Genomic DNA, 57,274 nt, shown 5'->3' with positions numbered 1-57,274 from the left:
TGCCCCACCGCTGGAAGCCCGAGAACGAACAGGCCAGGGCGGAGGCGGAGGCCAAGGACCTGTGGATCTACGCGGGCGTGGCGCGCAAGCCCTGACGCGGACGAGCAAGCCCTGACCGGGGGCGCGGGGGCCCTGACCGGGGCGCGAGACGTGGCCCCGGGCGCGAGCCCGGCCCCGGGCAGGACCTGACCCGGGGCGCAAGCTCCTCCCCCGGGCAGCCCCCGGCGTCCGTCAGCCAAACAGCCCCCGGGCGTCCGTCAGTCGAACCAGCGGGCCCGCGCCAGCTCCTCCGTACGGGTCAGATCCTCCAGCAGGGCCGCCACCTCGAACCGGCGCGACCAGTGGCCCGCGGCCCACGCCAGACCGGCCGCGACACCCTCGACCGTCGAGGCGTGCAGGGTGCCGTCCACGTACCGCCAGTCCAGCTCGTCCTCGCCCTCGATCAGCAGCTCTTCGTGCTCGACGTACGACAGCGGGGCGCCCGGGAGGAGTTCGCGGACCGCCTCGGGCACCTCGTGCGGATCGCCCTGTGAGGTCACCCGCGCCGGGTACGCCTCGCTCAGCCGCCGCACCTGGAACAGCTCGGCCAGCTCCGCCGCCCGGGTGGGCCGTACGGGCAGCAGCGCCCGGCCGTCCGCCTCGGCCAGCGGCATCAGGTCCGGGGCGTCCGCGACCAGCGCCTCGCCCGCCTCGACCACCGTCGGTTCGCCGTCCACGATGGCGCGTACGTCGTCCGGCAGGGTCACCTGCTCGGGTTCCAGGTCGGCCAACTGCCCGTAGATGGCGTGCAGCTGGGCGGGGGTCACCTCGCGGTCCGGGTCGGCGAGGCGGGCCAGCAGCTCGGCGGCGCCACCCGGCTCGTCCAGCAGCGCGGCGACGGAGGTCCGTACCCCCAGCGCCCGCAGCACCTGCTCGTCCTCGAACCCGGCCGCGTCCACCGCCTCGTACAGCCCCGCCAGCAGCGGATCGCCCCCGGCCGCGCGCAGCCCGGCGGGGCGGCGGCCGTCGAGCACCGGATGGCCGCGCAGCCACCACGCGGTGTACGAGCGCACGGTCTCCGTCGTGCCGTCCGGCAGCAGCACCCGCACCGGCGCGGTGAGCGCGTCGCGCAGCGGCGGCTGGGCGAGCATGGCGAGCGCCCGCGGCCAGGCGTCGTCGTCGACCAGGTCCAGGTCCCGTACGGCCACGATCTCGGTGGCCACCGGCGGCACCGGCGTCTGCGGCAGCCGGTCCAGCACGTCCTCGCACCACACGTCGACGGCGTCCAGCACGCCGACGTCGTCGGGCTCGGTGAAGTCGCCCTCGCGCGGCTCCAGTTCATCGGGGTCCAGCACCACATCGGTGGCCCTGACCAGCGTGAAGCCCGCCAGCACACCGACCGCGGCCAGCGGCTGCTCGCCCCAGCGCTCGGCCAGTTCGGCGTCGCACGCGGCCAGTTCGCCTTCCCGCATCACCTGCTCGAAGGCGCTGCCGGGAAGGACCAGTTCACCGGCCGGGGCCAGCTCCCCGTCCTCGTCCGGCAGCGCGAGCGCGGCGAGCCACGGCTCGTCGCCGGGCGCCAGCCGGGCCTGCTGGACCAGGCCGAGAACGGTGTCGGCCAGCGTGTCGGCGTCCAGCGCCGCGCCCAGGGCCTCGCCCTCCTCCGCGAACGGGTCGTACTCGTCCTCCGCCTCCAGCGAATGCGCGACGGCGGCCCGCACCTGCGGGGTCGTCAGCACGGCGCGGGGGGTGGCGGGGGTCGCGCCGAGCTTCTCCAGGAGTGGATGGGCGGCGTCCGGATGTGCAACTTTCAGGCCGAGGCGGGCGAGGGTGCGATGCGTGGCGCTGACCGCGCCGCCGCGCTCGGGGGCCTCGGTGGTCCCGGCGAGTCCGGCGGACTCGGCGGTTCCGGCCATCCCCGCCATCCCCGCCATCCCGGCGGGCTCGGCAGGCTCGGCGCCCCAGGCGGACTCGGCGGACGGTGCGGACTCGGCGGTTCCGATGCTGTCCAGGTCGCCGTCGGCCTCGCCCGGCAGCGGCAGCAGCACCTGCCGGGGCCCGATCGTCGTCCGGCCGTCCGCCAGCGGCACCGGCAGCCCGCTGAGCCGGTCCGGGTCGATGCCGCCCAGCGAGTCGTACAGCCGCCGCCACCAGGCCGGGGCCCGCTCCACACCCGCGAGCCGGTCGATGAGCTCGCCCAGCGGCACCCGGGCCACGCCCAGCACCCGCAGCTCCGAACGGCGCTCAAGACCCGCGGGCAGCAGCGTGGGGAACAGCTCGGCCAGCACCTCCACCGTCTCCGCGCCCGCGCCCTCGACGACCTCGGCGTCCCGGGGCCGCAGCGCGTGCGGCTCGCCCTCGAAACCGCCGCGCGCCAGCACGTCGTCGTCCCAGTCGGCCGGGGAGTCGGCCGCGGCGACCGGCGGGGCGGACGCGGACACGGCCGCATCGCCCGCCGCGGGGCCGCCCTGGGCGGCGTCCGGCCCGAGCGCGTCCGGCGACCCGAGCCAGCCCGCCACGGCTTCGGCGCCCGCGCCCACCGCCGGTGCGGCGGCGCTGGGCAGGAACGGCACCCTCGGCAGCCGCTCCAGCACCCTCCGGCGCAGCTCCCCGTCCAGCTCGCCCTTGCCCAGCTGGCCCGGGACCAGGTCGATCGTGCCGACCGAGACCGGATGCCAGTCGCGCAGCAGCGTCGCGTACGACTCGGCCGCGCGGTCCAGCAGGAAGTCCGTGAGCGGGCCGGGGGCGGTGTGGCGGCGGGTGGGCTCCAGCGGGAAGGACGCGATCAGCAGCGCCGGCATGCCCAGCGGCTCATCGGTCGGGGTCGGGGCGTGGACGACCGGGGCGGTCGCGGACCGTACCGGCGCGCCCTCCGCGTCCACCGGAACCGCCCAGGTCACCGACCACACCGGGCGCAGCCGCTCCTCCACCGGGCGGTCGGCGAGCAGCTCCGGCTCCAGCCGCCCGCCGGCGCTCTCGGTGCGCCAGCGCGTCGTACCGCGTGCGCCGCCGCCCTCACGGCTGCCCTCGCCGCCGCCCTCACGGCTGTCCTCGATGACGGTGTACGGGCCCTCCTGGCGGCGGCGCAGCGTCCGGGTGCCCTCGACGGTCTCCACCACGACCTCGGCCAGACCGGGGAGGGTGAGCAGCAGCGCGTCGTCGATCCCGGCCAGCAGCCGCTCGGCCACGTCCATAGCGGCACCGTCGCGCAGCGGCAGCACCACGACGGTGTCGTAGCCGTCCGGGGCGATCCCCTCGGCGGGCAGCGGCAGCCGCAGCAGCGGCACGTGCCCGTCGCGGCGGCGCAGCTCCTCGGCGAGGCCGGGGCTGGTGGCGGCGGCGTGCTGGGTCAGCTCCCGCGCCTCGGCCAGCGACCAGCGCACCCCGCCGGTGCGGCCCACGACCGCGGGCTCGTCGCTCACCGCGAGCACCGCCGCGAAGCCGACGCCGAACCGCCCGACCGCGCTCTCCGGCTCGTCCCGCTTGGCCGACGCCCGCAGGGTGGACAGCGACTCGACCCCGACCGCGTCCAGCGGCGCCCCGGTGTTGGCGGCGGCCAGCACGGCGGGCTCGCCGTCGGTGGCCGGCCGCAGGGTCAGCCGGAGCCGTCCGGGCACCCCGGCACGGGCGGCGGCGTCCGCCGCGTTCTGGGCCATCTCGACGACCAGCCGGTCGCGGTGGCCGCCCAGCGCCAGGTCCTCCTCGGCGTTGGCGTCCTCCCGGAACCGGGCGGGCGAAGCGGCCCAGGCGTCCAGCACGCCGCGCCGCAGCCGCGCGGTCCCGAACGGGTCCGCGTCCTCGGTCGCGCCTCGCACCATCGCCGTGCTGCTCACGTCTCGCCTCCGGAGTTCCTGGTCGGGGTCCGTCCTGCGCCGCGGCGCCACACCGCCGAGTCCCCCGCGGTGCGGCTCGCCCCACCGCGCTCGTCGTTCCCTCGCGTGTCGCCCTTGCTAGCCGCGAACGTACCGCTATCCGCGCCCAAACGACGCCTCGGGCTCCAGACAACCGGATTCCCCACCTCAGCCCCGAGCCCTCCCCGCCTCAGCCCCGAGCCCTCCCCGCCTCAGCCCCGAGCCCTCCCCGCCTCAGCACCAGCTCCTCCCCGCCGCGCCCCGAGCCCATCGGCCCCCGGGCGCCCGGCCCCGGCCGCCCAGCCCCTCCGCCCAACTCGGCCGAGCCTCCACCGGCAGACCGCCCCGCGGGGGCAGAAACCGAGGCGGCCGGACTCGCTGTTGGGCCCGACGACGGGCGGCCACGGGCAGACCGGACGCGCGGACCGAGCCGGGCACGGCCGGGCCATGACGCACGGGGCCGCCCGCCGGACGCGCGTCGCACGGGCCCGCCTCACGGGGGCCCGCCTCACGGGGCCCGCCTCACAGACCGCCTCGTGCTGCGCCGCCCGGCCCAGGCGCGTGGGGCTCCCGGCAGGGCGGGACCAGGCGTCGCCGGACGAGTCCGGGGGGCGCGTATCCGGGGCAGCCGCGAGGGCTCTCGGCCGCCAACGCAGCGACCAGCCGCGGCAGCACGTGCCCCGACCGGGTCAGCGGCCGGACAGCAGCCGTCACGGCCGCCCCACGGGGCGGCGGCAGCGGGGGTCCGCAGACGCCATCGCGGCGACCGGCGCGGCCGCCGGGGCGGACCGCCCGGCCGGGCCTGAGGCGAGTCTCAGCGATGGGCGACGGCACGCCCGCCCAGGCGCCCGCCAGGGCGCCCCGCAGGCCGCCTCAGCCGACGGCCCACAGGCCCCGCGGGCCGCCTCAGCCGACGGCCCACAGGGCGCCACAGGCCGCCACAGGGCGCCACAGGCCGCCACAGGCCGCCTCAGCTGTGGCCCAGTTCCTCCGGCGGGGTGTCCGCCTCGACCGAGCCGCTCGCGCGGTCCGGGTGGAGGGGGAGCGGTTCGACGACGGTCTCGTCGACCACCGGCGCGGACGGGCGCGGGGGCTTGGGCATGACGGCCGCCTCGGAGTGGGCGCCGCAGCCGTACGAGAGGGAGACGACGCGGCCGTCCGCCGGGCTGAACTCATTCGCGCACACCCCGAACGCCTGTCCCAGCGAGCCGCCGAGGGGCATCAGGAAGCCGCAGGTCGCGCACGTGCCGGGGGCCGCCTGGGCCATGGGGGTCTGGGCGCCGTACGCCTCGTCCCAGCGGTCGGCCGCGACGTGGAGGCCGTAGCGGGACAGCACCCGGGCGCGGCGCATGCCCAGCTCCTCGGCGATGGCCGCGATCGAGCCGGTCTTGGGCGCGGCGGTCTGGGAGCCGGGGGCGCCGGCCGTCACATCGGCCTCCTCCACCGCCGCGAGCTGCTGCATCTCCTCCGAGACCACGGAGTTGGGCGGCGGGGCGTCCTCGCCCGAGTAGCCCGGCTCCAGGCGCAGGTCCTCGGCCTCGGTGGGGAGCAGATCGCCCGGCCCCATGTCGCCGGGGCGCAGCCGCTCGCTCCAGGGCACCCACTCCGGCGCGAGCAGCGCGTCGGGGCCGGGGAGCAGTACCGTCTCGTCCAGGGTGACGGTCTTCGCGCGGGAGGCGCGGGTCACGGTGACCGCCCAGCGCCAGCCGCGATAGCCCGGCTCGGGGCTCTCGAAGAGATGCGTGACCACGCGGTCGCCCTCGGCGACAGCGCCCATATACTCGCCGACCTTCCCCGGAAAGGCGGCTTCCATGGCCGCCTCACGGGCGAGTTCGACCGCCTCGGCGCACAGGCGGTCGGGGGTACGGCTTCGCATCGCACTCACAGGATCGATTCTCTCTTCCACGCCGTCGCAGCCGTCTGACCTGGTGCGCCAGCCGTACGGCCGGAACGCGGGACCGCGGACGGAGCGGACCATGGGGCCGCGTCGACGTCCGCGCCCATCCGGCCTTCGGGCGCACCTTGTACGTCCCATTCTGCGGGATGGCTACTCGGCACACGGCCAGGAACGACCCTCGGTGGCGCGGTTACGCACGCTACCTTGTCCGGCCGCGCAGCCCCTACCCCCGTCCCATGCCCGTCCCCGGCCGCCGCACCGTCCACCCCCTGCCCGCCCACCCCGGGGAAACCACATTTCCGCTGGACAGCGCGGTGTTGCCGATCTCCGCCGACGGCGCCGCCATCCGGAAAGCGGTCGAAGGTCTGACGCCGGGGCCGCGTTGGCTGCACCATGGTCAGGTGGCAGGCACGCGGTGGTACAGCGGCGGTTCGACCAAGCGGTCGGGCCGCTGGGTCGTCCATGCGCTCCGTCTGCCCTTCGCGCTCCGTCTCCCCTTCACCGCGGCCGGGCGGGGCATCCGCCGGGCCACCCACGCCCATGGGGCCGGGGAGTCGGGGCTGGGCAAGCTGATCGAGCTGCACGCGGTGAACTCCGCGGGCGACATGATGATCACTGTCGCGCTCGCCTCCACGATCTTCTTCTCGGTCCCGACCGACGAGGCCCGCGGGCGGGTCGCGCTCTACCTGGTCATCACCATGGCGCCCTTCGCGCTCCTCGCGCCCGTCATCGGCCCGCTCCTGGACCGCCTTCCGCACGGCCGCCGCGCGGCCATGGCGGGCGCGATGCTGACCCGTGCGGTGCTCGCGCTGACGATGGCGGGCGCGGTGGTGGGCGGCGGGCTCGAGCTGTATCCGGCGGCGCTGGGCGTGCTGGTGGCGTCCAAGGCGTACGGAGTCGTCCGTTCCGCCGTCGTGCCACGGCTGCTCCCACCCCACTTCTCCCTGGTCAAGGCCAACTCACGGGTCACCCTCGCCGGGCTGCTCGCGACCGGCGTGGCGGCCCCGCTGGGGGCCGTGCTGCATCAGATCGGCCCGGGCTGGCCGCTCTACGGGGCGTCCGTGATCTTCCTGCTGGGCGGATTCCTGTCGTTCACCCTTCCGCACAAGGTGGACTCCGCGAAGGGTGAGGCCAGGGCGCAGCTGACCTCCGGACAGCGCCATCTGCATCTTCCGGTGACGGTGCGTAAACCCAAGGCCAGGGTCGGCGGGTCCAGAACAGCCTTCTGGGCCCTCTTTTGGGACTCCATCCGGAGGAACGGTTCCGGGCGGCTCGGCCTCCGTACGGTCGGCCCCTCCGTACTGCACGCCCTTCAGGCGTGCGCCGCGCTGAAGGCCCTGTCCGGGTTCCTCACCCTCTTCCTGGCCTTCCTCCTCCGCGACCAGCCCGTGGGCGGGCTCGGCCCCGAGGTCTCGCTCGGCCTGGCCGCCGTCTGCGCGGGCGGCGGCAACGCGCTGGGCACCGCGATCGGCGCCTGGCTGCGGACGCGCGGCCCGGAGCGGATCATCGCGGTGGTGCTGAGCTCGGCCCTGGCCGTGATCATCGTGTCGGCGACCTTCTACGGCGCGGTGACGGTGGCCGCCGTGGCCGCCACCGCCGGAATCTCCCAGGCGCTGGGCAAGCTGTCGCTGGACGCGCTGATCCAGCGCGACGTCCCCGAGGAGGTTCGCACCTCCGCGTTCTCCCGCTCCGAGACGACGCTCCAGATGGCGTGGGTCCTCGGCGGCGCCATCGGCATCGTGCTGCCGCTCCACGGGGTGCTGGGGATGGCGGTCGCGGCGGCGGTGCTCGCGCTGGGCGTGGCGCTGAGCGTCCGCGGGCTGCTGAGCGCCTCCCGGCAGGGGACGCCGTATCCACGGGTGGCTTGAGGATCCACGGGTGGCTTGAGGCGCGTGGGCGACGGGGCTTGTCGCGCGTGGGCGACAGGGAGCTTGAGGCACGGCGTGGGCGACAGGGAGCTTGAGGCGCGTGGGCGACAGGGGGCTTGTCGCGCATGCGCGACGGCCGGCCGGACTCGTATGAGCGGCGGCCGGCCGGATTCACCTGCACGGCGGCCGGCCTGAATTGCACGCACGGCGGTCGACCCGACCCGCCTCCGCGGCTCGCGCGGGTCAGGCGACCCGCCTCCGCCGCTCGCCTGACCCGCGCGCGAAGTGATCAGGGCGGCCCGATAGCCTGCCCGCATGACCGCTGCGCTGTTTTCCAGGGGCAAGGGCCGCCGCGCCGCCACCGCCGCCTGTGCTGTGTCCCTCGGGCTCGTCGCCCTCTCCGCATGCGACAAGCCGACCCCGCTGGCAACGGTGACGGTCGGTTCGGAGACCGTGACGGCCGAGGCGAGCGACGGCTGCTACGGCGACGGCAAGGACCTGAGCTCGGCGAAGTTCAAGGCGTGCCTGTCGGCCAAGCCCGAAAAGACGATCAAGGTGACCCCCGGGGACAAGGTGCGGATCGGGGTGGACCCCGAGATCGCCAAGTCGAGCTGGGGCCTGATCGCCAACAACCCGGTCATGGCCGAGGCGAGCAAGGAGACGTACCGCAGCTTCGACAGCGACACGCTCTTCGCCAAGCAGAACCCGCAGACGGGCCAGACCACGCTCGAGAAGAAGGTCACCATCACGATCGCCGAGCTCGGCAAGAGCAGCCAGGGCGTCAAGGGCATCTGGCGCTTCACGCTGGAACGGGACTCCTGACAGGATTCCTGACGTACGGGGCTCCGCAGGACGAAGCGCCGCGCTGACGGGGCCCGGCCGCACGGGGAAGACTGGGCACGTCGGGAGAGCCCGACGCACCAGGAGCACCAGCCACGCCGTGACAAGGGGGAATCGTCCATGCGCGTACTGATCGTCACGGCTGTGCCCGCCGAGCGGGACGCCGTGGTGCGGGGCGTCGGCGGCACGGCCCCCGAGGTGGCCGAACTCCCCGTCCCCGGCGGGATGATCCACCGGCTGAGCCCGGTGCCGCCCGCCGGGCCGCCGCTCACCGTGGACGTCCTGGCAGCCGGGGTCGGCCCGGCGGCCGCGGCGGCCGGCACCGCCGCCGCCCTGACCGCGGCCGCGGTCGCCCGTACCCCCTACGACCTCGCCGTATCGGCCGGTATCGGCGGCGGCTTCACCACCGCGCTCCCCGACGCCGCCGCGCGGCCCAACCCGACCGCGCTCCCCGACGCCACCGCGCGGCCCGACGGCGCCGAGCGCCCCAACCCGACCGCGCTCCCCACCGCCGAGCAGCCTGCCGCCGAGCAGCCCGCCACCGAGCAGCCCGCCACCGCGCGCCTCGGCTCCATCGTCGTCGCCGACGCGATCGTCGCCGCCGACCTGGGTGCCGAGACCCCCGACGGCTTCACCGCCGTCACCGATCTGGGCTTCGGAACCGTCGAACACCTCCCGCCCGCCCCGCTCGTCGCCGCCGTCGCCGAGGCGACGGACGCCGTGCGCGGCACCGTGCTCACCGTGTCGACCGTGACCGGGAGCGCCGAACGGGCCGCGGAGCTGCTGCGCCGCCATCCGCACGCCGCCGCCGAGGCCATGGAGGGCTTCGGCGTGGCGGAGGCCGCCGCGGCCCAGTCGGTACCCGCCCTGGAGGTACGGGCGATCTCCAACGCCGTCGGGCCGCGCGACCGCGCCGCCTGGCGGATCGGGGCGGCGCTCGAGGCGCTCACCAGCACCTTCGAAACCATCGCCCCCCTCCTCGGCACCTGGACCTTGGACCCGGAAGGAACCCGGCAGTGACTGAGCCCCTGAAGATCGCCTACTCCCCGTGCCCCAACGACACCTTCGTCTTCCACGCCTGGGCCCACGGCCAGGTCCCCGGCGCGCCCGCGCTCGATGTCACCTTCGCCGACATCGACATCACCAACGGGATGGCGGAGCGCGGTGAGTTCGATGTGCTGAAGGTGTCCTACGCCGTACTGCCGTGGGTGCTGGACGACTACGCGCTGCTGCCCTGCGGCGGCGCGCTCGGGCGCGGCTGCGGTCCGCTGGTGCTCACGCGGCAGCCCGGCGAGGGGCAGCAGCTCACCGGCAAGGACCTGGCGGGGAAGACGGTCGCGGTGCCGAGCGAGCGTTCGACCGCGTATCTGCTCTTCCGGCTGTGGGCCGCCGCCGAGGTGCCGGGCGGGGTCGGCGAGATCAAGGTGCTGCCGTTCCACGCGATCATGCCCGCGGTGCGGGACGGCGAGGTCGACGCCGGGCTCGTCATCCACGAAGCCCGGTTCACCTATCAGAATTACGGGCTGCACTGCCTGGCTGACATGGGCGAGCACTGGGAGCAGACCACCGGTCTGCCGATCCCGCTCGGCGCGATCATCGCCAAGCGGTCACTGGGCGAGGAGCGGCTGCGGGAACTCGCCGACGCCGCCCGGTCGTCGGTGCGGATGGCCTGGGACGACCCGGAGGCGTCGCGGACGTATGTCCTGGAGCACGCCCAGGAGATGGACCCGGCCGTCGCCGATCAGCACATCGGGCTGTACGTGAACGAGTTCACCGCCGACCTGGGCGAGAACGGCTACGCCGCGGTGCGCGGGCTGCTGACCCGCGCGGCGGCCGAGGGGCTGGTGCCGCCCCTCGGCCCCGGCGCGCTGGACGCGGTCTGACGTTCCGGCGGATTCCGGCGCTCCCATGGAATGCGGCTGAGGGAATTCCGCCTGACGGGATGTCGTATGTGCGGGGCCGATCAGGCCGGCCGATCGGATCGGCGGTCAGGTCATACGTCCAGCTGGTCGGCCACCGCTCGCAACATGCCCGCGATCTTGTGGCCGTGCGCCTTGTCCGGGTAGCGGCCGCGCTCCAGCTGCTGCGTCACGTTTTCCAGCAGAGTGGTCAGATCCTGGACGATCGACGCCAGCTCATCCGGCTTGCGCCGCTGGGCGGCCGCCACGGAAGGGGTCGGGTCGAGAACGGTGACGGACAATGCCTGGTCCCCGCGATTTCCGGCCACCACGCCGAATTCCACGCGCTGCCCCGGCTTCAATGCGTCGACGCCTTCCGGAAGCACCGACGAGTGAACGAAGACGTCGCCACCGTCATCGCGGGAGAGAAAGCCGAAGCCCTTCTCACTGTTGAACCACTTGACCTTGCCGGTAGGCACGTCTGTCTCGTCCTCGTCGCTCGTCGGAAAACACGGAAAAACAGCTCTCGATAGCACTACAGCGGGTCGTAAGACCCGCCACCACCAAGGCTAATGGTCCCGAGCCTGGTGACAAGACGTACCCGGGTGGTTCCTATGCGCGCTCTGGCACGGATCTACCCTGGTGCGGTGAGTAATGAAACCCCGCACGCTGGCGGCTCCCCCCGCTCCCCCCGGGAGGCGCCCCTTCCCGGCGACCGGCTCATCCGGTCCGGCGTCATCGTCTTCGCCATCGGGGCGGTGGCCACGCTCGTCACCGTCGCGCCGCTCTTCCTCGGCGCGGATCCGCTGCCCTCGGTCGCGTACTTCATGTGCATGCTGATGGGCGTCGGCTTCGCCCTCGCCGGGGCCGGGCTGCTGCGCTCCATCGCGGCGCAGCGGCGGCAGGCCGCGGCCACCCGGGCACCACGGACGGCCGTACCGCCGAACGGGTGAATCAGCCCGGGGTCTGTTTCAACCCCGGGAGCCGCTTCACCCCCGGGATCCGCTTCACCCCCGGGATCCGCGTCCGCGAGCCGGTCACCGAGCCGATCGGCCCGCTATGTGCCCCGCCAGCCAGGCCGGGAACGCCGTCAGATCGTCCAGGACGACATCGGCGCCGGCCGCCAGCAGCTCATCCGCCGGGCAGGGCCCGGTGGCGACCGCCACGGACAGCGCACCGGCCGTACGGGCGCCCCGGACGTCACCCGTGTGGTCCCCCACGTACACCGTCGCGCCGTACTCCCGCAGCGCCTCCGCCTTGGCCTCGGCCCACAGCCAGCCGATGACCGCGTCGGCCTCGATGCCCAGGTGGCTCAGGTGCAGCTTGGCGTTGGGCTCGTGCTTCGCGGTGACGACGATGGCCCGGCCCCCGGCCCGCCGCACGGCCTCGATCGCCTCACGGGCCCCGGCCATGGCGGGGGTCGGCGCGATCGCGTACTCCGGGTAGAGCTCGCGGTAGAGCTCGCCCATCTCCTCGACGCGCTCGTCGGGGAACCACTGCACCAGCTCCTGCTCCAGCGGCGGGCCGAGCCGGGTGATGGCGAGGTCGGAGTCGATGTAGGTGCCGGTCCGGGCCGACAGCGCCTCGTACGCCGCCTTGATGCCCGGCCGGGAGTCGATGAGGGTCATGTCGAGGTCGAAGCCGACGGTCACCGTGTGGGAACCGGCCTCCGCGGCGAGGCCCGGGTCGGTGGTGGGGGCGGGGGACGGAGCGGAGTACGAAGACATGCCCGCCATTGTGCCTCGACCCACCCCATACACTTAGCCTCGCCTAACTTCGTAGCCGACGAGCGAGAAGAACGAACGGACGCGATGACCGCCGACCGGACCAGCAGCCGCCCTCCCAGAGCCTCACTGGTCCGCCGCCGCCTCGGCTGGACGGCCACCGCCGTCGTCGCCCTGCTGCTCGCCACCCTGCTGAGCCTCGCCGTGGGCAGCCGCCAGATCGCGCCGAGCGCGGTGCTGGACGCGCTGCTGCACGGCGGTTCGAGCGATGCCGCCGACATCGTGCGGTCCCTGCGGCTGCCGCGCACCGTCATCGGGCTGATGGTCGGCGCGGCACTCGCCATGGCGGGCACCGTGATGCAGGGCGTCACCCGCAATCCGATCGCCGACCCGGGCATCCTCGGCGTCAGCCAGGGGGCCTCGGTGGGCGTGGTGCTCGCGATCGCCTTCGCCGGGGTGCACACGCTGGGCGGCTATGTCTGGTTCGCCTTCGCGGGCGCGGGGCTGGCCTCGGTGGCCGTCTACGCCATCGCCAGCAGCGGGCGGGGCGGCGCGACCCCGGTCAAACTCGCCCTCTCCGGCGCCGCGATCAACGCGCTGCTGGTGTCCGTGACGACGGGCGTACTGACGACGAAGGCGGCGGCCCTGGACGAGTTCCGCTTCTGGCAGATCGGCTCGCTCGCCGGGCGGGACACCGAGATCGTCGGCCAGATCTGGCCGTTCCTGCTGGTCGGCACGGTGTTGGTGATCGCGGTGGCACGCGGTCTGGACGCGCTGGCGCTCGGCGAGGACGTCGCGAAGGGGCTCGGCCAGAACGTGGCGGTCGTACGGGTCGTCGCCGCTCTCGGCGCCACGATCCTCACCGGGGTCGGGGTCGCCGCCGCGGGGCCGCTCGCCTTCGTCGGCCTCGCGGTCCCCCATATCGCCCGCGCGATCGTCGGCACCGACCACCGCTGGGTCCTTCCGATGGCCGCCCTGATCGGCCCGGTGATGCTGCTGGTCTCGGATGTGGTGGGCCGGATCCTCTTCCCGCCCAGCGAGGTGCCGGCGGGCGTGATGACCGCGCTGATCGGGGTGCCCTTCCTGGTCACGCTGGTCCGCCGGAAGACGGTGGCCGCATGACCGCGACCGACAGCCGCACCGGCCGTCCGGGGGGCCGGGCGGGTGTCCGCCCCGCCGGATACGGCCTCATCCGCGTCAAGGGCCGCGGCCGTGGCGGACCCGGCGGACGAAGCGGCCATGACCTGCGTGACCGCCGTGGCGGATCGTTCCTGCTGCATCGTCGCTCGGCCCTCGTCGCGCTCGGGCTGGCCCTGGCCACCGTCGCCGTCTGTGTGGCGTATCTGTGCGTCGGCGAGAGCTTCATCGCCCCCGCCGACGCCGTGAAGGCCGTCCTGCACACCCAGTGGGGCCTCGGGCAGGCCACCCCGAACGATCTCGTCGTCGGCACGCTGCGGCTTCCCCGGATGACGCTCGGTCTGATGGTCGGCGCCGCCTTCGGCATCGCGGGCGCGCTGATCCAGACGGTGGCCCGCAACCCCCTCGCGAGCCCGGACATCATCGGTGTCAGCCAGGGCGCGAGCGCGGTGACCGTGGGCGCGATGACCTACGGGGTCACCTCCTTCGCCGTCCTGCCCTATCTCTCCGTCGCGGGCGGTCTCGCCGCCGCCGCGCTGGTCTACGTCTTCGCCTGGCGCGGCGGGCTGCAGGCGACCCGCTTCGTGCTCATCGGCATCGGCTTCGCCGTCGCCCTGCGCTCGATCACCCATCTCTTCCTGACCAAGGGCGACTATCTCGTGGCCCAGCAGGCGAAGGTGTGGATGACCGGTTCGCTCAACGGACGCGGCTGGGCCGAGGCCGGTCCGCTCGGCTGGGCGCTGCTGGTGCTGCTGCCCGGGGTGCTGTGGGCGGCGCGGGCGCAGCGCACGGTATCCCTGGACGACGACACGGCGACGGCGCTGGGCGTACGGCTCGGCCGGGTGCGGCTGGGCCTGGTCTCCCTCGGCGTCGTGCTCGCGTCGACGGCGACGGGCGCGGCCGGCCCGGTGGACTTCGTGGCGCTGCTCGCCCCGCAGATCGCCCGCCGGATGACCCGGACCGCCCAGATCCCGCTGCTGTGTTCGGCCCTGGCCGGGGCGTTCATCGTCGTCACCGCCGATCTGCTGGCCCGCAAGCTGTTCGCGCCGACCGAACTGCCGGTGGGCGTGCTGACCGCCGCGGTCGGCGCCCCGTATCTGATCCACCTGCTGCTGTCTTCCGGGGGACGCGGCCGTAAGGGAGGCACCGCCGCATGACCGCTTCGGCGTCCACAACGGGTACGACGGGACCGGGTCCGGTGGCACCCGCCGCCCCGAACCGGCTCACCGCGCGTGAGCTGACCCTCGCCTACGAGGACCGGACCGTCGTGGACGGGCTGGACCTGGCGATACCCGACGGCGAAGTCACGGTCATCGTCGGCCCCAACGCCTGTGGCAAGTCCACCCTGCTGCGCGCCCTCGGGCGGCTGCTGCGGCCGCGCGGGGGCGCGGTACTCCTCGACGGCACTGACCTCGCCCGTATCCCCACCAAGAAGATCGCCCGGGCCGTGGGGCTGCTTCCGCAGACCCCGGTCGCGCCCGAGGCGATCACCGTCGCCGATCTCGTCTCCCGTGGCCGCCAACCGCATCAGCACTGGTGGCAGCAGTGGTCGGAGGAGGACGAACGAGCCGTCACGGACGCCATGGAGCGTACGGACGTGACGGCGCTCGCCGACCGCCCGGTGGACGAGCTGTCCGGCGGGCAGCGGCAGCGCGTATGGATCGCGATGGCGCTCGCGCAGGAGACCGATCTGCTGCTGCTGGACGAGCCGACGACGTATCTGGACATCTCCCACCAGGTGGAGGTGCTGGACCTGGTGCGCCAGCTCAACCACGAACGCGGCCGTACGGTCGTCGCCGTCCTGCACGACCTCAACCAGGCCGCCCGCTACGCCGATCATCTGATCGCGATGAAGGCGGGCCGGATCGTGGCCCGCGGCCGCCCGGCGGAGATCGTCACGGCGGAGCTGGTGCACGAGGTCTTCGGCCTGGACTCGGTGGTCGTTCCCGACCCGGTCACCGGCAGCCCCCTCGTCGTCCCGGCCGCGCCTTGGCGGGCCGAGCGGGACAGAGCGGCGCGGGCCGAGCCGGGCTGAGCGGCGCGGGCCGAGCCGGGCTGAGCGGAGGGCGGGGTGCCCCGCCCCCGGGGTCAGCCCTTGGCGGCGTCAGCCCTTGCCTGCGTCAGCCCCTGCCGGCGTCAGGCCCCTGCCGGCGTCAGCCCTTGCGTCGCCTCGCGCGCCACAGCAGGAAGAGCACCGAGGCGATGGCCGCGCCCCGGACGACGAACGGCCAGGTGCCGGTCAGCGCGTCCTTCCACCCGTCCTCGGGGATCGGCTGACCCCATTTGCGGGCGGCCCGGCCCCACAGCCAGACCCCGGCCCCGGCCGCGACCAGACCGGGTATGCCCAGCGAGGCCCACTTCGCCCCGGCCGGAGAGTGGCGGTAGGTGCCGTAGTACGCGATCACCCAGCCGAAGGCGATCGGGATGATGTTGCCCATGACGGCGCCCGCCACCAGGAGTCCGACCGCCACCAGCAGCACCGGGCCGAGCCCGGCCAGCCAAGTGGCGACGCCGCCCGCGCCCCCGCCCGCGGGCTGATCGGCCGCCTTACCGGGCCCGAGGAGCACCCGGCGCAGCCCACCGCGCTGCTTGCCCCGGGCCCCGGCCGCGGCCTTGGCCTCCGCCTCCTCGGCGGCCTGGGCCTCGGCGGCGGCGGCCTCCTCCGCCGCCGCCTTCTCCTCGGCCTCCCGCCGCTCCTGGCGTTCCTGCTCGGCCGTCTTGCCCTGGCCGAGCAGTTCGGGGATCTCGATTCCGCCGGTGAACCCCTCGACCGAGCCGTACTGCGCGTCGCGCCGCTCGGACTGGGCGAACGGGCCCGCCTCCACATGCCACCAGTCCATGTTGGACTCGCGCGGGCTCAGTTCGTCCTCCCCCGCGAGATGCGGCGGCGAGGCGGCGTTGGACGGGGGTGTGGCCGGGGTGGCGGGCCTCGGCTTGATCAGGGAGGGGGAACCGTCGCCCGGGCCGCCGCCGTTCCGGCCCGCGCCGGGCGCCCCCGGGGCGTCCTCCTCGCGCGGGGTGGGGACCTTACCGGTGAGACCGCTGCTCTTGGCGAGCCCGGCCAGCTTGTCGCGGGCCGCCCGCGCCGCCCCGGCGGCTCCCCGCGACGACGCACCGCCGCCCGCGCCACTGCCCGCACCGCCGACCGCGCCACCACCCGCCGCGCCCGGCTCGGCGCCCGCTCCCGCGCCCGGGTCGGGGGGCCGGCCGCCCGCGGCGGCCACCACGTCGGCCGGTGAACCCAGCTTGGACAGGATTCGCTTCACCCCGGCCGGGCTGTCCGCCCCTCCGGTGGTCCGGCGATGGTCGATATCGGCACGCAGCCCGGAGACCAGTCGCATGCGTTCACCGGACGACAGACCCTGCTGCTGAGCCAGGTCACCGACACGGCTCAGATAGTCGTAGACGAGCTTTTCGCTCTCGATCCCCACCAAGACCCCTGAGAATGCGCACGGTCGGCGTATCAGTCGGCTCCGACCGTACCGCGCGGAAGCGGAGTCCCGCCGCATCCCCTGCGTCCCGCACCCCGCGGGTACTGTGGATCGAATGAGCAGTTCATGGAATCGGGAGGGCTGAAATGCCCGAAGAGACCAGCTCGCGCAACCGGGAGGCATGAGTTGCCCGCAGACACCGGCCGTGGGGACACCGGCCACGGGGACGGCGGCCCACGGGGCACCGGCCCAGGGGACGGCGGCCACGGCAACCGCGGCCGCGCGGTGCCGCGCACACTCGCCGAGGAGCTGCGGACCCGGCCCGACGACGCCCTCGCCGCCCTGCTGCGCGCCCGCCCCGATCTGCTCTCCCCGGTCCCGAACGACCTCACCCAGCTCGCCACCCGGGCCGGCACCCGCGCCTCGGTGGTACGGGCCGTGGAGCGGCTCGACCGGTTCGCGCTGCAGACCGCGGAGGCCCTGGCGGTCGCGCCCGACCCGTGCGCGTACGCAACCCTGCGGGATCTGCTGACGGGTGATGAGGGCGCGGCGGAGGCCGACGGTACGGGGGCTGCTCTTCAGGGCCCCGGGAGTGGCTCGCCCGCGGCACCCCTCAGCCCCGGCTCCTCCTCCAGCCCCGCATCCGGCACCGACGCCGCCCTGGGCGCCGAGGAACGTGCCGCGATCGCGGCCGAGCTGCCGCGCGCCATGGCCACCCTGCGCGACCTGGCCCTGGTCTGGGGCGGTGACGACCGGCTCCGCCTGGTCCGCACCGCCCGCGAACTGCTCGCGCCCTCCTCCACCTCCCCCTCCCCGACCGGTCTCGGCCCGACCGTCCAGGAGGCCACGTCCGGGATGTCGCCGGGCCGGCTGCAGGAGTTGCTGGCGGGCGCCGGGCTGCCGCCCACCCACGACCCGGTCACGGCGGTGGCGGCCCTGGCCGAGCTGTTCCAGGACCGCACCCGGATGGCGGCGCTGCTGGACGGGGCTCCGGCGGGCGCGGCGGCCGTGCTGGCCAAGCTGACCTGGGGACCGCCGTACGGGGAGGCGTCCGTCGCCTCGCCCACCCCGCCCGTCGGCTGGCTGCTGGACCGCGGACTGCTGCTCCCGTCCGGGCCGCGCAACGTGGTGCTGCCCCGCGAGGTCGCCCTGCATCTGCGCCACGGCCGGGCGCACCGCGCCCCCGAGCCGCTGGCCCCGCCGCTCTCGCCCGTCACCGAACACGATCCACAGGTTGTGGATAACACCGCCGCGGGCCAGACCTTCACCGCCCTGGCCACCGTCGAGGAGTTGCTGGGGCAGTGGGAGAGCGCCGGACCGCCCGTGTTGCGCGCGGGCGGGCTGAGCGTCCGCGACCTCAAGCGGGCCGCCGTGGCACTCGATGTGTCCGAACCGGTGGCCGCCTTCTGGATCGAGCTGGCCTACGCGGCCGGGCTGGTGGCCTCCGACGGCGAGACCGACGAGCGCTACGCCCCCACCCCCGCCTACGACGACTGGCTGCGGCTGCCCGCCGAGGAGCGCTGGGCGCGGCTCGCCGCCGCCTGGCTGCCCGCGACCCGTACGGCGGGGCTGATCGGCGGCCGGGACAACCGGGGCCGCACCCTCGCCGCGCTCGGCCCGGACCTGGACCGCTCCCCGGCCCCCGAGGTCCGCCGCCGGGTCCTCGAACTCCTGGCCACCCTCCCACCCGGTACCACGGCCACCCCCGACGTCCTGCTGCGTCGGCTGCGGTGGGAGCGGCCGACCAGCCACCGCGGCACCCCCGCCGCGGCCACGGCCGGTGCCGCCCCCAGCGCCGCCGCCTCCCCCATCGGGGCCGCCTCCCCCACCAGGGAGGACCTGCGCTCGCGGCTGGCTCGCTGGGCCGTGGCCGAGGCCGAAATGCTCGGGATCACCGGCCGGGGCGCGCTCTCCTCCCACGGCCGCGCCCTGCTGGAACCCCACCCGGACGAGCCCCCGGCCGCCAGGATCGGGACCGCGTCCGCACACGCCGCGCGGCTGCTCGCGCCGCTGCTCCCCGAACCCCTCGACCACGTCCTGCTCCAGGCCGACCTGACCGCCGTCGCGCCCGGCCCGCTGGAACGGCCGCTCGCCGAGACGCTGGGCATCCTCGCCGACGTGGAGTCCAAGGGCGGCGCGACCGTGTACCGCTTCACGCCCGAGTCCGTGCGCCGTGCGCTGGACGCCGGGCGGACCGCCGACGACGTGCACACCTTCCTCGCCGCCCACTCCCGCACCCCGGTGCCCCAGCCGCTCAGCTACCTCGTCAACGATGTGGCCCGTAAGCACGGGCGGCTGCGCATCGGCGCCGCCTCCGCCTATCTGCGCTGCGACGACGACGCGCTGCTCGCCGAGATCCTGGCCGACCGCCGCTCGGCGGGGCTGCGGCTGCGCCGCCTCGCCCCCACCGTCCTGGCCGCCCAGGCGCCGCCGGACACGCTGCTGGAGGGGCTGCGGGCGATGGGGTACGCCCCGGCCGCCGAGTCCGCCGAGGGCGATGTGCTGGTCAGCCGCCGCGAAGCCCAGCGCACCCCGCCCCGTACACCGCCCGTCCCGGTGCCGGAGGGCCCGCCGGTGGCCGACGCCACCCTGCTGGGCGCGGCGGTACGCGCCATCCGCGCCGGGGACCTGGCCGCGACCGCGCCCCACAAACCGGCTGTCGCGTCGGAGGCCGGGTCGGTGCCGGATGCCGGTTCCGGGGCCGGTTCTCGGCCCGGCTCCGGGGCCCGTTCGGGGGCCGCGGGGTCCGCCGCCACCGGCGACCGGCTGCCCCGCACCACCTCCGCCGACACCCTCGCCACCATGCAGGCCGCGGCCCTGACCGGCTCCAACGTCTGGATCGGCTATGTCAACGCCAACGGCGCGGCCACCCAGCGGGTGATCGCCCCGGTCCGGGTCGAGGGCGGCTTCGTCACGGCGTACGACCACACGGCGGACGAGGTCCGTACGTACCCTCTGCACCGCATCACGGGCGCCGCCGAACTGGCCGAGGACGCGACGTAGGACTACGGCCGGTGACCGGGGCTCCGCCCCGGACCCCGGTCCTCACGCGCCGGACGGGCTGATTCATGCCGTGGGCGGTACCTCGGTCCCCCGTCGGGTCCAGCGGTGCCACCAGTGGCGGCGCCGGGGGTGCAGGGCGTGGCCGAGCCAGCGGCCGACCACGACGTAGCCGAGCAGCGCACCCGTGGTGTTGAGGATGACGTCGTCGATGTCGAAGGCCCGGCCCTCGACGATGAGCCCCTGAACGGTCTCGACGGCCACCATCACCAAGGCCGTCACGACGACCACCCGCACCGCGCCCCGCGCCTTGGGGAACAGCATCGGCAGCAGCACCCCGAAGGGGGCACCGAGCAGCACATTGCCGCCGATCTGCTTCACCGTGTCCCGGAAGGCGGGCTGGTCGATGTACGCGCGCAGCGACCGCCCCGGATGCAGATTGGTGTGGACGAGGTCGACGGAGCCGGGCGAGGGCACGAGCGTGGCCTTGGCGAGCGCCGCCGCGAAGCCGACCATGCAGACGAACGCCACGAGCAGCACCAGCAACCGTGCGGCGCGCGCGCCGAACGACTTGCGCTGCAGCAGCGCCGTCTCCGGCGTGCCCTCGGGCTCCATGGGCTCCACGGGCTTTGCGGGCTTCGCGGTCCGGGCCTTCGTCGACGCGGCCTTCGCGGACTCGGGCTTCGCGGCCTGGGCCTTCGCGGTCCGCGGCTTCGTGGACTGCGGCTTCGTGGACTGCGGCTTCGTGGACTGAGCCTTCGCGGTCGGCGACTTCGCGGTCCGCGGCTTCGTCGTCCGGGCCCCCTTCGTCAGAGCCCCACCCGCCCGCGGCCCCTTCTTCTGGCCGCTCACCCGCTTCTCGCCGCTCGCCGTCTTCTGGCCGCCCGTCGTCCGGGAGCCCTCCCCCGGCTTCTTCTCCCCCGACCGCTTCTCCGCCGCCCGCTTTACCGTCGTCCTCTTGTCCGCCGTCCGCCGGATCTCCCATCCAGCGATGCTGATCACAGGGACTCCCTCCCGCCCATGGCTCTGTTGTCGCGGCGCTGTCGTCGCGGTTCCGTCGGTCCGTGTTCGTCTTCGCCGCTTGCCCGTAGCCGCCGGTTGTATCCCTGCGGCTCTCCGCCACGCCTCCTCGATGGGGGACACTGGTTCTTTGGCCGGCAGCACGAAAGGACCCAGGCGCGTGAATGGACCCCTCATCGTCCAAAGCGACAAGACGCTCCTGCTCGAGGTGGACCACGAGCAGGCCGGCGCCTGCCGCCGCGCCATCGCGCCCTTCGCCGAGCTGGAGCGGGCGCCCGAGCACATCCACACCTACCGGGTGACCCCGCTGGGGCTGTGGAACGCCCGCGCCGCCGGGCACGACGCCGAGCAGGTGGTCGACGCCCTCGTCGCGTACTCCCGCTACCCCGTCCCGCACGCCCTCCTCGTCGACGTCGCGGAGACCATGGCGCGCTACGGGCGGCTGCGGCTGCTCAAGCACCCCACCCACGGTCTGGTCCTGGAGACCAGCGACCGCCCGATCCTCGAGGAGATCCTGCGGTCGAAGAAGATCCAGCCGCTGGTCGGCGCCCGGATCGACCCGGAGACCGTCGTCGTCCACCCCTCCGAGCGCGGACAGATCAAGCAGACCCTGCTGAAGCTGGGCTGGCCCGCCGAGGACCTGGCCGGGTATGTGGACGGCGAGGCCCACCCCATCGAGCTGCACGAGGACGGCTGGGCGCTGCGGCCGTATCAGACGCAGGCCGTGGAGGGCTTCTGGCACGGCGGCTCCGGTGTCGTCGTGCTGCCCTGTGGCGCCGGAAAGACGCTGGTCGGGGCGGGTGCGATGGCCACCGCCAAGTCGACCACGCTGATCCTGGTCACCAACACCGTCTCCGCCCGGCAGTGGAAGCACGAGCTGGTGCGCCGCACCTCGCTCACCGAGGAGGAGATCGGTGAGTACAGCGGTACGCGGAAGGAGATCCGCCCGATCACCATCGCCACGTACCAGGTGCTGACCACCAAGCGGAAGGGCATCTACCCGCATCTGGAGCTGTTCGACTCCCGCGACTGGGGCCTGATCGTCTACGACGAGGTGCATCTGCTGCCGGCGCCCGTCTTCAAGTTCACCGCCGATCTGCAGGCCCGGCGGCGGCTCGGGCTCACCGCGACGCTCGTCCGCGAGGACGGCCGGGAGTCCGATGTCTTCTCGCTCATCGGGCCCAAGCGCTTCGACGCGCCCTGGAAGGAGATCGAGGCGCAGGGCTATATCGCGCCCGCCGACTGTGTCGAGGTCCGGGTCAACCTGACCGAGGCCGAGCGGCTGACGTACGCGACCGCCGAGACCGACGAGAAGTACCGCTACTGCGCCACCACCGACTCCAAGCGGAAGGTCACCGAGGCGCTGGTCGCCCGGCACAAGGGGCAGCAGACCCTGGTCATCGGCCAGTACATCGACCAGCTCGACGAGCTCGGCGAGCATCTGGACGCGCCCGTCATCAAGGGCGAGACCACCAACGCCCAGCGGGAGAAGCTCTTCGACGCCTTCCGGGAGGGCGAGCTGTCGGTGCTCGTCGTCTCGAAGGTCGCCAACTTCTCCATCGACCTCCCCGAGGCCACGGTCGCCATCCAGGTCTCCGGCACCTTCGGCTCCCGCCAGGAGGAGGCCCAGCGGCTCGGCCGGGTGCTGCGCCCGAAGGCCGACGGCCACCCGGCGGTCTTCTACTCGGTGGTCGCGCGCGACACGATCGACCAGGACTTCGCGGCGCACCGGCAGCGGTTCCTGGCCGAGCAGGGGTACGCGTACCGGATCGTGGACGCGAGCGAGCTGCTCGCGGACGAGGACGTCTGACGTTCGGCCCACCACGAGTCACCCGGCCGCCCGGTCGCCGATCACCCGGTCGCCGGTCACCCGGTCGCCGGTCTCCCACGGCCGTTGGGCACCCACGGCCGTTGGGCACGCTCCCATGGCCATGACATGTGTCATGGGTGACCGGTGATCGCCGACTCTGCCCGGGGCGTTCCCCGCCCGGAAGGATCGTGAGTGTCAGCAGGACACGGCACCACGACGCCGAAGGGGCGGGGACATGGGCATCAGCATCCGCAAACGCACGACCGCGACCACCGACATCGACCTGAGCGACATCAAGCCGCTGCCGCTGTGGTTCTTCGGCTTCGAGGGCGTCATGGGTGCCGCGTACGACCTGACCAAGGCGTGGGACGACGCCTGGATGGTGCTCATCGCGATCGCCTTGGTGAACGTCGTCGTCGGGGCGACCGTGCTGCGCCGCCGGGTGAAGCTGATGCGGGCGATGCTCAAGAACGCCCACACCCGGAAGATCGCCATCGGGCTGCTCGTGCTCCGCGTCGGCCTCCATCTCGTCCTCGCCGCCCTCGGCGCCCCGGTCACCTCGGTCGCCGGGCATCTGACCGTCGCGGTCCTGATGGGCGCGACGACGGTGACGCTGCTGTGGTTCAACCAGCGCGTGACCTTCCGCGCCCTGCGGCTCGCCTGAGACGCCCCGCGGCTCGCCTGAGGCAAGGACGGGGCCCGCACGGGGGCCCAGCCCAGCCCACACCAGGCCCGCCATAATTCATTCGCCTCCCGGACATGCCCTGGCTACAATCGCCGGTCTTGCCGCCTCCCGCGTTCCCGAACGGGAGAGCCGCCGTCCGGACGGAAACCGGTCGGCATCTCTGACCGCGCATCCGTACCGCGCACCCGCTTTGTGTACTCGCTCTGTGCACTCGTTGTGTACTCGCTCGCCGGAGGCTACGCCGTGCCCTCGCACGCCCCTGACCACGCAGATCCCCTCTCAACCCCTCACGCAGACCCTCTTCCGGCCCCCCAGGCGGCAGACCCCCTCGCGCGGGAGCGCGCCCATCTGACCGACTCCCGCGCCGCGCTGCGCGCCATGCGCGCCGACGTCGAGGCCCTCGACCTCCGGGACGTCGCCGCGAACTGGGTCAACGCCGCGGCGCTGCACCACCAGGTCAGCGAGCGCATCAAGGCCCTCGCCGACCTCGCCGACACCCCGCTCTTCTTCGGCCGGCTGGACTATCTGCACGCGCCGGGCGCGGAGACGGCCGAGGGCGCGGAGGGCGAGCGCTTCTACATCGGCCGCCGCCATGTGCACGACGCGGACGGCGACCCCATGGTCATCGACTGGCGTGCCCCCGTCTCCCAGCCCTTCTACCAGGCGTCCAAGACCGCGCCGATGGATATCGCGCTGCGCCGCCGCTTCGGCTACACGGGCGGCGAGTTGACGGCGTACGAGGACGAACGGCTCTCCGACCCCGGCGAGGCGGAGCAGACCAGCAAGCTGCTCCAGTCCGAGATCGAGCGCCCGCGCGTCGGCCCGATGCGGGACATCGTCGCGACGATCCAGCCGGAGCAGGACGAGATCGTCCGCCAGGGGATCGGCGGCACCATCTGCGTCCAGGGGGCGCCGGGCACCGGTAAGACGGCCGTGGGGCTGCACCGGGTGGCGTATCTGCTGTACGCGCACCGCGAGCGGCTGGCCCGCTCCGGCACCCTCGTCATCGGCCCGAACCGCTCGTTCCTCCACTACATCGAGCAGGTCCTGCCCGCCCTCGGCGAGTTGCAGGTGGCCCAGGCGACCGTCGAGGACCTGGTGACCCGCCCGGCCCTGGGCGCGGAGGCGCGGGGCACCGACTCCGCCGACGCGGCGCGCATCAAGGGCGACGCACGGCTGGCCGAGGTGCTGCGCCGCGCCCTGCGCTCGTATGTCACCGCCCCCACCGAACCCTGTGTGGTGGTGCGCGGTTCACGCCGCTGGCGGGTGCCCGCGTATGAACTGGAGGAGATGGTCGAGGAGTTGCTGACCCGCGACATCCGCTACGGCGCGGCCCGCGAGGCGCTTCCGCAGCGCATCGCGCACGCCGTGCTCGTCCGGATGGAGCAGGCGGGCGAGGCGCCCGACGACCGGGTCCAGGACGCGGTCGCGCGCAACGCGGCCGTCAAGGCGGCGGTCAAGGCGGTCTGGCCGCCGGTCGACCCGGCCAAGCTGGTGCTGCGGCTGCTCTCCGACGCCGGCTTCCTGGCCGAGCACGCGGAGGGCGTCCTCGACGCCGACGAGCAGAAGACCGTCCTGTGGGCGAAGCCCGGGCGCGGTGTGAAGTCCGCGAAGTGGTCCCCGGCGGACCTGGTGCTGATCGACGAGGCCGCCGACCTGATCGAGCGCACCCCGTCCCTCGGACATGTGGTCCTGGACGAGGCGCAGGACCTGTCGCCCATGCAGTACCGCGCGGTCGGCCGCCGCTGCAGCACCGGCTCGGCGACCGTGCTCGGCGACATCGCCCAGGGCACCACGCCATGGGCGACCGCCAGTTGGGAGGAGGCGCTGACCCATCTGGGCAAGGACGGGGCGGCGATCGAGGAGCTGACCCAGGGGTTCCGGGTGCCGCGCGAGGTGATCGCGTACGCCTCACGGCTGCTGCCCGCCATCGCCCCCGGTCTGACGGAGGCCACCTCGATCCGCGAGGCGGCGGGCGACTTCTCCGTACGGGCCGTGGACCCGGCGGAGCTGGACGCGGCCGTCATCGCCGCGTGCCGGGACGCGCTGACCCACGAGGGTTCGGTCGGCCTCATCGCGGCCGACGCCCGCGTCCCGGCCCTGGCCGAGGCCCTGGACGCGGCGGGCCTGACCCCTCTCTCCCCCGGCGAGGAGACCAGCGCCGAGGCCCGGCTCACCCTCGTCCCGGCGACCCTGGCCAAGGGGCTGGAGTACGACTACGTGGTGCTGGACGAACCGGCCGCCGTGGTCGACGGCGAGCCGGACGAACGCACCGGGCTGCGCCGCCTGTATGTCGCCCTGACCCGTGCGGTCTCGGGGCTGACGGTCGTCCACGGGGCGGCGCTGCCGGAGCGGCTGAGCTGAGCCGGCGTGACGTGACCGTTATGCGTTGGCTTCGGCGGTCTGCTGTTCGAATCGCTTGAGGGCCTCCGGGGTGACGGGCGTGAAGAAGTTGACGAGATTGCCGTCGGGGTCCTTGAACAGCAGCGAACGGTTGCCCCAGGGGTGGGTGGTGGGCTCGTTCACGATCTCGATGTCGAGCTCCTTGAGCCGCTCGTACTCGCCGTCGACATCGGCGACGTGGAACTCCACGATCACGCTCTGGTTCGCCGCGGGCCTGGGGGCCTGCTCACCGAGCCCCCGCACCGTGCGGGTGCTCGCCAGGGCGAGGGTTCCGCGCGATGTCATGAACTCGGCGAAGTCGTCCGTGTACCGCTTCGCGGTCAGGCCCGTGGCCCGCTCGTAGAAGTCGGTGATCCGGGCGACGTCCTCGGTGATGATGCGGATCGAGGCGAAGTGCATGGCAGGCTCCCGTGAGGTGTTGTGTGCCGTGCGGATGACCGTACGGTCGATACCGGGCAGAAGCCGCCCGGTATCGATCACGGGTTTCCGGGGCCGGTTTCCGGGGCCGGTTTCCGGGGCGGGAAACGGGCCCGGTTTCCGGCCCGGTGTGCAGGCCCGGCACCCCACAGGAGCTTGTCGGCACAGCCGCCGCGCAGGCCGCCTCAGCGCCGCGCACCCCGATCTCATCGCCACGCAGACCGCCTCAGCGCCGCGCGGCCGCCCTTCAGGCGACCGGAACGGGCGCGTCCAGGGCCGTACGCCACCGGCCGACCGCCGCCGCGTCCACCGGACCGGCCCATCCCGCCGGACGGGCCGCGCCGCCGATGTGGAAGGCGTCGATCCCGGCGGCGCGCAGGGCGGGCAGATGGTCGAGGCGCAGCCCGCCACCGGCCATGACGCGCGGCTCATAGCCCGGCGTACCGATCCGCGCCGCCTCCTCGGCCAAGGTCGGCAGACCGTCGTCGACGCCGTGCGCGGACCCGGCGGTGAGATACGTGTCGAGGCCGGGGAGGTCGGCGAGCCGCTTGCGCAGCCCGTCGCGATCCGCGGCACGATCGATGGCCCGGTGGAAGGTCCAGCGGCTCTCGTCCACCCCGCCACCCGCCCGTACGACCTCGGCCAGCGCGGTCACGGCGGCCAGGTCGACCCCGCCGTCGTCGGTCAGGAAGCCCAGGACGAACTCGTCCGCGCCCTCCGAGTGCAGCGCGGCCGCGGCCTCGCACAGCGCGTCGAACGCGACGGGGTCCCCGGCCGCGAAGCCGTCGGCGGCGCGGAGCATCACCCGCACCGGCAGGTCCACGGCCGAACGGACGGCGGCGAAGGTCTCACGGGAGGGGGTGAGCCCGTCGGCGGCCATGTCGGTGACCAGTTCGAGGCGGTCCGCCCCTCCGGCCTGTGCGGCGATCGCGTCCGCCGGGTTCAGGGCGATCACCTCGAGAATTGGTCTAGACATGCTCCACAGCTTGCCACACCGCGCAAGAGGGCAAACCGCTACCCCACAATTGGCCCATGCCCGCACCCGCGCCCGCCCGCCATCCGGCCCATGACGCCCTGCTCACCCGCTGGACGGACCTCCTCACCAGCGCCCGCGAAGCAACGGATCCCTCTCCCCTGCCCTACGGCGAGGACCTGCTGACCCGCTGGGCCGAACCCCAGCGCCGCTACCACACCACCGATCACCTGCTCGCGGTCCTGGACCGGGTGGACGAGCTGCTCCCCCACGTCCAGGCACCCGACCCCGCCGCCATCCGGCTCGCCGCCTGGTTCCACGACGCCGTCTACCTCCCCGACCGCTCCACCAACGAGGAACGCAGCGCCCGCCTCGCCGAACGCGCCCTCACCGAGGCGGCCGTCCCGGCGCCCCGCACGGCCGAAACCGTCCGCCTCGTCCTCGTCACCCGCGACCACGACCCCGCCGAGGGCGACACCAACGGCGAAGTCCTCTGCGACGCCGACCTCGCCGTGCTGGCCGGCTCCCCGGCGGCCTACGGCGCCTACGCGGCGGCGGTCCGCGAGGAGTACGGCTTCGTCCCCGACGACGCCTTCCGCGAGGGCCGCGCGAACGTCCTCCGCCACCTGCTGGGCCTGTCCCGCCTCTTCCGTACGCCGGAGGGCCACGACCGCTGGGAGGAGGCCGCGCGCCGCAACATGGCCACGGAGCTGGAGCTGCTCGGTGCGTAACCGCCGTTGAAGGAATGCCGAGGTCAGGCCATGGTGTTGAGCCTGGCATGCCCTCCTCCTCCCCAGCGGATTCCGCTCGCTCCCGCATGCCCCTGGCGGTCTATGTCCTCGGGCTGTCCGTCTTCGCCCTCGGTACCTCCGAGTTCATGCTGTCCGGGCTGCTGCAACCCGTCGCGCGCGACATGGGCGTGTCCATCCCCACGGCCGGATTGCTGATATCGGCCTTCGCGATCGGGATGGTGGTCGGGGCGCCGGTGCTGGCGGCGGCCACGCTGCGGTTGCCGCGGCGGACGACGCTGATGGCGCTGCTGGCGGTGTTCGGGCTCGGGCAGATCGCCGGGGCGCTGGCGCCGTCGTACGGAGTGCTGTTCGCCTCGCGGGTCCTCAGCGCGCTCGCGTGCGCCGGGTTCTGGGCGGTGGGCGCCGCGGTGGCCGTATCGCTGGTGCCGGTGAACGCGCGGGCGAAGGCGATGGCGGTGATGGTCGGCGGGCTGAGCATCGCGAACATCGCCGGGGTCCCCGCCGGGGCGCTGCTCGGGCAGCACGCGGGGTGGCGGGCCGCCTTCTGGGCGGTGGCCGGGCTGTCTGCGCTCGGGCTGGTCGGGGTCGTCGCGCTCGTACCGCGTACGGAGGTGCCGACCGGGGACGACCGGCCGCGGCTGCGGGCCGAGTTGCGCATCTACCGCGACCGGCAGGTGTGGCTGGCGCTGGCCGCCACCGCGCTGAGCGGTGGCGCGGTCTTCTGCCTGTTCTCCTACCTCGGGCCGCTGCTGACCGATGTGGCGGGGCTGGACGAGAGCTGGGTGCCCACCGTGCTCGCGCTGTTCGGGGTCGGCGCGCTGCTGGGGACGGTGCTCGGCGGGCGGATCGCGGACGCGCATCTGTTCGGCACGATGCTCGGGGGCATCTCCGCCTCGACGGTCGTGCTGAGCGCACTGGCGCTGACCGCGCACAGCGCGGTCGCGGCCGTGACCTTGGCGCTGCTGCTCGGCTTCACCGCCTTCTTCACCGCGCCCGCGCTCAACGCCCGGATGTTCAACCTCGCCAACGCCGCGCCCACGCTCGCGGGCGCGACGAACACCTCGGCCTTCAACATCGGCAACACGGTGGGCCCGTGGCTCGGCGGCCTCGTCATCGACCTGGGCTGGGGCTACCCGGCCGTCGCCTGGACGGGCGCGGCGCTCGCCGGTACGGGCGCGGTGACGACGGTCGCCGCGATGCGGCTGCACCGGGCGGCGGGGGCCTCGCGCGTCATCGCCACGTCGGCGACGTACGACCTGGCGGATACGGAAGCGGCCCCCGACCCGTCGCGCACAACGCACTAACCGGTCGCGGCGACGCCGCCGCCCGCGCGGGGCACTCACCTTGGCCCCAAAGCTGGGCTTGATGCCCGCCATACCACCGCGGTGCGGCCGCCCCCGGGGTCACGAGCGACGGCGCGGCAGCGCGCCCAGACCTACGCGCGGCGAGGACGCGGCGGCCGTACCGGGCGGCCGGTGGACAGGGCCCGCCGCGGGCCCGCCCGCACCGGTCAGTCCGCGTTCGCGCCCCGCTTGCGGCGGCGGAGGCCCGCGGACTTCAGACGGCGGAGGAGTTCCTTGCTGCCGACCTCCTCCGCGCCCGCCCCCACCGCCTTCGCGTACAGCTCGCTCGGCAGGTCGTAGTGGTCACGGTCGAAGCCTCGGCGCGGGGCGCCGATGCGGGCGGCGAAGGCGTGGAGTTCGGCGTAGGAGACATCGCTGACCAGGTGGGACCACAGACGGCCGTGGCCCGGCCACGAAGGCGGGTCGATCAGTACGGCCATCAGAGGGTGGTGCCCAGCGAACCCACGGGCGCCACCGCGACCGCCGTCTTGCCGCAGACCCAGTGCGGGTCGGGGCCCAACTCGGGTTCCACGTCGAGGGCGTGGAGGTCGCCGCCCTGGGTGCAGACGGGGCACAGCGGCCATCGGCCGTACCGCTCCAGCAGGGCGTCCTGGACGTCCTGGGCGACCAGACCGGCCACGTACGCAACGCCTTCCGGCCACTGCTCGACCCACCACCGGCGGTGCGCGATCGCGTCTTCGACCAGCGAGACGATATCGGCCCGGGCGACCTCGCCCGCCGCGAGGTCGGCCAGGACGAGGGCACGGGCCGCGTGCAGTGCGTGTTCGAGCTTCATGGGTCCCATTGTCACCTTTGCTTCCTCCTGGCGCCTGTTTGCTTCGTCCTCGCTCTGCTCGCCCCGCCGCACCGCCGCACCGCCGCACCGCCGCACCGCCGCACGGAGGGTTGACGAGCCCAGTGGCCGGAAATAGTTTTCGCGAATGAGAAGCGACCTGAAGGAAACTTTCATGCCACCTCCGCAATCCGATCCCACCCCGCCCGCTCCGGCAGCCCTCGCCGCGAAGGTGCGCACGTTAGGCCCCTCCATGACCCGCTCCATGCAGCGCGTGGCCGAGGCCGTGGCGGGGGATCCGGCCGGATGCGCGGCGCTCACCGTCACCGGGCTCGCCGAGCGGACCGGCACCAGCGAGGCCACGGTCGTCCGCACCTCCCGGCTGCTCGGCTACCCCGGATATCGCGATCTGCGCATCGCGCTCGCCGCGCTCGCCGCACACCAGGCGGCCGGGCGGGCCCCGGCCGTCACCGCGGACATCGCGGTCGACGATCCGATCGCCGATGTGGTCACCAAGCTGGCGCGCGAGGAGCAGCAGTGTCTGGCCGACACCGCCGCCGTCCTGGACACCAGCCAGGTCGAGGCCGCCGTATCGGCGCTGGCCACGGCCCGCCGGATCGATGTGTACGGGGTGGGGGCGTCCAGCCTCGTCGGCCAGGACCTGGTCCAGAAGCTGCTGCGGATCGGGCTGATAGCCCATGCCCACGCCGATCCGCATCTCGCGGTCACCAACGCGGTCCAGCTCCATTCCGGCGACGTCGCCATCGCGATCACCCACTCCGGGCGTACGACGGATGTCATCGAGCCGCTGCGGGTGGCCTTCGAGCGCGGCGCCACCACCGTCGCGATCACCGGACGGCCGGACGGCGAGGTCGCGCAGTACGCGGACCTGGTGCTCACCACCTCCACCGCCCGGGAGAGCGAGCTGCGCCCGGCGGCCATGTCCAGCCGCACCAGCCAGCTGCTGGTGGTGGACTGCCTGTTCATAGGGGTCGCCCAGCGGACGTACGAATCGGCCGCGCCCGCTCTCTCCGCGTCGTACGAGGCCCTCGCGCACCGCCACGACCCGCGTCCCGGGCATCGCTGAGCCGGGCACCGATCATCGCTTCGCCCGGTGGCTGCCCGCCAGTCAGTCACCGTCACCCCCACCCCCGCCCTGACGTACCGGAAAGAGCCGCTTCGCCATGACTTCCGCCGACTTCGCAGCCGACCCCACCGACTCCGCGGCCGACCAGGACTCCACCCGGCTCCGCGCCCAGCTCGACACCCTGACCACCGAGGCGTTCCGCCCCGAACTCGCCGAGATCGACCGGCTGGAAACCCTCGAGATCGCCCGGATCATGAACGCGGAGGACGCCGGCGTCCCCACCGCCGTCGCCCTCCAGCTCCCCCGCATCGCCGCCGCCATCGACGCCATCGCCGCGCGGATGTCCCGCGGCGGCCGTCTCCTCTATACGGGCGCGGGCACCGCCGGACGGCTCGGGGTGCTCGACGCGAGCGAATGCCCGCCCACCTTCAACACCCGGCCCGAGCAGGTCGTCGGGGTGATCGCGGGCGGCCCGGACGCCGTGGTGACCTCGGTCGAGGGCGCGGAGGACAGCGCGGAACTGGCCGCCCGGGACCTCGACCTGCTCGGGGTCGGCCCCGACGACACGGTGGTCGGCGTCTCGGCCTCCGGCCGCACCCCGTACGCCGTGGGCGCGGTCGAACACGGCCGACGGCTCGGCGCGCTCACCGTCGGGCTGTCCTGCAACGCCGGCTCGGCGCTCGCCGCCGCGGCCGACCACGGCATCGAGATCGTCGTGGGACCGGAGCTGCTCACCGGCTCGACCCGGCTGAAGGCGGGCACGGCTCAGAAGCTGGTGCTCAACATGATCTCGACCATCACCATGATCCGGCTGGGCAAGACCTTCGGAAATCTGATGGTCGATGTGCGCGCCTCCAACGACAAGCTGCGCGCCCGCTCGCGGAGGATCGTCTTCCTGGCGACCGGCGCCTCCGACCAGCGGATCGAGAGCGCGCTGGCGGCCACGGACGGCGAGGTGAAGAACGCGATCCTCACCATCCTGGGCGAGGTGGACGCCCCGACCGCCGAGAAGCTGCTCGCCGAGGCACACGGCCATCTGCGCGCCGCCCTCGATGCGGCTGAGCGGTAAGCCCGGATACGCCTGCTCCCGCAGCCGGGGCCCGGCCCCCAGAACGCCGTCGGGGCGGCACCCCTGGGAGAGGGTGCCGCCCCGACGTCCTGGACGGTACGACCGACCGGCGAACGAACGCGCCGAGTCGATCAGAAGTCCATGTCACCGCCCGGCATACCGCCCGGAGCGCCCGCCGGGGCGGCCTTCTCCGGCTTGTCGGCGATGACGGCCTCGGTGGTGAGGAACAGCGCGGCGATCGACGCGGCGTTCTGCAGCGCGGAGCGCGTGACCTTGGCCGGGTCGATGATGCCCTCGGCGATCAGGTCCACGTACTCACCGGTCGCGGCGTTGAGGCCGTGACCCGGGGTCAGGTTGCGCACCTTCTCGACCACGACGCCGCCCTCGAGACCGGCGTTGACCGCGATCTGCTTCAGCGGGGCCTCCAGGGCCAGGCGCACGGCCTGGGCACCGGTGGCCTCGTCACCCTCGAGCTCCAGCTTCTCGAAGACCGAGACGGTCTGCAGCAGGGCCACGCCACCACCGGCGACGATGCCCTCCTCGACGGCCGCCTTGGCGTTGCGCACCGCGTCCTCGATGCGGTGCTTGCGCTCCTTGAGCTCGACCTCGGTGGCGGCACCGGCCTTGATGACGGCCACGCCGCCGGCCAGCTTCGCCAGGCGCTCCTGCAGCTTCTCGCGGTCGTAGTCCGAGTCCGAGGACTCGATCTCGGCGCGGATCTGGTTGACGCGGCCCTGCACCTGGTCGGTGTCGCCGGCGCCGTCCACGATGGTGGTCTCGTCCTTGGTGACGGTGACCTTGCGGGCGCGGCCGAGCAGGTCGAGACCGGCGTTCTCGAGCTTGAGGCCGACCTCCTCGGAGATGACGGTGCCACCGGTGAGGATGGCGATGTCACCGAGCATGGCCTTACGGCGGTCACCGAAGCCCGGGGCCTTGACGGCGACGGACTTGAAGGTGCCACGGATCTTGTTGACGACCAGGGTGGCCAGGGCCTCGCCCTCGACGTCCTCGGCGATGATCAGCAGCGGCTTGCCCGACTGCATGACCTTCTCGAGCAGCGGGAGGAGGTCCTTCACGCTGCTGATCTTGGAGTTGACGATCAGGATGTACGGGTCGTCGAGCGACGCCTCCATACGCTCCATGTCCGTCGCGAAGTACGGGGAGATGTAGCCCTTGTCGAAGCGCATGCCCTCGGTGAGCTCGAGCTCGAGCCCGAAGGTCTGCGACTCCTCGACGGTGATGACACCTTCCTTGCCGACCTTGTCCATCGCCTCGGCGATGAGCTCGCCGATCTGGGTGTCGGCGGCGGAGATGGAGGCGGTGGAGGCGATCTGCTCCTTGGTCTCCACGTCCTTGGCCTGCTCGAGGAGCTGGGCGGAGACGGCCTCGACGGCCTTCTCGATACCCCGCTTGAGCGCCATCGGGTTGGCACCCGCGGCGACGTTGCGGAGGCCCTCCTTGACGAGCGCCTGGGCGAGGACGGTCGCGGTCGTCGTGCCGTCACCGGCGACGTCGTCCGTCTTCTTCGCGACCTCCTTGACCAGCTCGGCGCCGATCTTCTCGTACGCGTCCTCGAGCTCGATCTCCTTGGCGATGGAAACACCATCGTTGGTGATCGTGGGGGCGCCCCACTTCTTCTCGAGGACGACGTTGCGGCCCTTGGGGCCGAGGGTGACCTTGACGGCGTCGGCGAGCTGGTTCATCCCGCGCTCGAGGCCGCGCCGCGCCTCCTCGTCGAACGCGATGATCTTGGCCATGTGAAGTGGTCCTCCCAAGACGGGGTGGATTGCTCCGGACCGCGCTGGCGCCCGCGACGGACGGCCTGCCTGCCGTACGGTTCCTTGCCCCGCATGGCCTGGCGGGCCTCACCGACCCGGTCCTTCTGTCACTCTCAACGTCAGAGTGCTAACGCCAATGATTAGCACTCGGGCCTATAGAGTGCAAGCGGCCGTGACGGGTGGGCACAAGCGCTCCCGTCCGCATCAACCCCCGCGCCAACCCCGTAATGATCAGCGCGGACACGCCGAAGGGTCCGTACCCTGGCCGGGACACGGACCCTTCGGACTGTACTGTTCAGCTGCGTCGCGTCGGCGCGTCAGCCTACGGCCACGCGGACCATGTCGGCCTGCGGGCCCTTCTGACCCTGCGAGATCTCGAACTCGACCCGCTGGCCTTCCTCGAGGGTGCGGTACCCGTCCATCTGGATCGCGCTGTAGTGGACGAACACGTCCGCACCACCGTCGACCGCGATGAAGCCGTACCCCTTCTCCGCGTTGAACCACTTGACGGTGCCCTGAGCCATTCCTAACTCCCCTATTGCTGGCCCTTGCGCAGGACCGCACTCCGCGGACCCGGGTCAGACCTCACCCCCCGGATGTGGGGGGTGTGCGCCGGAACGCGTCGACCGCCGCTGAATGTATCCGTCCCAACGCCCTCTGCAACAGGTCAATCGGACGAGAATTCTGGGCGCGGTCGAACGGTTAAAAGTGAGAAATTATGTGAAGTCCGGGCAAGCCGGGCGGGACATAGGGAACCAACCCGACAATTCGTGCTCACACTTTACGCACAACTTGACGAGTTCTCATATGTGGTTCCGGCCCGGGGGCCATCGGGGAATCCGGGCAACTGTATCGCGATTCCACACACGGAATCGCCCCGTCCGGTTGTCCCCGGACGGGGCGATGCCAAAGGTGAGGAGGGTGGGCGCGGGGTCAGCAGCCGCCCGCGACCGCCGGGATGATCGAGATCCCGGCACCGTCCGGGGTCGCCGTGGCCAGGCCGTCGGCGAAGCGGACGTCGTCGTCGTTGACGTAGACGTTGACGAAGCGGCGGAGCTTGCCGGTGTCGTCCAGCACGCGGGCCGCGATGCCCTGGTGGTTCTTCTCCAGATCCGCCAGGACCTCGGCGAGGGTCGCACCCTCGGCGGGAACCTCGGCCTGACCGGCGGTGTACGTGCGCAGGATGGTCGGGATTCGGACGTTGACGCTCATGCGAGACCAGCCTCTCGGAACGAGTCAAGGGTGGGGCGGATGATGGCGGAGGGACCCGTGGTGGGGGCCACCGCGTCGAGGGTCTTGAGGCCGTCGCCGGTGTTGAGCACGACGGTCGTCAGGGACGGGTCGAGCAGACCGTCCTCGATCAGCTTCTTGGTCACGCCGACGGTCACCCCGCCCGCGGTCTCCGCGAAGATCCCCTCGGTGCGGGCGAGCAGCTTGATCGCGTCGACGATCTGCTCGTCGTTCACGTCCTCCACCGCGCCGCCCGTGCGGCGGGCGATGTCCAGGACGTACGGGCCGTCCGCGGGGTTGCCGATGGCCAGTGACTTGGCGATGGTCTGCGGCTTCTGCGGCCGCACGACGTCATGGCCGGCCTTGAAGGCGGCGGAGACCGGGGAGCAGCCCTCGGCCTGGGCGCCGAAGATCTTGTAGGGCTTGTCCTCGACCAGCCCGATCGCGATCAGCTCCTTCAGCCCCTTGTCGATCTTGGTGAGCTGGGAGCCGGAGGCGATCGGGATGACGATCTGGTCCGGCAGCCGCCAGCCGAGCTGCTCGCAGATCTCGTAGGCCAGGGTCTTGGAGCCCTCGCCGTAGTACGGCCGCAGATTGACGTTGACGAAGCCCCAGCCCTCGCCGACCGGGTCGCCGATCAGCTCGCTGCAGAAGCGGTTGACGTCGTCGTAGGTGCCCTCGATGCCGACCAGCTCACCGCCGTAGACCGCGGCCATGACGACCTTGCCCGCCTCCAGGTCGTGCGGGATGAAGACGCAGGAGCGGAAGCCCGCCCGGGCGGCCGCGGCACCGACCGCGCCGGCGAGGTTGCCGGTGGAGGAGCAGGAGAGGGTGGTGAAGCCGAAGGTGCGGGCGGCCTGGACGGCGATGGCGACGACCCGGTCCTTGAAGGAGTGGGTCGGGTTGCCGGAGTCGTCCTTGATGTGCAGCTCACCGGTGACGCCGAGCTCACGGGCGAGGTTGTCGGCCTTGACCAGCTGGGTGAAGCCCGGGTGCAGGCTGGGCAGGTCCGCCACGTCCGCCGGGACGGGCAGCAGCGGGGCATAGCGCCAGATGCTGTTCGGACCGGCCTCGATCCGCCGGCGCAGCCCCTCCGGGTCGCCGGCCGGCAGCTCGTACGCGACCTCGAGCGGCCCGAAACAGACCTCACACGCGAAGATCGGGCCCAGATCGAACCGCTCACCGCACTCCCGGCAGGACAATGCGATGGCGGGACCGAAGGCACCGGAGGCGTCGGAGGCGGAGGACGCGGAGGAAACAGTTGAGCTTTCTACTGACTGCACAGCCATGGATGGCGAGGCCCTTTCTCCTCATCTTCCTCGCGACGCATTTCGCCACGAGACGGAATTGGCACCTTCCCGAGCTGGGAGCCTCGCTGCGGAATGCGAGATCAGCTGGAGGGTTGCCGGGGCTTCAACGGGCCGTTCCCTCTGCCCCTCTGGATGAGCGGTATGGCACCGGGCGGACCCGGGCGTTTGTCAGCACGGCATCATCACGGGCTTCCTCGGTAAACACCGAGGTCGACCCCGACATACGACGGTCACGTGCGTTGTTCAAGACTGTAACCGAAGGCCCGGATGGTTGAGCTAGCCGTCCGAAGCGCGAGATGGATCACAGCGACCACGGCAGGGAGAGACACAGGTGCTGGAAGAGGTGGAGCACTGGCTGAAGCACCGCTCCTGGTCGGCCGACGACCGGCCGCTGGACCGCCTGCTCGACGCGAAGCGGGGCTCGGCGACGACCCTGAGCGTGGTCCTGCCCGCCCTGAACGAGGAGGCCACGGTCGGCGAGATCGCCGCGATCATCCGCCGGGAGCTGATGGGCGAGGCGGCGCCGCTGGTGGACGAGCTGGTGGTGCTGGACTCCGGCTCGACGGACCGCACCGCCGAGGTCGCCGCGGCGGCGGGCGCCACCGTCGTCCCCCGCGACTCGCTGCTGCCCCGGCTGCCCGCGCTGCCCGGCAAGGGCGAGGTGCTGTGGCGGTCCCTGCTGGCCACGCGCGGCGACATCATCTGCTTCATCGACGCCGACCTGCGGGAATTCGATCCGCGCTTTGTCTCCGGGATCGTCGGGCCGCTGCTGACCGACCCCGCGCTGCAGCTGGTGAAGGGCATGTACGACCGCCCGCTCGGCGATGTGGCGGGCCAGGGCGGACGGGTCACCGAACTGGTCGCCCGCCCGCTGCTGAATCTGCACTGGCCCCAGCTGGCCGGATTCGTCCAGCCGCTGGGCGGTGAGTACGCGGCCCGCCGCACGCTGCTGGAGCGGCTGCCCTTCCCGGTCGGCTACGGGGTCGAGCTGGGGCTGCTGGTCGACGCGCTGCACACGGTGGGCCTCGACGCGCTCGGCCAGGTGGACATCGGGGTGCGCAAACACCGCCACCAGGACGGGCTGGCGCTGGGCCGGATGGCCGCCGCGATCTACCGCACCGCGCAGCTGCGGCTGGCCCGGGGCCATTTGGTGCGGCCGCGGCTGACCCAGTTCGACCGGGGCGAGACCGGCTTCGAGCCGCGCACCACGGACGTGGACACCGAGGAACGGCCGCCGATGATCGAGATACCGGAGTACGCGGAGCGGCGCGCGGCGTGACGCACCCGGGCGGCGCGGGATAGCGGCCACTGGTCGGAAACAGGCCGCCCCCTACCGCCTACGGGGCAAGAAACCGTACGTACGTTTGCGCGGGGTCGTGGCTGGCTAGGCTCGCGACATGGCAGTTCCGCGCACCGCTCCGATCCTGGTCGCCTCCAACCGCGGTCCGGTCTCGTACACCCTGGGCGAGGACGGCTCGCTCACCGCCCGGCGCGGCGGTGGCGGGCTGGTCTCCGGCCTCAGCGCCATCGGCCCCGACGCGAACGCGGTGTGGGTGTGCGCGGCGCTCGGGGAGGATGACCGCGAGGCGGCCCGGCGCGCCGGGGACAGCCATCTGAACCCCGGTGACACCGGCGGCCAGCAGGTGCGGATGCTCGACATCGCGCCGGATGTCTTCGCCGCCGCGTACAACGGCATCGCCAATTCGGTGCTGTGGTTCATCCACCATCTGCTCTACCAGACCCCGGTCGAGCCGGTCTTCGACGCGGAGTTCGCCGACCAGTGGGCGGCCTACGAGGCGTATAACGCGGCCTTCGCGGACGCGCTCGCCGAGGAGGCGGTGGACGAGGCCGTCGTCCTGGTGCAGGACTACCACCTGGCGCTGGTGCCCGCGATGCTCCGCGAGCGGCGCCCCGATCTGCGGATCGGTCACTTCTCGCACACCCCCTGGGCCCCGCCGGACTACTACCGGCTGCTGCCGGACGACGTCGCGGCGGGTGTGCTGCGCGGCATCCTCGGCGGCGACCGCGCCGCGTTCCTCACCGAGCGCTGGGCCGGTGCCTTCGCCGACTGCTGCGCGGCCGTGCTGGGCGCGGAGATCGTCCGCGACGGCGACGGCGACAGTGACGGTGACGGGAACGGCGAGGGCGCGGCGACGGCCGTGCGCTTCGAGGGGCGGGAGACCCGGCTGGGCGTCCACGGCCTGGGCGCGGACGCGGACTTCCTGCGGCAGCGGTCGCGGCAGGAGGATGTGGACGAACGGCTGACCAGTCTGCGGGCGCAGATCGGGCCGGACCGGAAGTCGATCGTCCGGGTGGACCGCACCGAGCTGTCCAAGAACATCGTGCGCGGGCTGCTGGCCTACCGGCGGCTGCTGGAGACCCACCCCGAGTGGCGGGAGCGCGTGGTGCACGTGGCCTTCGCCTACCCCTCCCGCCAGGACCTCGCGGTCTACCGCGACTACACCGAGCGGGTGCGGCGGATCGCGGAGGAGATCAACGCCGAGTACGGCACGGAGGGCTGGACCCCGGTCGCCCTGCATGTGAAGGACGACTTCGCACGGTCGCTCGCGGCCTACCGACTGGCGGACGTGGCGCTGGTCAACCCCATCCGGGACGGGATGAACCTGGTGGCCAAGGAGGTCCCGGTGGTCTCCGAGCGGGGATGTGCGCTGGTGCTGTCACGGGAGGCGGGGGCCCACGCCGAGCTGGGCGACGACGCGCTGGTGGTGAACCCGTACGACGTGGAGGCCACCGCCCGGGCACTGGACGAGGCGCTGCGCATGAGCGACGGCGAGCGCGCGGACCGTACGAAGCGACTCGCCGCCGCCGCGACCGCGCTGCCGCCCCAGGCATGGTTCCTGGCGCAGCTGCGGGCGCTGTAGGGCTCTTACGAGGCGTTGGCGCCGCCGACCGCGTTGGCGCCGCCGACCGCGTCGGCCAGGGACGACAGCAGCTCCACCACGCCCGCCGGGCCGTCGACCACCAGGTCGGCCCGCTGGGCGAGTTCGGTCACCTCCGTGCTGCCACTGCACACCAGCACCCCCGGCACACCCTCCTCGCGCAGCCGCTCCACCGCCCCGAACGCGGCCAGGTCGCCCAGGTCGTCGCCCGCGTAGAGAACGGCCTCCGCGCCGGTGCGCCGTACGTACTCCGTGAGGGCGACGCCCTTGTCCATGCCCGGCGGCCGCAGCTCCAGCACCAGCCGGCCGGGCTCGACGATCAGCCCATGGCGCTCGGCCAGGGCGTGCAGCGGCGCGCGCAGCAGCTCGAACGTGGCCTGCGGGTCCTCGGCACGGCGGGTGTGGACGGCGACGGCGCGGCCCTTGTCCTCGATCCAGGTGCCCCGCGAGGCGCCGTACTCCGCGAGGACGGCGGGGAGTTCGGCCTGGACGGCGGCGACGCCGGGGTGCGGTTCGGGCGCCTGGACGGCGCCACTCGCCGCGTCCCAGCGCTCGGCGCCGTAGAGACCGAGGACGACGAGCCCGTTCAGCCCCTCGGCCCCGGCGAAGCCGCCGTACCGGACGGCGACCTCGGCCGGACGGCCGGTGATCACCGCGACGGAGCGCAGCCGCGGGGCCAGCCGGGAGAGCGCGGGGACGGCGCCGGGGTGGGCGCGGGCCTGGTCGGGGTCGGGGACGATCTCGGCGAGGGTGCCGTCGAAGTCGAGTCCGACAACGGCGCGGCCGGGCCGTTCGAGGAGGGCGGCGAGGCCCTCGCGGCCGGCGGCGGTGGTAGGTACGGGGAGGGGGTGACTGCCCATAGCGCTGCCCATGCCGGTGACCCTACCGGGCCCGGCGGCCCCACGGGCTTCCCCCGGACGTCCCCCCGGTGAACGGCCCGGACGGCCCACCGCTGAACGGCTCGGGCGTCCCACCGGTGAACGGCTCGGACATCCCACCGGTGAACCGCCCGGGCGTCCCCCGGCGGACGGCCCGGGAGGGTACCCGTCAACGGCCCGGGGAGGTCCCGGCGAACGGTCCGGGGAGGTCCCGCCCGGGCATGGCCCCGGCGAACCGCCCGGGAGAGTCCCGGTGAACCGCCCGGGGAGGTCCGCCTCAGCGGCGTTCGCGGCGCTCGTCCCTGACCCGCCGCAGCCGGTTGACGGTCACCGGGTCGTGCTCCAGGGCCCTGGGGTCGTCCAACAGCGCGTTCAGCAGCTGATAGTAGCGGGTCGGGGAGATGCCCAGCCGCTCCCGTATCGCCCGCTCCTTGGCGCCGGGGCCCGGCCAGCCGCGGCGCTCCACGGCGAGCACGGCCTGGTCGCGGTCGGACAGCCCGGCCTCCGGGCCCTCATCCCGCTCCTGGCCGGCGGGGTCTTCGGAAGGGTCGGGGCCGGGGCCGGGCGTGTCCACTGTCATGCCCCCGCATTCTCCATGGCGTCGGCCTCGCGCTGGATCTGGCCCAGCACGCTCGTCGGGTCGCCGCCCTTGGTCACCGTCGAGCCGATCTTCTGCTTGATCAGCTTGCTGACCTCCGCCCAGGAGGTCTTGTCGGCCGGGTAGAACTCGGCACTCTCCAGTTCGTCGAGGAACCGCCACAGCCGCTTGTACTCGCGGTCGCCGAGCATCGTCTGCTCGACGGCGGTGGTCACCGGCAGCAGGTCGTACTCGGTGACGAAGTCCAGCACGTTCTTCTCGGTGTAGACGAAGTCGAGGAACTTCCCGATCTGCGTGCGGTGGCCGTTCTGCTTGAAGGCCATCAGCCAGTCGGCGACGCCCATCGTCGACGGGGACTTGCCCCTGCGGCCGGGGAGCGGCGCGGTGCCGTAGCTGATGCCGTGGCCGGACGCCTGCTGCATCAGGGTCGGGTGGCCGTTGAGCATGCCGACCTCGCCGCGGGTGAAGGCGTCGAAGGCGTCCTGCCGGTTGGTGCGGGCCGGGGAGCCGGGGCCGGTGAGGTCCGCGCCGACCAGCTCGTCCCGCAGCCATTCGAAGGTCTCGATGTTCTCGGTGGAGTCGATGGTGTAGCTGCCGTTGGCGTCGGTGTAGCCGCCACCGCCGCTGAGCATCCACATCATGGTCTCGGCCTGGCACTCCTCGGGGCCGAGCGGCAGCGCGTACGGGATCTTCACCCCGCCGGCCTTGAGCCGGGCGGCCGCCTCCTTGAGCTCGTCCCAGCTGGTGGGGGCGGAGGATATGCCGGCCTGGTCGAAGAGCTTCTTGTTGTAGAAGAGCAGCCGGGCGCTGGCCACGAACGGCACCCCGTACTGCACCCGCCGCACCTCGCCCGCATGGGCGATCGAGGTGATGAAACCGGCCTGGGTGGGGATGGCGAGCATCTCGTCGGCGCGGTAGAGCTTGCCCTGCGCGGCGTAGTCGGCGTACGCGCCGATCTGCGCGATGTCCGGGGCCTGACCGCTCTTGACCATGTCGGCGACGCGCCGGTCCACTTCGGTCCAGCTGTAGACCTTGACGTCGACCTTGGTCCCGCTGTTCTTGGCCTCGAAGGCCCGGGCCAGCTTGTTCCAGTACTTCTGGGAGCTGTTGGCGGTGCTGTCGCCGTAGTCGGCCGCGACCACCTTCAGCGTGGTGTCACCGTCCGAGCCGGAGCTGTCGCTGCCACAGGCCGTGAGCCCCGGTGCCGTCGTCACCGCCGCGACACCCGCCGTTGTCAGACCCAAGAACCGTCGCCGCTGCACCGCTGTTTTCCCACCCTATGGCTTGTTTCATCCTCCAGGGTCCTCCCCCGAGGTCGAGCGAGTCTGCCTTGCAAACCTCCACAAGGTCTACACCATGGGCATATCGCTTCGATATCGGCGGTTCACTTTCCCAGGTGAGCGGGTTGTTACACGCCAAAGTGCGATGTGTCACCCACTCACAAGCGGAGGAGTAGGTTCATACCAACTCCCTTACCGGCAACGGCGTGATCTCCTGACGAGAAGCGGCGAGTGGACTAGACCTCTCATGGTGGATCGCGCGAGACTGTTCCATGTGAAACACGTCATCGCCCTGGATGTGGGCGGCACCGGTATGAAGGCCGCCCTGATCGGGGCGGACACCACACTCCTCCACGAGGCCCGGAGGCCCACCGAGCGGGAGCGCGGACCCGAGGCGGTCGTCGCCGCGATCCTCGACTTCGCCGCCGAGCTGCGCGAGATCGGCGAGCGGCGGTTCGGCGGGCCCCCGGTGGCCGCGGGCGTCGGCGTGCCCGGGGTCCTGGACGAGGACCGCGGGGTGGCCGTCTTCGCCGCCAACCTCGGCTGGAGCGACATCCCGCTGCGCGCGCTGCTCACCGAGCGGCTGGGCGGGATCCCGGTCGCGCTCGGCCACGACGTCCGGATGGGCGGGCTGGCCGAGGGGCGGATGGGAGCGGGCGAGGGCGCGCGGCGCTTCCTGTTCGTCTCCGTCGGCACCGGCATCGCGGGCGCCATCGGCATCGACGGGCGGATCGACCCCGGAGCGCACGGCTCCTCCGGCGAGATCGGCCATATCGTCGTCCGGCCCGGCGGCCCCGCCTGCGGCTGCGGCCAGTCCGGCTGCCTGGAGACGCTCGCCTCGGCGGCGGCGGTCGGCCGCGCCTGGGCCGCTGCGAGCGGCGATCCGGCGGCCGACGCCGCCGACTGCGCCAAGGCCGTCCGGTCCGGCGAACCGCGGGCCGCGGCCGTATGGGGGGAGATGGTGAGCGCGCTCGCCGACGGCCTGGTGACCGGCCTCACCCTGCTGGACCCCGGTGTGCTGATCGTCGGCGGTGGGCTGGCCGAGGCCGGGGAGACCCTGTTCGCGCCGCTGCGCACCGCGGTCGAGGAGCGGCTCACCTTCCAGCAGCTTCCCCGTATCGTCCCGGCGGCCCTCGGGGACACCGCCGGCTGCCTGGGCGCGGGACTGCTCGCCTGGGATCGACTCTCCACGGAGGTAACCGCCTGATGGTCCAGCGAACGGTTCTCACAGGCGCCCGGGTGGTCCTGCCGGGAGGCGTGGTCGACAACGGGCGGGTGACGGTCGAGGGCACGCGCATCACCGCGGCCGGACCGCCGGCCGACCCCGCGGCCGGCCGGGGCGGGGAGGCGGTGGAGGCGCTCGACCTGCCGGGCCGCTGGATCGTCCCCGGCTTCGTGGACCTGCATGTGCACGGCGGCGGCGGCGCCTCGTTCTCGGCGGGCACCCCCGAGGAGTCGCTGACCGCCATCCGTACGCACCGGCAGCACGGCACCACCACGATGCTCGCCTCCACCGTCACCGGCGACCTGGACGACCTCGCCCGGCAGGCCGCCGCCCTCTCGGAGCTGGTGGAGCAGGGCGAGTTGGCGGGCATCCACTTCGAGGGGCCGTTCATCTCCCCCCACCGCTGCGGCGCCCACCAGCCATCGCTGCTGCGCGCGCCCGATCCGGCGGATGTGCGCAAGCTGGTGGACGCGGCGCGCGGCACCGCGCGGATGATGACCCTCGCGCCCGAACTGCCGGGCGGGCTGGAGTCCGTACGGCTGCTGGCCGACAGCGGCGTCCTCGCGGCCGTCGGCCACACCGACTCGACGTACGAGGCGACGCGGGAGGCCGTGGAGGCGGGCGCGACCGTGGCGACCCACCTGTTCAACGCGATGCCGTCGCTGCTGCACCGCGCCCCCGGCCCGATCGCCGCGCTGCTGGAGGACGAACGGGTCACCATCGAGCTGATCAACGACGGCACCCATCTGCACCCCGCCATGCTGGAGCTGGCGTTCCACCGGGCGGGCGCGGACCGGGTCGCCTTCATCACCGACGCGATGGGCGCGGCGGGCATGAACGACGGGCGCTATCCGCTCGGCCCCATGGAGGTCGAGGTCAAGGACGGCGTCGCGCGGATCAGCGACGGACCGACGGCCGGCTCCATCGCGGGCTCCACCCTCACCCTGGACCGGGCCTTCCGGCGGGCCGTCACGATCGACGGGCTCGGCGTGGAGCAGACCGTGCGGGCGCTGTCCGCGACCCCGGCCCGGCTGCTGGGCATCGCCGACCGGGTGGGCTCGCTCGAGGTGGGCAAGGACGCGGATCTCGTCGTGCTCGACGACGACTTCCGGCTGCGGGGCGTGATGCACCGGGGCGGTTGGGTGGTCCATCCCGAACTGGGCTGAAGTGCCCTGATTCCGGGGGGCGATGACGGTGTCCAGAACGACACGGAGGTCTGGGCCGAAGCCACTCGTTTTGGCATGATCGCTCGGGCACGGGCTCAGGTACGGGCACGCGCTCGGGCACGGCTACGGACTCGGGCACGCGTACGCACGGCTCGGCACACAGTCGCGTTCAGCACAGGAATCTCCGTCCGGCGGGGGGACGGGAGAGGGGATGCCAGGGTGATCCTCACGGTCACGCTCAACACCGCCCTCGACGTCACCTACCGGGTGCCGGAACTGCGTCCGCACGCCACCCACCGCGTCACCGAGGTCACCGAACGGCCCGGCGGCAAGGGCCTCAACGTGGCCCGGGTGCTGGCCGCCCTGGGCCACGACACCGTCGTCACCGGCCTCGTCGGCGGGGTCACCGGCGGGGTGCTGCGGCAACTGCTCGGCGGAATCGCCGTACCCGGCACCGGCCCCGGGGCACCGCACGGAACGATCACCGACGCACTGGTCCCCATCGCCGGCACCACCCGGCGCACCATCGGCGTCGTGGACGCCACCACGGGCGACACCACCCAGCTCAACGAGCCCGGCCCGATCGTCACCACCCCCGAGTGGTCCACCTTCATGGACGCTTACGGCCGGCTGCTGCGCGAGGCGTCGGCGGTCGCGCTGTGCGGCAGCCTGCCACCCGGGGTCCCGGTCGGGACGTACGCCCAGCTCATCCGGGAGGCGCATGCGGCGGGCGTGCCCACCCTGCTGGACACCAGCGGCGAACCGCTGCGCCGGGGCATCGCCGCCCGCCCCCATCTCGTCAAGCCCAATATCGATGAGCTCGCCGGGCTCACCGGCTCCACCGACCCGCTGCGCGCCGCGCGCGACGCCCGGCGGCGCGGGGCCCGAGCGGTGGCCGCCTCGCTCGGCCCGCACGGCATGCTCGCGGTCACCGCCCACGGCGCCTGGCGCGCCGCCCCGCCGCGCCGGCTGGCGGGCAATCCGACCGGGGCCGGGGACGCGGCGGTCGCCGGGCTGCTGTCCGGGCTGGTCGAGGAGGCACCCTGGCCGGACCGGCTCGCCCGCGCGGTGGCCCTGTCGGCGGCGGCCGTACGGGCCCCGGTGGCGGGCGAGTTCGACCGGGCGGTCTACGACGAGGTGCTGGCGGGCGTCGAGGTGACGGAGCACCCGGCGGCGGCATGAGGCCGCCGCGGGCACCTCCGCACGTTCAGGAGCCCCGCACCCTCGCGGGACCCCGGCGGCCTCTCCGGGACCCCGGCCCTCGGCGGTCGCCCCCGCCTGGCCCTCGGTCTTGCCTAGCCCTTGGCCTTGGCCAGCCACATCTGGTCGATGTTGGCGTTGCACTTGTCGCCGCTCTCACACGACACGGTGATCGTGTTGGTGCCCTTGCTGAGCTGGACGATCGACCAGGTCTCCGTCCAGCCCTTCTCGAAGTCACCCTTCGGCGCGCCCGCGAAGTTCTTCATGTTGAGCGGCCGCGCCTCCTTCTTGCCGTTGATCGTCAGCGACATGCTCTGATCCTCGCCGGGCACGCCGTACGTGACGTACAGCCGGTACGACTTCGCCTTGGCCACGTCCACGCTCCAGGTCGCGGACGCGCCCGGGGCGTTGACGCCGACGTAGGAGCCGCCGTCGGCCTTGGCGCCCTGGATGGCGCTCGCGGGGGCCGCGCCGCCGGTCAGCCGCATCTTGGCGGCGTCCTCGGTGGGCAGGTTCTCGTCCGGGGCCTTGGAGGGTCCGGAGGACTCGCCGGGCTCGACGCTGGAGCCCGCCGTGGGCTGGTTCGTCGGATCGGCCTGGTCGTCCTTCTTGTCGTCACCGTTGGTGATCATGGCGACGCCGATGCCCACGAGGACCACCGCGACCACCGCGATCGCACCGATCAGCAGCCCCCTGTTGTTGGGGCCGCGGCCGCCTCCCCCATGGCCGCCGCGCGGGGCGTCCGCACCGGGCTGGCGGGGTGCCCCGCCGGGCAGGGTCTCGGGGGCGGCGTAGTGGGCGTTCTGCCGGCCGTAGCCGCCCTGCTGGCCGTACCCCTGCGGCTGCTGGTTGGGGATCTGCTGGCCGTAGTTGCGCTCGCCCACCGCACGGACCTGGTTGTAGGAGGTGCGCGGGACCCCTGGCTGGGCCGGACCCGGGTAGCCGTAGCCACCGGTGCGGGGGGCGGCACCCGGCTGACCCGACTGACCGCCCTGGTCCCCCTGGTCGCCTTCCGAGCGGTACAGGTAGGCGAACGGGTCGTCGTTCTCCGGTGTGCCCGAGCCGTTGTTGCCGGCCGTCATCCCTCGTCACTCCCCTATGCATATGGCCATCGGCGCAGGATCAGAACGCGCCACGACAGCTCATATCAGGGTCGAGAGGGCCTCAACAGGGCGTGTGCTGTCCGGATGGCCAATATTCACGATCGGTTCACTGTCGGCGGCAGGGCCGCATCGGCGCAGCCTACCGCGACCGACCGCTCCCACACCTCATTCGGCCGGTCGGTGCACCCCTCCTACCCCCCGACATATCTCACAACCATCCACCGGCACCGCTACCCGGCCCGGCGGCGCTCCTTGGAGCGGGACCGCTTCTCGATGTACATCCGCTGGTCAGCGGAGTGCAGCACCTCTTCGGCCGACATTCCGCAGCCCGCCCAGCCGATGCCGAAGCTGGCGCCCACCCTCACGGCCCGGCCGTCGACCCGGATCGGCGGGGTGATCGCGTTGCGCAGCCGCACCGCCAGGTCCTGGGCGTCGGCCCGGCCGAGGCCGTCGGCGAGGACGACGAACTCGTCACCGCCGAGGCGGGCGACCGTGTCCCCCTCGCGCACCCCGTTGGTCAGCCGGCGGGCGACCTCGATCAGCACGGCGTCGCCCGCATGGTGCCCGAAGCGGTCGTTGATGGACTTGAAGCCGTCGAGGTCGCAGAAGAGCACCGCGAGCCCCTTGTGGCCGTCGTCGGCGTTGGAGTCCTCATTCGGCGGGATGGTGTGCACATGGCCGTCGAACGGGACGCTCTCGGCGGGGGGCGGGGTGCCGAAGCACTCGAAGTCGTCGAAGCCGTGCAGATGCCCCGCCGCGTCCACATAGACCCCGCCGGCGCCCGCGCCGTCGGGCGAGACGGCCTCCTCGTCATAGCCCCCGCCCGGCCGGGGAGGGGTGGCGCACAGCCGGGCGGCGAGCCGGGCGCGCAGCTCGGCGCTGTTGGGCAGCCCGGTCAGGGAGTCATGGCTGGCGCGGTGGGCGAGCTGCAGCTCATGGCGCTTGCGCTCCTCGATGTCCTCGACATGGGTGAGCAGGAAGCGCGGGCCGTCGGCGGCGTCGGCCACCACCGAGTTGCGCAGCGAGACCCAGACGTACGAACCGTCGCGGCGGGCCAGGCGCAGCTCGGCGCGGCCGCCCTCGGCGGAGGTGCGCAGCAGGGTGCCGATGTCCTCGGGGTGGACGAGGTCGGAGAAGGAGAAGCGGCGCATCGCGGAGGCGGGGCGGCCCAGCAGCCGGCACAGGGCGTCGTTGGTGCGCAGCAGCCGGCCGTGCTGATCGCCGCCCATCTCGGCGATGGCCATACCGCTGGGCGCGTACTCGAACGCCTGCCGGAAGGACTCCTCGCTGGCGCGCAGCGCCTGCTGCTCGCGCTCCAGGCGCAGCAGGGCGCGCTGCATATTGCCGCGCAGCCGGGCGTTGCCGATCGCGACGGCGGCGTGGAAGGCGTACATCTGAAGCGCCTCGCGGCCCCAGGCGCCGGGGCGGCGGCCGTTGCGCGGTTTGTCGACGGAGATGACGCCGATGAGCTCGCCGCCGGAGGCGCCCGCCGCGTAGAGCGGGGCGAACAGGCGGTCCATGGGGTGCCATTCGTCGGGAAAGCGGGGCGCGGGGCCGGGGGTGTGCCACTGCGGGACATCGTCGTCGTCGAGGACCCAGCCCTCGCTGTACGGGATGAAGCGCAGATCGCCCCAGCGGTCCCCCATGGACAGCCGGCGCTCCCAGGAGCAGCGGGAGCCGACCCGCCCGGCCATCAGCGCCTCGGCCCCGGCGCTGCCGCCGACGGCGGCGACGACAAGGTCTCCGTCGGGGCGGACGAGGTTGACGGCCGACAGCTCGAACCCGAGTCCCTTGATGACGCCGTCGGCGACGGCCTGAAGCGTGTCGGCGAGGCTGCGGGCGGTGTTCAGATCGGCGACTACCTGGTGCAGCTGCCGCAGTGTCGCAAGGCGGATGTACGGCTCCGACTCGGTCTCCATCGATCGCACTCCCCCGAGACCTCGACAGCAAACTCCTGGCGTCTTGTCGTCCGATTGCCACGGCCACTGAATCACAGCGAGCTGTTCACTCGGTACACAGGGTCAACAATTACTGCCTGCTGTGACTCATGTCACAGAACGTATTCACTTCTTTAACAAAGGGGGTGGGAGCGCTCCTAGTTTTTGTGAACGCAAATTCCGGAACGCAGATACCTGGCCATGCAAGGCGGCCGCCCGAATAGCCCGGGCGCCTTCCGCCCGGCGCCCGGCCTACGGCCGATGACCTAAGCCCGCCGTGGTCCCCGGGCCCGATGCGGGGAGGGGGCGGGGGCGGTTAGCGTCGAAGGGTGTTCCCGACGACTCCTTCCAGTCCAGCCGAGCCCGCCGTCCCCCATGCTGGTGGGGTGAGTGAGGACGAGTTCCGTGCCGCGCTGTCACGGCTCACCGCGGGCGTGGTGCTGGTGACCGCACATGATCCGGAGGAGGGGCCGCGCGGCGAGGACGTCGGCATGACGGCCACCGCGTTCATGTCAGTGTCACTTGACCCGCCGCTGGTGATGGTGAGCGTTCGCAACGGTTCGCGGATGGATGAGCTGCTGGAGCGACAGCCGCATTGGGCGGTATCGGTCCTGTCGGAAGGTCAGCGACACATCGCGGGACGATTCGCCATGAAGGGGCGTATCAGCGACAGGTTGCTGTTCGAGGACATGTCCGTGGTGCGGGGCGAGCACACGGACGCCCCGCTCGCGGTGGGCGCGCTGGCGACGCTGGAGTGCCGCACCGAGCAGCGGGTGACGGCCGGGGACCACACACTGGTGGTGGCACGGGTGCTGGACGCGGCGACACCGGCCGCGGAGGGCGGACCGCTGACGTACTTCAGGGGGCGCTACCGGGCGCTGGGGTGAGGGCGGCGGGGGCGGCAGGGACGGCGGCCGAAGAGTCCGGTCGGCCCAGGCCCGGTGCCGCGTCCTACGTCCTACGTCCAGCCCCGCCCCGTACGCCCCCGCTTGACGTCACTGCGCTGCTTCTTCTCCCGCAGCCGCCGCTCGTTGAGGCCCCGGGGGATCCGGGTGGGGCGGCGCGGCTTGGGCGGTGGCGCGGTCGCCTCCGCGAGCAGCGATGCGAGCCTTACGGCGGCCGTCTCGCGGTTGCGCCACTGCGAACGGTGCTCGGAGGCCCGTACGCTCACCACCCCGTCCACCAGCCGGCCGGCCAGCCGCTCCAGCGCGCGCTCCTTCCATACCGGCGGCAGCGCCTCGGTGCGGGCGAGGTCGAAGCGCAGCTCGACCCGGCTGTCGCTGGTGTTGACGTGCTGTCCTCCGGGCCCGGAGGACCGCGAAAAACGCCACACCAGCTCGGCCTCCGGCAAGGAGACAGAACCTCGGATGACATAGGGCGCGGGCATGTGTCCATGGTCGCCTGCCGACCCCGGCGGCGTCATCCGGTTATCTCGTCACACCGCCGCATCAGGGTTTGGCAAAGAAAGTAAAGGGAGCTGGAACCTGTCGGGCCGTTCGTGGCGTTGTGGAGGGTGACGACGGCTTCGCCCGTCGCCTCGAATCATCGAGACCACGAAAGGGACTCCCCATGGCTGTAAGCCTGTCCAAGGGCGGCAACGTCTCGCTCACCAAGGAGGCACCGGGCCTGACCGCCGTCACGGTCGGCCTCGGCTGGGACGTCCGCACCACCACGGGCACCGACTTCGACCTCGACGCGAGTGCCATCGCCGTGAACGCGAACGGCAAGGTCTACTCCGACCAGCACTTCGTGTTCTTCAACAACAAGTCCACGCCGGACCAGACCATCGTCCACACCGGTGACAACGTCACCGGCCAGGGCGAGGGCGACGACGAGCAGATCAACGTCAACCTGGCCGGTCTGCCGGCCGACGTGGAGAAGATCGTCTTCCCGGTCTCGATCTACGACGCCGAGTCCCGCAGCCAGAACTTCGGCCAGGTGCGGAACGCGTTCATCCGCATCGTCAACCAGGCCGGCGGCACCGAGATCGCCCGCTACGACCTGAGCGAGGACGCCGCGACCGAGACCGCCATGGTCTTCGGCGAGTTGTACCGCAACGGCGCGGAGTGGAAGTTCCGTGCCGTGGGCCAGGGCTACGCCGCCGGTCTGGTGGGCATCGCCCAGGACTTCGGCGTCAACGTCTGAGGTTTCACCGGCGCGACAACACTGAGGGCCGCCCCATACCAGGGGCGGCCCTCGCCATATCGGCGCCCATAAGGCACCTATGGAGACGCTTCTGAGGCGCTCAAAGGAGAACGGGGTCAGAACTCGCTGGTGTCCAGGTCGAACCCGAGCGGTTCCGGCAGCGACAGCGGCTGGGAGATGTCGACCTCGACCTTGCGGGTGTACCTCTTCCCGGCGGGCAGGGAGTGCAGCACGGCCTGCTTCCGCTCCCGGTCGATCAGCAGGTAGAACGGAATGCCCGCCGCCGCGTAGCCCCGCAGCTTGGGCCCCCGGTCGTTATCGGCGGTCGCATGCGAGGTGACCTCTCCGACGAGCATCACCGCGCCGGGGTCGTGATACTCCAAGGAGTCGTCAAAGCTCCCCTTGGGCGCGATGACGATATCCGGGACCACCTTGCCGGTGGCCGAAGCTCCAGGAACGAGGAGCCCAAGCCCGGTACGTGTCCGCAATTCCTTGTTCGTACGACGGCTGGTCACCTGGTCCGCGACCTCGGACACAATCTCTTCGTGCTCACCGTTAGCGGGAGGCACCACGTGGATTTCTCCTTCGATCAGTTCCACGCGCCATCCCTCGGGGGCTGCCGCGCTCAACGCCACGAAGGCTTCCTCGACCGATGAAGCGGTGCTCTCGCCACTGTCCGCGCGCGCCTCGCGCTCGGGGGCCGTCAGTACCACGGTGGACCTCCTTCGTACGGAGCGATGCTTCCAGCGTAGGCGAGCGGTCCCGGGCGGTCCGGCCCGTAGTCACCCTTTCGGAGGACGATCAGCCCCGCGTGCCGAAGGCGCCCGAGACCGCCCGGGAGAGGGCCTGCTTGCGGCGGTCGTGGGCCGCGGGCGGGTCGTCCGGGGCGGCTGTGGCGGAGAGGCCGGAGGCGGACCAGGTCAGGGCCATGGCGAGCACCAGCGCGAGGACGTCCTGAGGGTCCATCGAGTCGGTGACCCGGCCCTCGCGCTGGGCATCGGCGATCGCCTGGAGTTTGGTGGCGACGGTGGCCGATGACTCGGTCACCAGGTTGTCGGTGGCCACTCCTTCGAGCCTCGCCCAGGTGGCCAGGCGGATCAGCTCCGGCCGTTCCATGGCGGTGTCGTAGAGCCGCACGGCGTACTGGGGGAGGTCGTCGGCCGTGAACGGCACGGAGTCGACGACGACATCGGCGTGGAGGCGGAAGACGGCGCGGAAGAGGCCGAGCTTGTCCCCGAAGTAGGCGTAGAGCTGCGCCTTGTTGATGCCCGCGGCGGCGGCGATGCGGTCGACCCGGGCGCCCGCGATGCCATGGGCGGCGAAGTCGGCGGTGGCCGCGTCGAGCAGGCGGCGGCGGGTGGCATCGCTTTTCCGGGGAGACACGGGGCTCAGATTACCAACTGGTTAGTTGCGCTACGCGGGCACGGCCGCGTAGCGTACCGAAAACCAACCAACTAGTTAGTTAGAAACGAGGTGGGGACGCATGACCGTGCGCGCCTACGCGGTGGAGCGGGCCGGTGGCCCTGTTCAGCGGCTCGAGTACGAGCCGGAGCCCCTGGGGCCCCTGGAGGTCGACGTCGCCGTGACGCACTGCGGCGTCTGCCAGACCGACGTCGGCATGGTCGACGACGCACACGGCTACTCCCGGTTCCCGCTGGTCGCGGGCCATGAGGCGGTCGGCGTGATCGAGGCCGTGGGCAGCGCCGTCGACGGCGGGCAGCTTGCCGTCGGCCGGCGGGTGGGCGTCGGCGCGGTGGCGGGGGCGTGCTTCGCCTGCGAGTGGTGCCTCAGCGGTCGGCAGTATCTGTGCGCGGACAAGGACGACACGGTGCTGCGCGGCCACCGCGGCGGGTTCGCCACCCGGGTGCGGGCGAGCGACTGGCGCTATGCCCAGCCGATCCCCGACTCCCTCGCCTCCGAGCACGCGGCGCCGCTCCTGTGTGCCGGGATCACCGTGTTCTCGGCGATCACGCGGAACGGCGTCCGGCCCACCGACCGGGTCGCCGTGGTGGGGGTGGGCGGCCTGGGCCACCTCGCGATCCAGTTCCTCACCAAATGGGGCTGCCATGTGACCGCCATCTCCTCGACGGCGGCGAAGGCGGAGGACAGCCGCCGGTTCGGCGCCCATGAGTTCGTCGCCGCGGAGGAGGGGCTCGAGCGGGTCTCGGGCTCGTTCGACTTCATCCTCTCGACCGTCTCGGCCGATCTGCCGTGGGACGCGTATCTCGCGGCGCTGCGCCCGCAGGGGACGCTGTGCGTGGTCGGCGTTCCCCACGGGCCGTTCACCTTCCACCCGCTGAGCCTGCTGCTGGGCGAGAAGCGCCTGGTCGGCGGCCTCGTGGGGTCACCGGCGGAGAACCGGCAGATGCTGGACTTCGCGGCGCGGCACGGCATTCGCCCGGCCGTCGAGACCTTCCCGGTGGCGGGCATCGACGAGGCGCTCGACCATGTCCGCCGCGGACGCGCCCGCTACCGCGCCGTGTTGGAGTTCTGAGCCGGGGCCGCACGCCTCCCGGACGCCGGGCCGCGCACCTCCCCGAAGCGGGGTCGCGCCCGTCCCCGCCGCCGCTAGGGCCTGTCGTGTTGGCGGAGGCCACCGTCGAGTGGCGGGACGGTGCGGGTAGGGGCCGCCGGCGACGCCGGCCCGGGTGCCCGCCGCGCCGGGGCCGCTGCTCGCCGCCGGCAGGAGGCAGCTCGCCCCGAACGGGCCCACCAGGACGGCGGAATCCCGCCGCGGAAGGCGCGGCTGCGCGCCGTTCGGCACACAGATCGTCTTCTCGTCGCGTACGCGGCGACGCCGCCCTCCGGGGCCACCGAGCGGCCCGCCGGGCTCGCCACCTGGGCGATCGGCCGGTACCCGCCCCCGGAGCGGCCGGGGGCGCCGATCCAACAGGGGCATGACGTAGCGCCATAAGTCGGCATCAAACAACTGTTGTTGTCTCATGCCTCGCTGACCGAATTCGCCCCCACTTGAACAACGTCGAGTCAAATTCTTGTTACGCGCCTACCCGAATCGATCGTTCGATGACAATCTCTGGTCGGCCCGCTGCGCGTCCTCTGACTCCGCGGTAGGGCCCTCTCGCACCGCAATGTGCACCACTCGCACCACTCCTGCTCGACCGGACGGCCCACCCATAGCCGTCCGTACCCCCTACACAGGGCCGCGACCCGGCGGCCCCAAGGCAAGGAGACCGAGTGAGACCCATCGCTTCCTCCCCCCGTAAGAAGACCGTCCGCGTGGCGGCGCTCGTCGCCTCCGCCGCCATGGTCGTCATCGGTGTGCAGTCCGGCCAGGCCAGCGCCCAGCCGGAGCGCTCCCGCGAGGCGGGCGCCACGGCGCTTCCGCTGACCGCCGGTGAGCGCGCCACCGCGATCAAGGCGGCCCAGGCCGACGCCTCCGCGCAGGCCGAGTCCCTCGGACTCGGGGCCAAGGAGAAGCTCCTCGTCCGCGACGTCATCAAGGACGCGGACGGAACCGTTCACACCCGCTACGAGCGCACCTACGCGGGGCTGCCGGTCCTCGGTGGCGACCTGGTCGTCCACGAGAAGGCCGGCGGCGCGCGCTCCGTCAACAAGGCCACCGGCGCGCGGATAGCCGTCAAGACCACCGACGCCGCCGTGGCCCCGCAGGCCGCCTCCGGCACCGCCCTGAAGGCCGCGCCGAAGGCGACCACCGGCGAGAAGGCCAAGTCGCCGCGGAAGGTGGTCTGGGCGGCCACCGGCAAGCCCGTCCTGGCCTGGGAGACCGTCGTCACCGGGACGCAGGCCGACGGCACCCCGAGCGAGCTGCACGTCGTCACCGATGCCACCACGGGCGCGAAGCTGTCCCAGTGGGAGGGTGTCGAGACCGGCACCGGCACCAGCAAGTACAGCGGCACGGTGCCCCTGGGCACCACCAAGAGCGGCTCCACCTACAGCCTCACGGACTCCGCCCGGGGCAACCACAAGACCTATGACCTGAACCAGGGCAGCTCGGGAACCGGCACCCTGTTCACCGACGCGGACGACGTATGGGGCGGCGGGCGCCAGACCGCCGGCGTCGACGCGCACTACGGCGCGGCCGAGACCTGGGACTTCTACAAGGAGTTCCTGGGCCGCAACGGCATCAAGAACAACGGCGTGGGCTCGTACTCCCGCGTCCACTACGGCAACAACTACGTGAACGCCTTCTGGCAGGACTCCTGCTTCTGCATGACCTACGGCGACGGCTCGGGCAACGCCAACGCGCTGACCTCGATGGACGTGGCCGGCCATGAGATGAGCCACGGCGTGACGGCGGCCACCGCCAACCTCAACTACGCCGGTGAGCCCGGCGGTCTCAACGAGGCCACCTCCGACATCATGGCCACCGCGGTGGAGTTCTACGCCGGCAACTCCGCGGACGTCGGTGACTACCTCATCGGCGAGAAGATCAACATCAATGGGAACGGCACCCCGCTGCGCTACCAGGACAAGCCCAGCAAGGACGGGGCGTCCAAGGACTACTGGTCCTCGACGCTCGGCAACATCGACGTCCACTACTCCTCCGGTCCCGCCAACCACTTCTTCTACCTGCTGTCCGAGGGCAGCGGCGCGAAGGTCATCAACGGCGTGAGCTACAACAGCCCGACCTACGACGGCTCGACCGTCACCGGGATCGGCCGGGACAAGGCCATCAAGATCTGGTACCGGGCCCTGACCACGTACTGGACCTCGACGACCAAGTACGCGGGCGCCCGCACCGGCACCCTCAGTGCCGCGTCCGACCTCTACGGGGCCAACTCCACCGAGTACAAGGCGGTCGCCGCCGCCTGGACCGCGATCAACGTGAAGTAAGCGGTCCGCCCAAGCGGTGACGGGCCGCACCGGGGAACACCGGTGCGGCCCGTTCCGGGCGTGCCCCGTCATCCCTGTCGTAGCCGCTGGTCGGCACTTACGCTGCTGTCATGACTCAACAGGTACGCGGCGTGGTAGCCCCCGGCAAGGGCGAGAAGGTCAGGATCGAGACGATCGTGGTGCCGGACGCCGGCCCCGGCGAAGCGGTGGTGCGGGTCCAGGCGTGCGGCGTCTGCCACACCGATCTGCACTACCGGGAGGGCGGGATCAACGATGAGTTCCCCTTCCTGCTCGGCCATGAGGCGGCGGGCACCGTGGAGTCCGTGGGCGAGGGCGTCACGGAGGTGGCCCCCGGCGACTTCGTGATCCTCAACTGGCGGGCCGTCTGCCACGAGTGCCGGGCCTGCCGCCGCGGCCGCCCCTGGTACTGCTTCAACACCCACAACGCGAAGCAGCCCATGACGCTGACCGACGGCACCGCGCTGACCCCGGCGCTCGGCATCGGCGCGTTCGCCGAGAAGACCCTGGTGGCCGCCGGGCAGTGCACCAAGGTCGACCCCTCGGCCTCGCCCGCCGCGGCCGGGCTGCTCGGCTGCGGCGTGATGGCCGGCATCGGCGCCGCGCTCAACACCGGCAACGTCCAGCGCGGTGACTCGGTCGCCGTGATCGGCTGCGGCGGTGTCGGCGCCGCCTCGGTCGCCGGGGCACGGCTGGCCGGGGCCGCGAAGATCATCGCGGTGGACCTGGACGAGCGGAAGCTGGATTGGGCCCGTTCGCTGGGCGCCACCCACACCCTCCACGCGGGCAGTGTGGACGTCGTCGAGGCCGTCCGGGAGCTGACCGACGGCAACGGCGCCGACGTCGTCATCGAGGCGGTGGGCCGCCCCGAGACGTACCGGCAGGCGTTCTACGCCCGCGATCTGGCCGGCACGGTCGTCCTGGTCGGCGTCCCCACCCCCGAGATGAAGCTGGAGCTGCCGCTCCTGGACGTCTTCGGACGCGGCGGGGCGCTCAAGTCCTCCTGGTACGGGGACTGTCTGCCGTCCCGCGACTTCCCCATGCTGATCGACCTCTACCAGCAGGGCCGCCTCGACCTCGACACGTTCGTCAGCGAGACGATCGGGCTGGAGGACATCGAGGAGGCGTTCGCCAAGATGCACCGCGGAGAGGTGCTCCGCTCGGTGGTGATGTTCTGATGACCCCTCCGCCCGTACGCGTCGACCACCTCGTCACCTCCGGCACCTTCTCGCTGGACGGCGGCACCTGGGAGGTGGACAACAACGTGTGGCTGATCGGCGACGACCACGAGGTGTACGTGATCGACGCCGCACATGACGCCGACGCCATCGCGCACGCCATCGGCGACCGCCGGCTGCTCGGCATCATCTGCACCCACGGCCACGACGACCACATCGACGCGGCCCCGGCCCTCGCCGAGCGCACCGGCGCGCCGATCCTGCTGCACCCGGAGGACGAGGTGCTGTGGCGGATGCGCCACCCGGACCGCGCCCCGGACAAGCCGCTGGCCGACGGCGACGTCCTCACCGTCGCGGGGACCGAGCTGCGGGTGCTGCACACCCCCGGCCACTCCCCCGGTGCGGTCTGTCTGCACGCCCCGGCGCTGACCACGGTCTTCTCCGGGGACACCCTCTTCCAGGGCGGCCCGGGCGCGACCGGGCGCTCCTACTCGTCCTTCCCGACGATCATCGAGTCGATCCGGGAGCGGCTGCTG

The 57,274-nt window shown here is 72.8% G+C and carries 50 protein-coding genes and 1 riboswitch (2 of these 51 running past the window's edge); of the genes, 28 read left to right on the top strand and 22 right to left on the bottom strand.

Annotated features, from left to right (window positions below; genetic code table 11):
* Positions 1-95 carry the 3' portion of an SAM-dependent methyltransferase gene (locus J8403_RS24335; RefSeq protein ID WP_211125009.1) on the top strand. It extends 724 nt beyond the left edge of the window, so 95 of the gene's 819 nt are visible here — the last part of the coding sequence; the start codon falls outside the window, past its left edge; its stop codon occupies positions 93-95.
* A gap of 162 nt (positions 96-257) precedes the next feature.
* Here J8403_RS24335 and J8403_RS24330 read toward each other — a convergent pair whose 3' ends face one another.
* Both J8403_RS24330 and J8403_RS24325 read right to left on the bottom strand, forming a co-directional pair.
* Complete coding sequence (locus J8403_RS24330) at positions 258-3,797, bottom strand: sacsin N-terminal ATP-binding-like domain-containing protein (protein ID WP_246586371.1); 3,540 nt, start codon at positions 3,795-3,797, stop codon at positions 258-260.
* Positions 3,798-4,800: 1,003 nt separating this feature from the next.
* Complete coding sequence (locus J8403_RS24325) at positions 4,801-5,706, bottom strand: DUF3027 domain-containing protein (RefSeq protein WP_211128403.1); 906 nt, start codon at positions 5,704-5,706, stop codon at positions 4,801-4,803.
* Between the two features lie 422 nt (positions 5,707-6,128).
* Here J8403_RS24325 and J8403_RS24320 point away from each other — a divergent pair, with 422 nt between their 5' ends.
* The 4 genes from J8403_RS24320 to J8403_RS24305 all read left to right on the top strand — a co-directional run bounded on the left by J8403_RS24320 (position 6,129) and on the right by J8403_RS24305 (position 10,318).
* Positions 6,129-7,595 carry an MFS transporter gene (locus J8403_RS24320; protein WP_425519901.1) on the top strand — a complete coding sequence of 489 codons (1,467 nt, stop codon included), beginning with the start codon at positions 6,129-6,131 and terminating at the stop codon, positions 7,593-7,595.
* Positions 7,596-7,910: 315 nt separating this feature from the next.
* Positions 7,911-8,417 carry a hypothetical protein gene (locus J8403_RS24315; RefSeq protein WP_211125006.1) on the top strand — a complete coding sequence of 169 codons (507 nt, stop codon included), beginning with the start codon at positions 7,911-7,913 and terminating at the stop codon, positions 8,415-8,417.
* Positions 8,418-8,555: 138 nt separating this feature from the next.
* A complete protein-coding gene (gene mqnB / locus J8403_RS24310; protein WP_211125005.1) occupies positions 8,556-9,455 on the top strand; it encodes a futalosine hydrolase in 900 nt (299 codons plus the stop codon).
* Positions 9,452-10,318 (top strand): 1,4-dihydroxy-6-naphtoate synthase, encoded by an 867-nt coding sequence (locus J8403_RS24305; RefSeq protein ID WP_211125004.1) that lies wholly within the window; start codon positions 9,452-9,454, stop codon positions 10,316-10,318. The genes mqnB and J8403_RS24305 overlap by 4 nt, the downstream gene beginning before the upstream one ends.
* A 110-nt stretch (positions 10,319-10,428) precedes the next feature.
* On the opposite strand, the gene J8403_RS44385 is transcribed toward J8403_RS24305, so the two are convergent.
* Positions 10,429-10,812, bottom strand: coding sequence for a cold-shock protein (locus J8403_RS44385; protein ID WP_014061494.1), 384 nt, complete (start codon positions 10,810-10,812; stop codon positions 10,429-10,431).
* A gap of 168 nt (positions 10,813-10,980) precedes the next feature.
* On the opposite strand from J8403_RS44385, the gene J8403_RS24295 reads away from it, so the two are divergent.
* Entirely contained in the window at positions 10,981-11,286 is a 306-nt protein-coding gene (locus J8403_RS24295) for a hypothetical protein (RefSeq protein WP_211125003.1), read from the top strand.
* An 84-nt stretch (positions 11,287-11,370) separates the two neighbouring features.
* Here the strand turns inward: J8403_RS24295 and J8403_RS24290 are convergent, their stop codons facing one another.
* Positions 11,371-12,069, bottom strand: coding sequence for an HAD family hydrolase (locus tag J8403_RS24290; RefSeq protein WP_211125002.1), 699 nt, complete (start codon positions 12,067-12,069; stop codon positions 11,371-11,373).
* A 75-nt stretch (positions 12,070-12,144) separates the two neighbouring features.
* Here J8403_RS24290 and J8403_RS24285 point away from each other — a divergent pair, with 75 nt between their 5' ends.
* The 3 genes from J8403_RS24285 to J8403_RS24275 are packed head-to-tail and all read left to right on the top strand — an operon-like array spanning position 12,145 to position 15,229.
* Positions 12,145-13,179 carry a FecCD family ABC transporter permease gene (locus J8403_RS24285; RefSeq protein WP_211125001.1) on the top strand — a complete coding sequence of 345 codons (1,035 nt, stop codon included), beginning with the start codon at positions 12,145-12,147 and terminating at the stop codon, positions 13,177-13,179.
* Positions 13,176-14,351, top strand: coding sequence for a FecCD family ABC transporter permease (locus J8403_RS24280; RefSeq protein WP_211125000.1), 1,176 nt, complete (start codon positions 13,176-13,178; stop codon positions 14,349-14,351). Before J8403_RS24285 ends, J8403_RS24280 begins: the two co-directional genes overlap by 4 nt.
* Positions 14,348-15,229: an ABC transporter ATP-binding protein gene (locus J8403_RS24275; protein ID WP_246585963.1), complete on the top strand. Its 882-nt coding sequence runs from the start codon at positions 14,348-14,350 to the stop codon at positions 15,227-15,229. Before J8403_RS24280 ends, J8403_RS24275 begins: the two co-directional genes overlap by 4 nt.
* A 118-nt stretch (positions 15,230-15,347) precedes the next feature.
* Here the strand turns inward: J8403_RS24275 and J8403_RS24270 are convergent, their stop codons facing one another.
* Complete coding sequence (locus tag J8403_RS24270; RefSeq protein ID WP_211124999.1) at positions 15,348-16,625, bottom strand: hypothetical protein; 1,278 nt, start codon at positions 16,623-16,625, stop codon at positions 15,348-15,350.
* A 186-nt stretch (positions 16,626-16,811) separates the two neighbouring features.
* Here J8403_RS24270 and J8403_RS24265 point away from each other — a divergent pair, with 186 nt between their 5' ends.
* Complete coding sequence (locus tag J8403_RS24265; protein ID WP_425519827.1) at positions 16,812-19,628, top strand: helicase C-terminal domain-containing protein; 2,817 nt, start codon at positions 16,812-16,814, stop codon at positions 19,626-19,628.
* A gap of 63 nt (positions 19,629-19,691) precedes the next feature.
* Here the strand turns inward: J8403_RS24265 and J8403_RS43760 are convergent, their stop codons facing one another.
* Positions 19,692-20,627, bottom strand: coding sequence for a VanZ family protein (locus tag J8403_RS43760; RefSeq protein ID WP_246585962.1), 936 nt, complete (start codon positions 20,625-20,627; stop codon positions 19,692-19,694).
* 178 nt (positions 20,628-20,805) lie between these two features.
* Here J8403_RS43760 and J8403_RS24255 point away from each other — a divergent pair, with 178 nt between their 5' ends.
* The 3 genes from J8403_RS24255 to J8403_RS24245 all read left to right on the top strand — a co-directional run bounded on the left by J8403_RS24255 (position 20,806) and on the right by J8403_RS24245 (position 25,504).
* Positions 20,806-22,455, top strand: coding sequence for a DNA repair helicase XPB (locus tag J8403_RS24255; RefSeq protein WP_093462679.1), 1,650 nt, complete (start codon positions 20,806-20,808; stop codon positions 22,453-22,455).
* 235 nt (positions 22,456-22,690) lie between these two features.
* The gene (locus J8403_RS24250; protein ID WP_211124998.1) at positions 22,691-23,119 is read left to right on the top strand and encodes a hypothetical protein; all 429 of its coding nucleotides are present in this window, start codon (positions 22,691-22,693) and stop codon (positions 23,117-23,119) included.
* Between the two features lie 264 nt (positions 23,120-23,383).
* Entirely contained in the window at positions 23,384-25,504 is a 2,121-nt protein-coding gene (locus tag J8403_RS24245) for a HelD family protein (protein WP_211124997.1), read from the top strand.
* 18 nt (positions 25,505-25,522) lie between these two features.
* Here J8403_RS24245 and J8403_RS24240 read toward each other — a convergent pair whose 3' ends face one another.
* Together J8403_RS24240 and J8403_RS24235 are read right to left on the bottom strand one after the other, a co-directional pair.
* Entirely contained in the window at positions 25,523-25,942 is a 420-nt protein-coding gene (locus tag J8403_RS24240) for a VOC family protein (protein ID WP_211128399.1), read from the bottom strand.
* A 265-nt stretch (positions 25,943-26,207) separates the two neighbouring features.
* On the bottom strand, positions 26,208-26,936 hold the full coding sequence (locus J8403_RS24235) for a copper homeostasis protein CutC (RefSeq protein WP_211124996.1): 729 nt from the start codon (positions 26,934-26,936) through the stop codon (positions 26,208-26,210).
* A gap of 56 nt (positions 26,937-26,992) precedes the next feature.
* Between J8403_RS24235 and J8403_RS24230 the strand changes: the two genes are divergently transcribed.
* Together J8403_RS24230 and J8403_RS24225 are read left to right on the top strand one after the other, a co-directional pair.
* The gene (locus J8403_RS24230; RefSeq protein ID WP_211124995.1) at positions 26,993-27,664 is read left to right on the top strand and encodes an HD domain-containing protein; all 672 of its coding nucleotides are present in this window, start codon (positions 26,993-26,995) and stop codon (positions 27,662-27,664) included.
* A gap of 86 nt (positions 27,665-27,750) precedes the next feature.
* A complete protein-coding gene (locus J8403_RS24225; protein WP_246585960.1) occupies positions 27,751-28,989 on the top strand; it encodes a Cmx/CmrA family chloramphenicol efflux MFS transporter in 1,239 nt (412 codons plus the stop codon).
* Between the two features lie 206 nt (positions 28,990-29,195).
* Here J8403_RS24225 and J8403_RS24220 read toward each other — a convergent pair whose 3' ends face one another.
* A complete protein-coding gene (locus J8403_RS24220; RefSeq protein ID WP_211124993.1) occupies positions 29,196-29,468 on the bottom strand; it encodes a DUF4031 domain-containing protein in 273 nt (90 codons plus the stop codon).
* Positions 29,468-29,824, bottom strand: a complete 357-nt coding sequence (locus J8403_RS24215; RefSeq protein WP_211124992.1) for a hypothetical protein — start codon at positions 29,822-29,824, stop codon at positions 29,468-29,470. Before J8403_RS24215 ends, J8403_RS24220 begins: the two co-directional genes overlap by 1 nt.
* 145 nt (positions 29,825-29,969) lie before the next feature.
* On the opposite strand from J8403_RS24215, the gene J8403_RS24210 reads away from it, so the two are divergent.
* A complete protein-coding gene (locus J8403_RS24210; protein WP_211124991.1) occupies positions 29,970-30,908 on the top strand; it encodes a MurR/RpiR family transcriptional regulator in 939 nt (312 codons plus the stop codon).
* A 97-nt stretch (positions 30,909-31,005) separates the two neighbouring features.
* The gene (gene murQ, locus J8403_RS24205) at positions 31,006-31,977 is read left to right on the top strand and encodes an N-acetylmuramic acid 6-phosphate etherase (RefSeq protein ID WP_211124990.1); all 972 of its coding nucleotides are present in this window, start codon (positions 31,006-31,008) and stop codon (positions 31,975-31,977) included.
* 131 nt (positions 31,978-32,108) lie between these two features.
* Here murQ and groL read toward each other — a convergent pair whose 3' ends face one another.
* The 4 genes from groL to thrC form a co-directional block, all read right to left on the bottom strand.
* Positions 32,109-33,734 carry a chaperonin GroEL gene (gene groL / locus J8403_RS24200; RefSeq protein ID WP_211124989.1) on the bottom strand — a complete coding sequence of 542 codons (1,626 nt, stop codon included), beginning with the start codon at positions 33,732-33,734 and terminating at the stop codon, positions 32,109-32,111.
* A 338-nt stretch (positions 33,735-34,072) separates the two neighbouring features.
* Positions 34,073-34,279, bottom strand: coding sequence for a cold-shock protein (locus tag J8403_RS24195; protein ID WP_009716982.1), 207 nt, complete (start codon positions 34,277-34,279; stop codon positions 34,073-34,075).
* Between the two features lie 409 nt (positions 34,280-34,688).
* Positions 34,689-34,967, bottom strand: a complete 279-nt coding sequence (locus J8403_RS24190) for a MoaD/ThiS family protein (protein ID WP_059142722.1) — start codon at positions 34,965-34,967, stop codon at positions 34,689-34,691.
* Complete coding sequence (thrC, locus tag J8403_RS24185; RefSeq protein ID WP_211124988.1) at positions 34,964-36,274, bottom strand: threonine synthase; 1,311 nt, start codon at positions 36,272-36,274, stop codon at positions 34,964-34,966. The genes J8403_RS24190 and thrC overlap by 4 nt, the downstream gene beginning before the upstream one ends.
* Before the next feature lie 18 nt (positions 36,275-36,292).
* Positions 36,293-36,434, bottom strand: a riboswitch (SAM riboswitch).
* A gap of 192 nt (positions 36,435-36,626) precedes the next feature.
* On the opposite strand from thrC, the gene J8403_RS24180 reads away from it, so the two are divergent.
* Together J8403_RS24180 and J8403_RS24175 are read left to right on the top strand one after the other, a co-directional pair.
* Entirely contained in the window at positions 36,627-37,574 is a 948-nt protein-coding gene (locus J8403_RS24180; RefSeq protein ID WP_211124987.1) for a glucosyl-3-phosphoglycerate synthase, read from the top strand.
* 118 nt (positions 37,575-37,692) lie between these two features.
* A complete protein-coding gene (locus tag J8403_RS24175) occupies positions 37,693-39,177 on the top strand; it encodes an alpha,alpha-trehalose-phosphate synthase (UDP-forming) (RefSeq protein ID WP_211124986.1) in 1,485 nt (494 codons plus the stop codon).
* 5 nt (positions 39,178-39,182) lie between these two features.
* On the opposite strand, the gene otsB is transcribed toward J8403_RS24175, so the two are convergent.
* The 3 genes from otsB to J8403_RS24160 form a co-directional block, all read right to left on the bottom strand.
* A complete protein-coding gene (otsB, locus tag J8403_RS24170) occupies positions 39,183-40,055 on the bottom strand; it encodes a trehalose-phosphatase (protein ID WP_211128398.1) in 873 nt (290 codons plus the stop codon).
* Positions 40,056-40,350: 295 nt separating this feature from the next.
* On the bottom strand, positions 40,351-40,653 hold the full coding sequence (locus tag J8403_RS24165) for a DUF3263 domain-containing protein (RefSeq protein ID WP_246585959.1): 303 nt from the start codon (positions 40,651-40,653) through the stop codon (positions 40,351-40,353).
* A complete protein-coding gene (locus J8403_RS24160) occupies positions 40,650-41,933 on the bottom strand; it encodes an extracellular solute-binding protein (RefSeq protein WP_211124985.1) in 1,284 nt (427 codons plus the stop codon). Before J8403_RS24160 ends, J8403_RS24165 begins: the two co-directional genes overlap by 4 nt.
* 292 nt (positions 41,934-42,225) lie before the next feature.
* Between J8403_RS24160 and J8403_RS24155 the strand changes: the two genes are divergently transcribed.
* The 3 genes from J8403_RS24155 to J8403_RS24145 all read left to right on the top strand — a co-directional run bounded on the left by J8403_RS24155 (position 42,226) and on the right by J8403_RS24145 (position 45,524).
* Entirely contained in the window at positions 42,226-43,158 is a 933-nt protein-coding gene (locus tag J8403_RS24155; protein WP_211124984.1) for an ROK family protein, read from the top strand.
* Positions 43,158-44,342, top strand: a complete 1,185-nt coding sequence (gene nagA / locus J8403_RS24150) for an N-acetylglucosamine-6-phosphate deacetylase (protein ID WP_211124983.1) — start codon at positions 43,158-43,160, stop codon at positions 44,340-44,342. The genes J8403_RS24155 and nagA overlap by 1 nt, the downstream gene beginning before the upstream one ends.
* A gap of 219 nt (positions 44,343-44,561) precedes the next feature.
* Entirely contained in the window at positions 44,562-45,524 is a 963-nt protein-coding gene (locus J8403_RS24145; RefSeq protein ID WP_211124982.1) for a 1-phosphofructokinase family hexose kinase, read from the top strand.
* Between the two features lie 113 nt (positions 45,525-45,637).
* Here the strand turns inward: J8403_RS24145 and J8403_RS24140 are convergent, their stop codons facing one another.
* Together J8403_RS24140 and cdgB are read right to left on the bottom strand one after the other, a co-directional pair.
* Entirely contained in the window at positions 45,638-46,624 is a 987-nt protein-coding gene (locus tag J8403_RS24140) for a carbohydrate-binding protein (RefSeq protein WP_211124981.1), read from the bottom strand.
* Positions 46,625-46,875: 251 nt separating this feature from the next.
* Positions 46,876-48,564: a diguanylate cyclase CdgB gene (gene cdgB / locus J8403_RS24135; RefSeq protein WP_211124980.1), complete on the bottom strand. Its 1,689-nt coding sequence runs from the start codon at positions 48,562-48,564 to the stop codon at positions 46,876-46,878.
* A 404-nt stretch (positions 48,565-48,968) separates the two neighbouring features.
* Between cdgB and J8403_RS24130 the strand changes: the two genes are divergently transcribed.
* Positions 48,969-49,469: a flavin reductase family protein gene (locus J8403_RS24130; protein ID WP_425519826.1), complete on the top strand. Its 501-nt coding sequence runs from the start codon at positions 48,969-48,971 to the stop codon at positions 49,467-49,469.
* Between the two features lie 71 nt (positions 49,470-49,540).
* Here the strand turns inward: J8403_RS24130 and arfB are convergent, their stop codons facing one another.
* Entirely contained in the window at positions 49,541-49,969 is a 429-nt protein-coding gene (gene arfB / locus J8403_RS24125; protein ID WP_137966288.1) for an alternative ribosome rescue aminoacyl-tRNA hydrolase ArfB, read from the bottom strand.
* A 182-nt stretch (positions 49,970-50,151) separates the two neighbouring features.
* Here arfB and J8403_RS24120 point away from each other — a divergent pair, with 182 nt between their 5' ends.
* Positions 50,152-50,727: a TerD family protein gene (locus tag J8403_RS24120; RefSeq protein WP_059142734.1), complete on the top strand. Its 576-nt coding sequence runs from the start codon at positions 50,152-50,154 to the stop codon at positions 50,725-50,727.
* Between the two features lie 116 nt (positions 50,728-50,843).
* Here J8403_RS24120 and J8403_RS24115 read toward each other — a convergent pair whose 3' ends face one another.
* Positions 50,844-51,440 (bottom strand): Uma2 family endonuclease, encoded by a 597-nt coding sequence (locus J8403_RS24115; protein WP_211124978.1) that lies wholly within the window; start codon positions 51,438-51,440, stop codon positions 50,844-50,846.
* Positions 51,441-51,528: 88 nt separating this feature from the next.
* Positions 51,529-52,110, bottom strand: coding sequence for a TetR/AcrR family transcriptional regulator (locus tag J8403_RS24110; RefSeq protein ID WP_211124977.1), 582 nt, complete (start codon positions 52,108-52,110; stop codon positions 51,529-51,531).
* Between the two features lie 100 nt (positions 52,111-52,210).
* Here J8403_RS24110 and J8403_RS24105 point away from each other — a divergent pair, with 100 nt between their 5' ends.
* The 4 genes from J8403_RS24105 to J8403_RS24090 form a co-directional block, all read left to right on the top strand.
* Positions 52,211-53,221, top strand: coding sequence for an NAD(P)-dependent alcohol dehydrogenase (locus J8403_RS24105; protein ID WP_211124976.1), 1,011 nt, complete (start codon positions 52,211-52,213; stop codon positions 53,219-53,221).
* A 701-nt stretch (positions 53,222-53,922) separates the two neighbouring features.
* Positions 53,923-55,542, top strand: a complete 1,620-nt coding sequence (locus tag J8403_RS24100; RefSeq protein ID WP_211124975.1) for a M4 family metallopeptidase — start codon at positions 53,923-53,925, stop codon at positions 55,540-55,542.
* 110 nt (positions 55,543-55,652) lie between these two features.
* Positions 55,653-56,738 (top strand): S-(hydroxymethyl)mycothiol dehydrogenase, encoded by a 1,086-nt coding sequence (locus J8403_RS24095; RefSeq protein ID WP_211124974.1) that lies wholly within the window; start codon positions 55,653-55,655, stop codon positions 56,736-56,738.
* Positions 56,738-57,274, top strand: the 5' portion of a protein-coding gene (locus tag J8403_RS24090) for an MBL fold metallo-hydrolase (RefSeq protein WP_211124973.1). 102 nt of this gene lie beyond the right edge of the window; only the first 537 of its 639 coding nucleotides appear in the window; its start codon is at positions 56,738-56,740; its stop codon lies off the right edge, out of view. Before J8403_RS24095 ends, J8403_RS24090 begins: the two co-directional genes overlap by 1 nt.

This window comes from Streptomyces yatensis, from assembly GCF_018069625.1.
In the GTDB taxonomy this organism is placed as follows: domain Bacteria; phylum Actinomycetota; class Actinomycetes; order Streptomycetales; family Streptomycetaceae; genus Streptomyces; species Streptomyces yatensis.
The sequence above is the reverse complement of the archived record's forward strand: the minus strand, read 5'-3'. Positions and strand labels throughout refer to the sequence as shown.

Bases quoted from the DNA above. Each gene is read 5' to 3' on its own strand.
- J8403_RS24330 (WP_246586371.1), bottom strand. From the start codon at position 3,797: ATGGTGCGAGGCGCGACCGAGGACGCGGACCCGTTCGGGACCGCGCGG.
- J8403_RS24325 (WP_211128403.1), bottom strand. From the start codon at position 5,706: ATGCGAAGCCGTACCCCCGACCGCCTGTGCGCCGAGGCGGTCGAACTC.
- J8403_RS24315 (WP_211125006.1), top strand. From the start codon at position 7,911: ATGACCGCTGCGCTGTTTTCCAGGGGCAAGGGCCGCCGCGCCGCCACC.
- mqnB (WP_211125005.1), top strand. From the start codon at position 8,556: ATGCGCGTACTGATCGTCACGGCTGTGCCCGCCGAGCGGGACGCCGTG.
- J8403_RS24290 (WP_211125002.1), bottom strand. From the start codon at position 12,069: ATGGCGGGCATGTCTTCGTACTCCGCTCCGTCCCCCGCCCCCACCACC.
- J8403_RS24285 (WP_211125001.1), top strand. From the start codon at position 12,145: ATGACCGCCGACCGGACCAGCAGCCGCCCTCCCAGAGCCTCACTGGTC.
- J8403_RS24280 (WP_211125000.1), top strand. From the start codon at position 13,176: ATGACCGCGACCGACAGCCGCACCGGCCGTCCGGGGGGCCGGGCGGGT.
- J8403_RS24275 (WP_246585963.1), top strand. From the start codon at position 14,348: ATGACCGCTTCGGCGTCCACAACGGGTACGACGGGACCGGGTCCGGTG.
- J8403_RS24250 (WP_211124998.1), top strand. From the start codon at position 22,691: ATGGGCATCAGCATCCGCAAACGCACGACCGCGACCACCGACATCGAC.
- J8403_RS24240 (WP_211128399.1), bottom strand. From the start codon at position 25,942: ATGCACTTCGCCTCGATCCGCATCATCACCGAGGACGTCGCCCGGATC.
- J8403_RS24235 (WP_211124996.1), bottom strand. From the start codon at position 26,936: ATGTCTAGACCAATTCTCGAGGTGATCGCCCTGAACCCGGCGGACGCG.
- J8403_RS24230 (WP_211124995.1), top strand. From the start codon at position 26,993: ATGCCCGCACCCGCGCCCGCCCGCCATCCGGCCCATGACGCCCTGCTC.
- J8403_RS24225 (WP_246585960.1), top strand. From the start codon at position 27,751: ATGCCCCTGGCGGTCTATGTCCTCGGGCTGTCCGTCTTCGCCCTCGGT.
- J8403_RS24220 (WP_211124993.1), bottom strand. From the start codon at position 29,468: ATGGCCGTACTGATCGACCCGCCTTCGTGGCCGGGCCACGGCCGTCTG.
- J8403_RS24215 (WP_211124992.1), bottom strand. From the start codon at position 29,824: ATGAAGCTCGAACACGCACTGCACGCGGCCCGTGCCCTCGTCCTGGCC.
- J8403_RS24210 (WP_211124991.1), top strand. From the start codon at position 29,970: ATGAGAAGCGACCTGAAGGAAACTTTCATGCCACCTCCGCAATCCGAT.
- murQ (WP_211124990.1), top strand. From the start codon at position 31,006: ATGACTTCCGCCGACTTCGCAGCCGACCCCACCGACTCCGCGGCCGAC.
- groL (WP_211124989.1), bottom strand. From the start codon at position 33,734: ATGGCCAAGATCATCGCGTTCGACGAGGAGGCGCGGCGCGGCCTCGAG.
- J8403_RS24195 (WP_009716982.1), bottom strand. From the start codon at position 34,279: ATGGCTCAGGGCACCGTCAAGTGGTTCAACGCGGAGAAGGGGTACGGC.
- J8403_RS24190 (WP_059142722.1), bottom strand. From the start codon at position 34,967: ATGAGCGTCAACGTCCGAATCCCGACCATCCTGCGCACGTACACCGCC.
- thrC (WP_211124988.1), bottom strand. From the start codon at position 36,274: ATGGCTGTGCAGTCAGTAGAAAGCTCAACTGTTTCCTCCGCGTCCTCC.
- J8403_RS24175 (WP_211124986.1), top strand. From the start codon at position 37,693: ATGGCAGTTCCGCGCACCGCTCCGATCCTGGTCGCCTCCAACCGCGGT.
- otsB (WP_211128398.1), bottom strand. From the start codon at position 40,055: ATGGGCAGTCACCCCCTCCCCGTACCTACCACCGCCGCCGGCCGCGAG.
- J8403_RS24165 (WP_246585959.1), bottom strand. From the start codon at position 40,653: ATGACAGTGGACACGCCCGGCCCCGGCCCCGACCCTTCCGAAGACCCC.
- nagA (WP_211124983.1), top strand. From the start codon at position 43,158: ATGGTCCAGCGAACGGTTCTCACAGGCGCCCGGGTGGTCCTGCCGGGA.
- J8403_RS24140 (WP_211124981.1), bottom strand. From the start codon at position 46,624: ATGACGGCCGGCAACAACGGCTCGGGCACACCGGAGAACGACGACCCG.
- cdgB (WP_211124980.1), bottom strand. From the start codon at position 48,564: ATGGAGACCGAGTCGGAGCCGTACATCCGCCTTGCGACACTGCGGCAG.
- arfB (WP_137966288.1), bottom strand. From the start codon at position 49,969: ATGCCCGCGCCCTATGTCATCCGAGGTTCTGTCTCCTTGCCGGAGGCC.
- J8403_RS24120 (WP_059142734.1), top strand. From the start codon at position 50,152: ATGGCTGTAAGCCTGTCCAAGGGCGGCAACGTCTCGCTCACCAAGGAG.
- J8403_RS24105 (WP_211124976.1), top strand. From the start codon at position 52,211: ATGACCGTGCGCGCCTACGCGGTGGAGCGGGCCGGTGGCCCTGTTCAG.
- J8403_RS24095 (WP_211124974.1), top strand. From the start codon at position 55,653: ATGACTCAACAGGTACGCGGCGTGGTAGCCCCCGGCAAGGGCGAGAAG.